The organism is Pseudomonas sp. C9-3, from assembly GCF_032392015.1.
Lineage (GTDB): Bacteria > Pseudomonadota > Gammaproteobacteria > Pseudomonadales > Pseudomonadaceae > Pseudomonas > Pseudomonas nitroreducens.
The window spans coordinates 6560001-6617077 of record NZ_CP135919.1 but is presented as its reverse complement, the minus strand read 5'-3'; the positions used below and the strand labels follow the sequence as shown (position 1 = coordinate 6617077).

Genomic DNA, 57077 nt, shown 5'->3' with positions numbered 1-57077 from the left:
AGGTGGAGTGATGGCCGGCCGCCTGATCGGCCTGGGCGTCGGCCCGGGCGACCCGGAACTGCTGACCCTCAAGGCGCTGCGCCTGCTGCGCGCGTCCCCGGTGATCGGCTACTTCGTGGCCAAGGCCAAGCACCACGCGGGCCAGGGCGGCAACGCCTTCGCCATCATCGAGGAGCACCTGCTCGATGAGCAGCAACGCCTGCCGCTGGTGTATCCGGTGACCACCGAAAAGCTGGAACCGCCGCTGACCTACGAAGGCGTGATCAGCGACTTCTACGACACCGCCGCCGCTCAGGTGGCCGAGCATCTGGACGCCGGCCGTGACGTCGCGGTGATCTGCGAGGGCGATCCCTTTTTCTACGGCTCCTACATGTACCTGCACGACCGCCTTTCGGATCGGTATGACACCGAAGTCGTACCCGGCGTCTGCTCGATGCTCGGCAGTGCGGCCGTGCTCGGCGTGCCACTGGTGTACCGCAACCAGAGCCTCTCGGTGCTCTCCGGCGTGTTGCCGGAAGACGAACTCAAGCGCCGCCTGGCCGACGCCGACGCAGCCGTGGTGATGAAGCTCGGCCGCAATTTCGACAAGGTCCGCAGCGTGCTGCGCGAGTTGGGCCGCGACGGCGGCGCACACTACGTCGAACGCGCGACCATGCGCGAGCAGCGCATCGTCGCGCTGGATGCCGTGGACCCGATGGCGTCGCCCTACTTCTCGATGATCGTCATCCCCGGCCAGCGGTGGAACGGCTGATGCGCACCGCTATCGTCATTCTCGGCCAGGGCGCACTGGCCACTGCCCGGCGCCTGCAGAAGGTTTATCCACAGGCGCGCGTGATGGGTCTGATGGACCGTGTTGAAGGCGCCGACGAGTCGTACGCGAACTTCGGCGATACCCTGCGCCAGCTCTACCGCGACGACACCCCGATCATCGCCCTGTGCGCCGCCGGCATCGTCATCCGTACCCTTGCCCCGCTGCTCGTGGAGAAGGGCGCCGAACCGCCGGTGCTGGCCGTCGCCGAAGACGGCAGCGCCGTGGTGCCACTGCTCGGCGGGCTCGGCGGGGTGAATAGCATCGCCCGCGAAATCGCCGCCGCACTGGAGGTGGCGCCAGCCATCACCACCAGCGGCGAGCTGCGATTCGGCGCCTGCCTGCTCGATCCGCCGCAAGGCTATGCGCTGGCGGACATCGAGCAGGGCAAACGCTTCGTCTCCGACCTGCTGGGCGGCGACACGCTGCGCATCGAAGGCGACGCCCCCTGGCTGGACAAGCTGGACCTGCCGCTGGCCGAAGACGCCGCGCACACCTTGCGCATCGATGCGGGTGCCGCTGGCATCGCACACAACGAACTGCGCATCCATCCGCGCGTCGTGCTGGCTCACGTCACGCTGGTGGATTCGCATCTGCCTGAGCGCATCCACCAGGGCCTGGCGCAAGCCGGATTGGCAAAGGCATCGCTGGCGGCGGTCATCGCCCCACGCTGCCGCATGGCCGATCCGGCCCTGGCAGAGGCCGCCAGCGAGCTGGGCGTGCCGCTGCGGTTCATCGGCAACGACAGCGAGCTGCCGCCGGCCGTGCTGCACGGCGACTCCTTCCACCTGCACCGCGCCGCGACGCCGGTCGAAGCCCAAAGCATCGGCCAGCCACGCGGCAAGCTCAGCGTGATCGGCCTCGGCCCCGGCGCCAGCGACTTCATGATCCCCGCCGTGCGCCGCGCCCTGGACGAAGCCCAGGACCTGCTCGGCTACGAAACCTACGTGAAGATGGCCGAGCCGCTGCGCGACGATCAGGTGCGCCACTGCACCGACAACCGCGAGGAAATGCAGCGCGCCCGCCACGCTTTCGAGCTGGCCGCCAGCGGGCGCCGGGTTGTGGTCATTTCCTCCGGCGACCCCGGCGTATTCGCCATGGCCGCCGCCGTGATGGAAGCCCTGCACGAGAGCGAAGACCCGCACTGGCATGGCGTGGAGCTGGAGGTGCTGCCGGGCGTGTCCGCCGCACTGGCCGCCGCGGCCAAGGCCGGGGCGCCGCTGGGGCACGATTTCTGTCTGATTTCCCTGTCGGACAACCTCAAGCCCTGGGAAACCATCGAGAAGCGCCTCGACCATGCCGGCGCCGCCGACCTGGCCATGGCCTTCTACAACCCGATCTCCAAGGCCCGCCCCTGGCAGTTGGGGCGCGCACTGGAAATCGTCCGCCGCCACCGCATGCCAGAGACGCTGGTGGTGCTCGGCCGCGATATCGGTCGCCCGGCGGAGGCCCTGCGCGTCGTCAGTCTCGGCGAGCTGACCCCGGAGATGGTCGACATGCGCACCCTGGTGATCATCGGCTCGTCGCTGACCCGACGCTTCTCCCGCGCCGGCGGTGGTGACTGGGTGTACACGCCGCGCTGGTACCGCTGAGAAAAGGCACGAGGCCTGTTTGTAGGAACGAGCTTGCTCGCGAACGGATTTCCCGGCAGCTCCGGTGCCGAACAGTTCGCGAGCAAGCTCGCTCCTACAGGAAATACCGGAGCCTCAGACATATCTTGCAAATGGCCATCGCCTTGTTGAAAATGCGATAAATTATCATTTGCAGTTTTGCGCGCCCATGTCTTCCACCTACGACGTCCAGTCGCTCTACAGCGACCATCACGGCTGGCTGCACAACTGGTTGCGCGGCCGGCTGGGCAATGCCGCCGATGCCGCCGACCTGGCGCAGGACACCTTCGTGCGCGTGCTGCTGCGGCCCGAGCGCAGTGAACTGCGCACCCCGCGCGCCTTCCTGCGGACCGTGGCCCGAGGCCTGGTGATCGATCACTGGCGCCGCGAGGAACTGGCGCGCGCCTACCTCGAATCCATCGCGCACCTGCCCGAGGCACAAGTCCCCTCGGCGGAGGCGCAGCACAGCATCCTGCAACTGCTGGAAAACATCGCCCGCCTCCTCGATGGCCTCAAGCCCAAGGTGCGCAGCGCCTTCCTGCTGGCCCAGTGTGAAGGCATGCCGCATGCGCAGATCGCCGAGGAACTGGGCGTTTCCGTGCGCTCGGTGGAGCGCTACATCGCCGAGGCGCTGTTCCACTGCTACCAACTGCGGTACGCCGAATGAATGGCGCCACACCCGATCCACGGGTGGTGAAGCAGGCGATCCAGTGGACCCTGCGGCTGAACGGCAATGCCGATGCCGAACTGCGCAACGCCTGCGAACACTGGCGTCAAGCCAATCCCGAACACGAAACCGCCTGGCTGCGGGTGCAGGCGCTGAACAGTGAACTGGCGGCCGGCTACCAGGCAGTGCCCGGCGCTCGGGTGGCGCTGGAAACCCTGGAAAGCTCCACTCAGCGACTGCAGCGGCGCCAGGCGCTCAAGCTGCTGTCGACCTTCGCCGTCGGCGCCTCCGCGCTGTGGCTGGCCCGCGAGGTCACGCCCTGGCAACGCTGGATGGCGGACTTCAGCACAACCGTCGGCGAGCGCCAGCGCTTCGCCCTGGCCGATGGCAGCGTGCTGCAACTGAACACCGACAGCGCGGTGAATGTGCGCTTCGATTCGAGCCAGCGCCTGCTGCTTCTGGAGCGTGGCGAGATCCTGCTGAGCACGGCGAAGGACGCTTCACGCCCACTGCGGGTGAGCAACCGGGATGGTCTGTTCGAGGCACTGGGTACGCGGTTTGTGCTGCGCCAGGACGAGCGCACCACACGCCTGAGCGTCGAGGAAGGTTCGGTGGCCATCGCTCCGCGCGTGCGCGGCCAGACCACTGCCATCGCCGAGCCCGGACAGACCTTCGAGATCAACGGCGACAGCGCCCTCCTGGCCGAACGCAGCAACATGGACAGCGCCGCCTGGGCCGATGGGCTGATCGTTACCCGCGACATGCGCCTGGCCGACTTTCTCGCCGAGATCGGCCGCTATCGCCACGGCCACCTGCACTGCGATGCCAGTGTGGCCGACCTGCGCCTTTCCGGCGTGTTCCGTCTGGATGACACCAACCAGTTGCTGGCCCTGCTGCCGCAGACGCTGCCGGTGCGGGTGGAGAAGCGCACGGACTGGTGGGTGACGGTCAGCGCGCGGAGCTGAATGGGAAGATCGGCGCTCGGCCCAACACCCTCTCCCCCGCCCTCTCCCTGAAGGGAGAGGGCGTTATCCGTGCGAACGGAAAGAACTGCGCCCACCGGCGAGCAAAGGCGTATCACCCCACTCCAATCAGTCCCCTCTCCCTTCGGAGCGGGGCGCGCAGCCAGGGCTAGGGAGAGGAGCCCTTGCCCGAGCCTCAAACCAAGCCACCGATAAGGTCGCCGCAAAATAATATTTCTTCGCAATCGAGAATTATTTTTGTCGGGTTTCGCCGCCTCGGTCGGCAAGGAGGAATAACCCGATCATTCCCTTGCCCACGGAAGCCCCTCCATGCGAGCCGTCCACACCCCGACCGCCTCCCCGCCCTGCCCCGCGCCAGCCGCCTGGCCCATGCCGTGCGCGGCGCGCTGCTGTGCGCCAGCCTCGGCGCCAGCCTGCCGCTGACCGCCTTCGCCGCGGACGGTGCCGCCATCACCAGCAGCCGCGCCTATGCAATCCCGGCCGGCCCGCTGGGCGAGGTACTGAACGCCTTCGCCCGCGAAGCGGGGATCACCCTGTCGGCAACCCCGGAGCAGACTCGCGGGCTGAATTCGGCGGGGCTGAACGGCACCTACTCGGTGGACCAGGGCCTCGGGCGCCTGCTGGTGGACACTCCGCTGGAGGCCGTGGACCAGGGCAACGGCAACTACGTGCTGCGCCCGGCCGCACCGACCGACGTGCTGGCCATGCCGTCCAGCGACGTATTCGCCCTGGGCAACGCACTGGGCGAGGAAGACGGCTACCTGGCGACCCACAGCCAGATCGCTACCAAGACCTCCAAGTCCCTGCTGGAAACCAGCCAGAGCGTCTCGGTGATCACCCGCGAGCAGATCGACGACACCGCGTCGAAGACCGTGCAGCAGGCGATCCGCTACACCCCCGGCATCTTCACCGGCCAGGTCGGCGCCTCGAACCGCTACGACTACATCGTCATGCGCGGCTTCGCCGACAACAGCGTCGACAACATCTACCTCGACGGCCTGAAGGCCATGGGCGACAGCGGCACCTTCAGCTCGATGCAGATCGACCCGTACTTCCTCGAACGTATCGATGTGCTCAAGGGCCCGTCCTCGGTGCTCTACGGCCGCAGCCTGCCCGGCGGGCTGGTGGCGCTGACCAGCAAGAAGCCGCTGTACGAGGACTACCACCAGATCACCGGCACCGTCGGCAACATGGGCCAGAAGGAAATGGGCTTCGACTTCAGCGGCCCGCTGGATGAGGAAAAGCGCATCGCCTACCGCCTGGTCGGCCTGGGCAAGGGTTCGGACACGCAGTTCGACCACGTCAAGGAAGAGCGCTACGCCATCGCCCCGACCCTGGCCATCGACTTCACCGACGACACCACGCTGACCCTGCAGGGCTACCTGCAGCACGACCCGAACGGCGGCTACCACGGCGGCGTGCCGGCGGATGGCGCGCTGTTCCACCACAATGGCCAGAAGATCTCCCGCGAATTCTTCGACGGCGAGCCGAGCAAGGACGACTTCGACCGTACGCAGCGCATGTTCGGCTACCAGCTGGAGCACCGCTTCGACGACGTCTGGACCGCGCGGCAGAACTTCCGCTACCTGGACTCCGACGTCGACCTTTCCCAGGTCTATGCGTACGGCTGGACCGCGCCTGACGAGAACACCCTGAACCGCTACTTCTCCGGCGCCAGCGAGCACCTGCAGGCGTACATCATCGATAACATGGCCCAGGCCGAGTTCAACACTGGCGCCGCCAAGCACACCCTGCTGATGGGCCTGGACTACCAGAAGCGTCGCACCACCGTGGACTGGCGCTCGGGTTCGGCGCAACCGCTGGACGCCTTCGACCCGCACTACGGCAACGACGCCATCAGCTACTACCCCGACGACAACCATACCCGTCGCCTGGAGCAGACCGGCGTCTACCTGCAGGACCTGATCGACATCGACAACTGGCGCTTCTCGCTGGGCATGCGCGAGGACTGGGTGACCGTCGAGGACAAGAATCGCAGCACCGGCAGCAAGGCCGACGACGACTGGAAGAAGTTCACCGGCCGCCTCGGCGCGCTGTACCTGTTCGACAACGGCATCGCGCCGTACATCAGCTACTCCGAGTCGTTCAACCCCAACGCCTACTCCGACCAGTCCGGTACACCGCTGGAACCGACCGAGGGCAAGCAGTGGGAAGCCGGCCTGAAGTTCCAGCCCGAGGGCAGCCGCAGCCTCTACACCGCATCGGTCTTCCACATCACCCAGGAGAACGTCGCGTCGAAGGAGCCGCAGGACAACTTCTACACCTCCGTGGGCGAAGTGCGTTCCCAGGGCCTGGAGCTGGAGGCCCACACCCAGGTCACCGACAACCTCAAGGTGCTCGGCAGCTACACCTACACCGACATCACCTACACCAAGTCGCTGGACGGCAACCAGGGCCACACCCCGAACCAGGCGCCCAAGCACATGGCCTCGCTGTGGGCCGACTACGGCTTCAACGCCGGCCCGCTGGACGGCCTGACCCTCGGCGGCGGCGCCCGCTATGTCGGCGAGACCTGGGCGGACAAGGAAAATACCCTGCGCGTGCCGGACTACACCCTGGTGGATGCGCGCATCGGCTATGACCTGTCCCGCGTCGGCCTGAAGGGCCTGGATGTCAGCCTCAACGCCAACAACCTGCTGGACAAGGATTACGTCGCGTCCTGCTACAGCCTGGACTTCTGCTACTTCGGCGAGAAGCGCAACGTCACCGCGACGGTGAACTACCAGTTCTGATGGCCTGCCGCCCGGCTCGCCGGGCGGTATTTTTGTAGGAGCGAGCTTGCTCGCGAACCCGCCTCGCTTCGGAGATTGTTCGCGAGCAAGCTCGCTCCTACAGGGATTTCGGACTCACAAGCCCCGTGGCGCGGCCGTCGCCACGGGGCTTTTTCACGCTCTAGAACTCTGCCGCGTGGCGGTAGCGCGTCTCCAGCTCCAGGGCGACGCGATAGGCCTGCGCCTCGCTCTCGCTGTGGAAGATGCCGACCAGCAGGCCTTCCTGGTACACATCCCAGCAACGCCCTCCATGGGCGCGGAACTCGCGGGATTTATGGTCGTCGTCACGCTCGGTCACTGTAATGCTCATGTCTTTTCTTCTCCGGTTTTGCCGTACATCAAGGCAGCTCCAGAATCATTCAGTTAGCTAGCTAATTAAATAGTCGCCACCGAGAAAGACTTTTACGAACATTCGCCAAAACGAGCGTCCCAGAAACGCAAAAGCGCAGCTCGAAGGCTGCGCTCTTGGGAGACGAATCGTTCGGGTTAGAACGGAATGTCGTCGTCGAAGCTGTCGTAGTCCGGAGCCGGTTGCGGCGCGGGCTGGGACTGCTGCTGCGGCGCAGGGCGCTGGGCCTGCTGCGGACGCTGCTGCGGCTCGCGGGGAGCGCGCGGAGCATCGTCACCACCGGCGCCCGGACGGCCGCCGAGCAGCTGCATGTTGCCGTTGATGTCGACCACGATCTCGGTGGTGTACTTGTCCTGACCGTCCTGGCCCTGCCACTTGCGAGTGCGCAGGCTGCCTTCGACGTAGATCTGCGAGCCCTTGCGCACGTACTCGGCGACGATCTCTGCCAGGCGACCGAAGAACACCACGCGGTGCCACTCGGTACGCTCCTGCTGCTGGCCGGTCTGCTTGTCCTTCCAGCTCTCGCTGGTGGCCAGGGTGACGTTGGTCACCGCATTGCCGTTGGGCATGTAACGGGTTTCCGGATCGCCACCGACGTTACCCACCAGAATGACTTTGTTAACCCCACGGGCCATGACGCTCTCCTAAAGGCTTCAGCACGTCGCCTGCTCGGCGCCGGCGAGGCGCTCGAGGGACGTGCGATCAACTTGTTGGGAATCCACTTTGACATAAGCAGCCGCTTCTTCAACGACCACCATCACATCGCTCACACCGGGCAATGCCTTGAAACGCTCAGCCAACGAAGCATCGCGCAGGGCCTCATCGGAAAGAGGCAGGCGAATACTCGTTACATACGGAGGTTCGCGCATGGTAACAGCAATCGCCAGCCAGAGGGCAGCCAGCACCGCGCAGCCGATGAACACCCCGTCGAGCCCGCCGTGCTGGTACATCCAGCCGCCGAGGATGCCGCCCACGGCGGCGCCGAGGAACTGGCTGGTGGAGTACACGCCCATCGCCGTGCCCTTGCCGCCGGCCGGCGACACCTTGCTCACCAGCGAGGGCAGCGAGGCCTCCAGCAGGTTGAACGCGGTGAAGTAGACGATGATGCCGAACACCAGTTCCTTGAGGCTGTTGCCGAACTCCCAGAAGAACAGTTCGCAGAGCATCAGGGTCGCCACGGCGCCGGTCAGCACGCGTTTCATCTGGCGCTTCTTCTCGGCGTAGATGATGAACGGGACCATGCCGAAGAAGCCCACCAGCAGCGCGGTCAGGTAGACCCACCAGTGTTCTTCCTTGGGTAGCCCGGCACGCTCGACCAGCGCCAGCGGCAGCGCGACGAAGCTGGCCATGAGGATCGCGTGTAGCACCAGGATGCCGGCGTCCAGGCGCAGCAGTTCGCCGTTCTTCAGGGTCGGCAGCAGCGACTGCTTGGCCACGCTCGACTCGCGATGCTGCATGCGGTGATCAGGCGTTGGCACGAAGAACAGGATGATCAGCATGCCCACCAGGGCCATGCCGGCGGTGAACCAGAACAGCCCGTGCAGGCCGAACCAGTGGGTCAGCACGGGGCCGGCAACCATCGCCACGGCGAAGGACACGCCGATGCTCATGCCGATCATGGCCATGGCCTTGGTGCGGTGCTGCTCGCGGGTGAGGTCGGAAAGCATCGCCATCACCGCCGCGGAAATCGCCCCGGCGCCCTGCAGGACGCGGCCGGCGATGATGCCCCAGATGGAATCGGCGTTGGCCGCCAGCGCGGCGCCGGCGGCGAACACCAGCAGGCCGACGATGATGATCGGCCGGCGACCGATGCGGTCGGACAGGGTGCCCAGCGGGATCTGCAGGATCGCCTGGGTCAGGCCGTAGGCGCCGATGGCCAGGCCGATCAGTGCCGGGGTGGCGCCGGCCAGGTCCTGGCCATAGGTGGCAAGCACCGGCAGGACCATGAACATGCCGAGCATGCGGAACGCGAAGACCAGGGACAGGCCTGCGGCCGCGCGGGTTTCGGTGCCACTCATGCGCTCAGTGTGGGAATCGTGCATAGGCCCCTCATGGACAGACGAAAGACGGGATGCGCTAAATTGCCCCCGGTGGCGCCGCGTCATCCGGGCCCCACAGGGCCGGTTGTCGCAAACGCCGAAAAATAGCCGCGCATTCTACCAGCCCAACGGTCCAAGGGCACACACGCGCTACTTTGCCGCGTACCCGCCACGCCCCGTATAATCGATAGTTTTCGCCCGCCATGCGAGGCCGCTGTGGACAAGATCCTCATCCGTGGGGCACGTACCCACAACCTGAAGAACATCGACCTGACCCTGCCGCGCGACAAGCTGATCGTGATCACCGGCCTGTCCGGTTCCGGCAAGTCTTCCCTGGCCTTCGACACGCTCTACGCCGAGGGCCAGCGCCGCTACGTGGAATCCCTGTCGGCCTACGCCCGGCAGTTCCTCTCGATGATGGAAAAGCCCGACGTCGACACCATCGAAGGCCTGTCGCCGGCGATCTCCATCGAGCAGAAGTCCACCTCCCACAACCCGCGTTCCACCGTGGGCACCATCACCGAAATCTACGACTACCTGCGCCTGCTCTACGCACGCGTCGGTATTCCGCGCTGCCCGGACCACGACATCCCGCTGGAAGCACAGACCGTCAGCCAGATGGTCGACCAGGTGCTGGCGCTGCCCGAGGGCCGCAAGCTGATGTTGCTGGCCCCGGTCATTCGCGAGCGCAAGGGCGAGCACCTGGCGGTATTCGACGAGATGCGCGCCCAGGGCTTCGTCCGCGCCCGAGTCGACGGCAAGCTTTACGAGCTGGACGAAGTGCCGAAGCTGGACAAGAAGCTCAAGCACTCCATCGACATCGTGGTCGACCGCTTCAAGGTCCGCGGCGACCTGCAGCAGCGCCTGGCAGAGTCCTTCGAGACAGCGATCAATCTCGCCGACGGTATCGCGCTGGTCGCGCCCATGGATGATGAAGAAGGCGAGGAGATGATCTTCTCCGCGCGCTTCGCCTGCCCGATCTGCGGCCACTCGATCAGCGAGCTGGAACCCAAGCTGTTCTCCTTCAACAACCCGGCCGGCGCCTGCCCGACCTGCGACGGCCTGGGCGTGAAGCAGTTCTTCGATGCGCGCCGGGTGGTCAACGGCGAGCTGACCCTGGCCGAGGGCGCCATTCGCGGCTGGGACAGGCGCAACGTCTACTACTTCCAGATGCTCGGCTCGCTGGCCGGGCATTTCGGCTTCAGCCTGGAAGAGCCCTTCCAGGATCTCGACCCGGATCACCAGAAGTTCATCCTCAATGGCTCGGGCCGCGAGAACGTCGAGTTCCGCTACCTCAATGACCGCGGCGACATCGTCAAGCGCGCGCACCCGTTCGAAGGCATCCTGCCGAACCTGGAGCGCCGCTACCGCGAGACCGAATCGGCCACCGTGCGCGAGGAGCTGGCCAAGTTCCTCAGCACCCAGCCCTGCCCGGACTGCCACGGCACCCGCCTGCGCCGCGAAGCCCGCCACGTGTGGGTCGGCGACAAGACGTTGCCGGCGATCACCTCAATGCCGGTGGGCACCGCCTGCGAATACGCCGAGAGCCTGACCCTGACGGGCCGTCGCGGCGAGATCGCCTCGAAGATTCTCAAGGAAATCCGCGAGCGCCTGCAGTTCCTGGTCAACGTCGGCCTCGACTACCTGACCCTGGACCGCAGCGCCGACACCCTCTCCGGCGGCGAGGCCCAGCGCATCCGCCTGGCCAGCCAGATCGGCGCGGGCCTGGTGGGCGTCATGTACATCCTCGACGAACCTTCCATCGGCCTGCACCAGCGCGACAACGAGCGCCTGCTGGGCACCCTCACCCACCTGCGCAACCTGGGCAACACGGTGATCGTGGTCGAGCACGACGAGGACGCCATCCGCCTCGCCGACTACGTCGTGGACATCGGCCCGGGTGCCGGCGTACACGGCGGGCAGATCGTCGCCGAGGGCACACCGCAACAGGTCATGGACCACCCCGATTCGGTTACTGGGGCCTACCTCTCCGGCCGCACCAAGATCGTCGTGCCCGCCGAACGTACCCCGCGCAACAAGAAGCAATTGCTCAAGCTCAAGGGCGCGCGCGGCAACAACCTGCAGAACGTCAACCTGGAAATCCCGGTCGGCCTGTTCACCTGCATTACCGGCGTATCCGGTTCGGGCAAGTCGACGCTGATCAACAACACCCTGTTCCCGATCACCGCTACCGCGCTCAATGGTGCCACCACGCTGGAAGTCGCGCCCTACGACTCGTTCGATGGCCTGCAGCACCTGGACAAGGTGGTGGACATCGACCAGAGCCCGATCGGCCGCACCCCGCGCTCCAACCCAGCGACCTATACCGGGCTGTTCACGCCGATCCGCGAGCTGTTCGCCGGCGTGCCGGAAGCCCGTTCGCGCGGCTACGGTCCGGGGCGCTTCTCGTTCAACGTCAAGGGCGGCCGCTGCGAGGCCTGCCAGGGCGATGGCGTGATCAAGGTGGAGATGCACTTCCTGCCGGACATCTACGTCCCCTGCGACGTCTGCAAGGGCAAGCGCTACAACCGCGAGACCCTGGAAGTCCGCTACAAGGGCAAGAGCATCACCGAGGTGCTGGACATGACCATCGAAGACGCCCGCGCGTTCTTCGATGCCGTCCCCGCCATCGCCCGCAAGTTGCAGACGCTGATGGATGTTGGCCTGTCCTATATCAAGCTGGGCCAGAGCGCGACGACACTCTCCGGCGGTGAAGCGCAGCGGGTGAAGTTGTCCCGCGAGCTGTCCAAGCGCGATACCGGCAAGACGCTGTACATCCTCGACGAGCCGACCACCGGCCTGCACTTCGCGGATATCCAGCAACTGCTGGACGTGCTCCATCGCCTGCGCGACCACGGCAACACCGTGGTGGTGATCGAGCACAACCTGGACGTGATCAAGACTGCCGACTGGCTGGTCGATCTCGGCCCCGAGGGTGGCTCCAAGGGTGGACAGATCATCGCCACCGGCACGCCGGAGCAGGTCGCGGAGTTGGCGGTGTCGCACACCGGGCACTTCCTCAAGCCATTGCTGGAGCGTGATCGGGCCTGATCCACACCGGCACGAAAAAGCCCCTGTCGCTGATCGGCGCAGGGGCTTTTTCTTGTGCTCTTCGTCGGACCGAGGGGGACGCCCACGAACCGCCCCACACCTGAGTTATTGGGTAACTCTGTTCGCGAGCAAGCTCGCCCCTACAAAAGAAACCCCCCGGAGACTGGGCGCCAAGGGCTTTTAATGAAGCGAAGCTATGGATCAGATCTGCGACTGCAGGTAATTCTCCAGACCCATCTTGGCGATCAGGCCGAGTTGCTGCTCCAGCCAATAGGCGTGGTCTTCCTCGGTATCAGTCAGCTGTACGCGCAGGATATCGCGGGTGACGAAGTCCTTGTGCTTCTCGCACAGCGCAATGCCCTTGGCCAGCGCGGCGCGCACATGGCGCTCCAGCTTCAGGTCGGCTTCCAGCATTTCCGGCACGGTCTTGCCCGGGTGAATGTCGTCCGGGCGCATGCGCGGGGTGCCTTCGAGCAGGAGGATGCGGCGCAGCAACGCATCGGCGTGCTGAGTTTCCTCTTCCATCTCGTGGTTGAGACGCTCGTAGAGCTTGGTGAAGCCCCAATCCTCATACATGCGCGAGTGGATGAAGTACTGGTCGCGAGCGGCCAGCTCACCGGTCAGCAGCGTGTTGAGATAATCGATAACCTCGGCGTGGCCTTGCATCAGCCTTCTCCCTGGGACGTGACAGCGAATTAAACGGCGCTATGGTCGCGACTGGCCATGACCGGGGTCAAGTCCGCGATGCCCCACAAACGCAACCGCCCTCCGAAGAGGGCGGCTGGTAGAACGGTTTCAGCTTAGTCGAGCTTCAGGCCCAGCGCCTTGGCGACGCCTTCGCCGTAGGCCGGGTCGATATTGAAGAACAGCGCGAGCTGACGACGCTGGATCGCTTCCGGTACGCCTGCCATGTCCCCGGCAATGTTCTCGTACAGGCGCTGCCGCTGTGCTTCGTCAAACAGACGGAACAGTGCGGCCGGCTGACTGTAGTAATCGTCGTCCACACGGTGGTTCCAGTGGTCGGCGCTACCTTCCAGGGTCAGCGGCGGCTCGGAGTAATCCGGTTGTTCCTGCCATTGGCTGAAGCTGTTCGGCTCGTAGGTGACGGTCATGTCACCGTTATTGCCGTCCACCCGCATGGCGCCGTCGCGGTGATAGATGCGCGGGTTGTTACGCGCAGCGTTCACCGGGATCTGGTGGTGGTTCACGCCCAGGCGATAGCGGTGTGCATCGCCGTAGGAGAACAGACGACCCTGGAGCATCTTGTCCGGCGAGAAACCGATGCCGGGAACGATATTTGCCGGAGAGAATGCCGACTGCTCGACCTCGGCGAAGTAGTTCGCCGGGTTGCGATTGAGCTCGAAGTAACCCACCTCTATCAGCGGGTAGTCGCCGTGCGGCCAGACCTTGGTCAGGTCGAACGGGTTGTAGCGGTAGGTCGCCGCTTCCTTCTCCGGCATCACCTGTACGTACATCTTCCAGCGCGGGAAGTCGCCGCGCTCGATGGCGTCATACAGGTCGCGCTGGGAGCTCTCGCGGTCGGCCCCGACCAGTTTCGCCGCTTCCTCATTGCTCAGGTTCTCGATGCCCTGCTGGGTCTTGAAGTGGAACTTGACCCAGAAGCGCTCGTTGCTGGCATTGATAAAGCTGAACGTGTGGCTACCAAAGCCATGGACGTGACGGTAGCTGCGCGGCAGGCCACGGTCGCTGAAGTCGATGGTCAACTGGTGCAGGGCTTCGGGCAGGTGCGAGAAGAAGTCCCATTTCAGCGTGGCGTTGCGCAGGTTGGTGCGCGGATCGCGCTTCACCACGTGGTTCAGGTCAGGGAATTTCAGCGGATCGCGGAAGTAGAAGACCGGGGTGTTGTTGCCGACCAGGTCCCAGTTGCCTTCCTCGGTGTAGAACTTCAGGGCGAAGCCACGGATATCGCGCTCGGCGTCTGCTGCGCCACGCTCGCCGGCCACGGTGGAGAAGCGCAGGAACAGGGGAGTCTGCTTGCCGACCTGGGAGAACAGCTTGGCGCGGGTATAGCGGGTGATGTCCTGGGTGACGGTGAAGGTACCGTAGGCCGCCGAGCCCTTGGCATGCATCCGACGCTCAGGGATCACTTCGCGGTCGAAGTGCGCCAGTTTCTCCAGGAACCAGACGTCCTGCAGCAGCATCGGGCCCCGCGGGCCGGCGGTCTGGACATTCTGATTATCGGCGACCGGAGCTCCAGCTGCAGTCGTCAGACGGGTGTTGTCACTCATCGTTACTCTCCTCAACGGCGGGGTGCCTGTATGCCGGCCGACTGCGGAGGCAGAAGGCTCGGCCCGACATCCCAATCGGACAATTAAGCGCCTCCAACGGCATTGCGGCTGTTGATCCAGCTCAGCAAGCAGTAGAAGTCGACGGCGTTAAGGATCGGTGACAAGGGACTTGATAAGCCAATTTATTGATTCGAGCCTATCAATAGATAAAAACTTTTCTCCAGGCGATAAAAAACCGGGCACAAGGCCCGGTTTCTTATAAGGCGTAAACCTTACTCTGCAGCTTCTACTGCTTGGCCGCCAACAGCGCGGTCAATCAGTTCGACGTATGCCATGGGGGCATTGTCGCCGGCGCGGAAGCCGCACTTCAGGATGCGCAGGTAGCCGCCCGGACGGTTGGCGTAGCGCTTGCCCAGTTCGTTGAACAGCTTGCCTACGGCTTCCTTCGAACGGGTACGGTCGAAAGCGAGACGACGGTTGGCAACGCTATCCACTTTAGCCAGGGTGATCAGCGGCTCGGCAACGCGACGCAGTTCCTTGGCCTTGGGCAGGGTGGTTTTGATCAGTTCGTGTTCGAAGAGCGACACAGCCATGTTCTGGAACATAGCCTTGCGGTGCGCGCTGGTGCGGCTCAGGTGACGACCACTTTTACGATGGCGCATGGTTCAATTCCTTTCCAAACTTTACGTTCGGTAGCTACGACGATCAGGCAGTAGCCTTGTCGTCTTTCTTGAGACTTGCCGGCGGCCAGTTATCGAGGCGCATACCGAGGGACAGACCGCGAGAGGCCAGAACGTCCTTGATTTCGGTCAGGGACTTCTTGCCCAGGTTCGGCGTTTTGAGCAGCTCTACTTCGGTGCGCTGAATCAGGTCACCGATGTAGTAGATGTTCTCTGCCTTCAGGCAGTTGGCCGAACGGACGGTCAGCTCAAGGTCATCGACCGGACGCAGCAGGATCGGATCGATCTCGTCTTCCTGCTCTTCAACGACGGGCTCGCTGTCGCCTTTGAGGTCCACGAACGCTGCCAGCTGCTGTTGCAGAATGGTAGCGGCGCGACGGATAGCCTCTTCAGGGTCCAGGGTGCCGTTGGTTTCCAGATCGAGGACCAGCTTGTCCAGGTTGGTACGCTGTTCGACACGGGCGTTCTCGACCACGTAGGCAACACGACGTACGGGGCTGAACGAGGCATCAAGCTGAAGACGGCCAATGCTGCGGCTTTCGTCTTCATCGCTCGTGCGGGCATCAGCCGGCTCGTAGCCACGGCCACGAGCGACTTTCAGCTTCATGTTCAGCGCGCCGTTATCAGCCAGGTGGGCGATAACATGGTCACCGTTGACGATCTCGACATCATGATCCAGCTGAATATCGGCAGCGGTCACCACACCCGAGCCCTTTTTCGCCAGGGTCAGCGTCACTTCGTCACGGCCGTGCAGCTTGATGGCCAGGCCTTTCAGGTTGAGCAGGATCTCGATGACATCTTCCTGCACACCTTCGATGGCGGAGTACTCGTGGAGTACGCCGTCGATCTCGGCCTCGACTACCGCACAGCCAGGCATGGAGGACAACAGGATGCGACGCAGCGCGTTGCCCAGGGTATGGCCGAAACCACGCTCGAGAGGCTCGAGAGTGATCTTGGCGCGGGTTTGGCTGACCACCTGCACATCGATGTGGCGGGGGGTCAGGAACTCATTTACCGAACTCTGCATGGATGCACCTATTTTCTAGCCCTTACTTGGAGTAGAGCTCGACAATCAGGTTTTCGTTGATGTCGGCGGACAGATCGGCACGAGCCGGGACACTTTTGAAGGTGCCAGCTTTCTTGTCGGTGTCCACGTCGACCCACTCAACGCGACCGCGCTGGGCGCACAGGTCCAGAGCTTGGGCGATACGCAGCTGGTTCTTCGATTTCTCGCGAACAGCAACGACATCACCGGCTTTGACCTGGTAGGACGGCACGTTTACGGTCTGACCGTTGACGCTGATGGTCTTGTGGGACACCAGCTGACGGGATTCGGAACGAGTGGAACCGAAGCCCATACGGTAGACGACGTTGTCCAGACGGCACTCAAGCAGCTGCAGCAGGTTTTCACCCGTGGAGCCCTTGCGGCGGGACGCTTCCTGATAGTAGCCACGGAATTGACGTTCCAGAACGCCGTAGATGCGGCGAACTTTTTGTTTCTCGCGCAGCTGCAGACCGTAGTCGGACAGACGACCACGACGCTGGCCATGCTGGCCGGGAACTTGTTCTGCCTTGCACTTCGAGTCGAGGGCACGAACGCCGCTCTTCAGGAAGAGATCAGTGCCTTCGCGGCGGGACAGTTTGCACTTGGGACCAATGTAACGAGCCATTTCTCACTGTCTCCTATTACACGCGACGCTTTTTCGGCGGACGGCAGCCGTTATGCGGGATCGGGGTTACGTCGGTGATGCTGGCGATCTTGTAACCGCAGGCATTCAGCGCACGAACAGCCGACTCGCGACCCGGGCCCGGGCCTTTGACGTTGACGTCAAGGTTCTTCAGACCGTATTCCAGAGCAGCCTGGCCGGCACGCTCGGCCGCTACCTGGGCAGCGAACGGAGTGCTCTTACGCGAGCCACGGAAGCCCGAACCACCGGAAGTGGCCCAGGACAGGGCGTTGCCCTGACGATCAGTGATGGTAACGATGGTGTTGTTGAAGGACGCGTGGATATGCGCGATCCCATCAACCACCGTCTTTTTGACTTTCTTGCGAGGACGAGCAGCAGGTTTTGCCATGACTATATTCCTAAGCGATTACTTGCGGATCGGCTTACGCGGGCCCTTACGGGTGCGCGCGTTGGTCTTGGTACGCTGACCGCGAACCGGCAGACCACGACGATGACGCAGACCGCGGTAGCAACCGAGGTCCATCAGACGCTTGATATTCATGTTGATTTCGCGACGCAGGTCACCTTCAGTGGTCAGCTTGGCCACTTCGGTACGCAGCGAATCGATCTGCTCTTCGCTCAGCTCTTTGATCTTTACAGCCGGGCTGATGCCGGTGGCTGCACAGATGCTCTGTGCGGTAGTGCGACCAACACCATAGATGTAGGTCAGCGAGATAACAGTGTGCTTGTTATCCGGAATGTTTACGCCTGCAATACGGGCCATTCAGAAAAACTCCAATTGACAGCTACCCGGCGCCCAGGGAGCCAAGAAAGGGCGCGGATATTAGCGCTGTAAAAACAAATAATCAACCCGGCAGCACACTAGCTGCCGGGCTATCACGCGTGAATCACACTCAGCCTTGGCGCTGTTTGTGACGCGGCTCCGCGCTGCAGATGACACGAACGACGCCTTCGCGACGGACGATCTTGCAGTTGCGGCACAGCTTCTTAACCGATGCACGAACTTTCATCAGTGACTCCTCGAACCTTACGGGTCAGCGCAGCAGACCGCTGCCATAGCCCTTCAGGTTGGCTTTCTTCATGAGGGATTCGTACTGGTGAGAAACGAGGTGCGATTGTACTTGGGCCATAAAGTCCATCACAACCACGACCACGATCAGCAACGAGGTCCCGCCAAGGTAGAACGGAACGTGGGCAGCTACGACCAGGAACTGGGGCAGCAGGCACACAGCCGTCATGTACAGGGCACCGAACATGGTCAAACGGGTCAGCACGCCATCGATGTAGCGAGCAGACTGTTCACCCGGACGAATACCCGGAATAAATGCACCGGACTTCTTGAGGTTTTCCGCCACGTCCTTCGGGTTGAACATCAACGCTGTGTAGAAGAAGCAGAAGAAGACGATCCCTGCACTAAACAGCAGAATGTTCAGCGGCTGACCAGGCGCGATCGCTTGCGCGACGTCCTGCAGCCAACCCAGGCCTTCCGACTGACCGAACCAAGCACCCAGGGATGCCGGGAACAGCAGGATGCTGCTGGCGAAAATCGCAGGGATTACACCTGCCATGTTCACTTTCAGCGGCAAATGGCTGGTCTGGGCGGCAAACACCTTGCGACCTTGCTGGCGCTTGGCGTAATGCACGGCGATACGACGCTGACCACGCTCGATGAACACCACGAACGCGATGATGGCCACGGCCAGCAGGCCGATGGCGATCAGGGCGAAGATGTTGATGTCACCTTGACGCGCGGACTCGAAGGACTGACCGATTGCTCGGGGCAGGCCTGCGACGATACCGGAGAAGATCAACATGGAGATGCCGTTGCCGACACCCCGCTCGGTGATCTGCTCACCCAGCCACATCATGAAGAGTGCACCCGCCACGAAGGTGGTGACCGACACGAAGTAGAAGCCGAAGTCGTTGGAGAAGGCCACGCCCTGGCTACCCAGACCAATGGACATGCCAATGGCCTGGACAAGTGCCAGGACGAGAGTCGCGTAGCGGGTGTACTGGCTGATCTTGCGACGCCCAGACTCACCCTCTTTCTTCAACTGCTCCAGCTGCGGGCTGATAGCGGTCATGAGCTGCATGATGATCGATGCCGAGATGTACGGCATGATCCCCAGTGCAAAAATACTCATGCGCTCCAGCGCGCCGCCGGAAAACATGTTGAAGAGGCTAAGAATGGTCCCCTCGTTCTGCCGGAACAGTGCCGCCAAGCGATCGGGGTTGATGCCCGGGACTGGGATGTGCGCGCCGATCCGATAGACGATGATCGCCAGGAACAGGAAACGCAGACGTGCCCAGAGCTCGGACAAACCACCACCGTTGCTCAGCGCAGAGAGAGCACCTTGCTTAGCCATTTAGTCCTCGATTTTGCCGCCAGCTGCTTCGATAGCCGCACGAGCGCCCTTGGTGGCGCCGATGCCTTTCAGAGTGACCGCGCGAGTAACGTCGCCCGACAGCATGACTTTCACACGCTGTACGTTCTGGTTAATCACGTTGGCATCCTTCAGGGACTGCACGGTAACGACATCACCCTCGACCTTGGCCAGTTCGGAAGTGCGCACTTCTGCGCGATCCATGGCTTTCAGCGAGTTGAAGCCGAATTTCGGCAGACGACGGTGCAGCGGTTGCTGACCACCCTCGAAGCCCGGAGCGATGGAGCCACCGGAGCGGGAGGTTTGACCTTTGTGACCACGGCCACCGGTCTTGCCCAGACCGCTACCGATGCCACGGCCCGGACGGTGCTTTTCGCGACGGGCACCCGGCGCGGAACGCAGATCGTTCAGTTGCATGGATTAACCCTCCACACGCAGCAGGTAGTAAGCCTTGTTAATCATGCCGCGGTTTTCAGGAGTGTCCTGAACTTCGACGGTGTGATTAATGCGACGCAGGCCGAGGCCTTTGACGCAAGCCTTGTGATTGGCCAGACGGCCGTTCAGGCTCTTGATCAGGGTAACTTTGACAGTTGCCATGGTTAGAGAATCTCCTCGACGCTCTTGCCACGCTTGGCCGCTACCGACTCAGGGGACTGCATGTTCTTCAGGCCCTTGAAGGTTGCGTAGACCACGTTCACCGGATTGGTGGAGCCGTAGCACTTCGCCAGAACGTTCTGCACACCAGCAACTTCCAGGACAGCGCGCATGGCGCCGCCGGCGATGATGCCGGTACCTTCGGAAGCCGGCTGCATGTACACCTTGGAGGCGCCATGGGCGGACTTGGTCGGGTACTGCAGGGTGGTGCCGTTCAGATCAACCTGGATCATGTTGCGGCGAGCAGCTTCCATTGCCTTCTGGATAGCGGCCGGCACTTCACGCGCCTTGCCACGACCGAAGCCAACACGGCCCTTGCCATCGCCAACCACGGTCAGCGCGGTGAAGGCGAAGATACGGCCACCTTTTACGGTTTTGGCGACGCGGTTCACTTGAACCAGCTTCTCGATGTAGCCTTCGTCGCGCTTTTGATCGTTGTTTGCCATAACTTAGAACTCCAGACCGCCTTCACGAGCGGCATCAGCCAGGGCCTTGATACGACCGTGGTACTTGAAGCCAGAACGGTCGAACGCCACCTGAGTGACGCCGGCAGCCTTGGCGCGTTCCGCGACCAGTTGACCAACTTTCTTGGCTGCGTCGACGTTGCCGGTGGCAGCTTCGCGCAGTTCCTTGTCCAGGGTCGAGGCGCTGGCCAGGACCTTGCCGCCGTCGGCTGCAATGACCTGGGCGTAGATGTGCTGGGAGGAGCGGTACACGCAGAGGCGTACGGCTTCCAGTTCGCGCATCTTCAGGCGAGCCTTGCGAGCGCGGCGCAGACGGGTTTCTTTCTTGACGCTCATTTGCTATGCCCTACTTCTTCTTGGCTTCTTTACGAAGGACGACTTCGTCGGCGTAACGCACGCCCTTGCCTTTGTACGGCTCCGGCGGACGGAAGTCGCGGATTTCCGCGGCAACCTGGCCAACCAGCTGCTTGTCGATACCCTTGATCAGGATGTCGGTCTGGCTGGGGGTTTCCGCGACGATGCCGGCAGGCAGTTCGTAATCAACCGGGTGGGAGAAGCCGAGAGCCAGGGACAGCACTTGGCCTTTGGCCTGCGCTTTGTAACCAACACCAACCAGCTGGAGCTTGCGCTCGAAGCCTTGGCTGACGCCGATCACCATGTTGTTGACCAGAGCGCGGGTGGTACCGGCCATGGCACGGGTCTGCTGGTCGCCGTTACGCGCAGCGAAACGCAGCTCACCGTTGTCCTGAATGACTTCGACGGACGGATGTACTTTCAGCTCCAGAGCACCTTTGGCGCCCTTGATCGAAAGTTCCTGACCAGCCAGCTTGATTTCAACGCCGGCAGGCAGAATGACGGGGTTCTTAGCAACGCGAGACATGCTGATTCCCCTTAGAACACAGTGCAGAGCACTTCGCCACCGACGCCAGCGGCACGGGCAGCACGGTCAGTCATCACACCTTTGTTGGTGGAGACGATCGAAACGCCCAGGCCGCCGCGAACTTTCGGCAGCTGGTCTACGGATTTGTACTGGCGCAGGCCAGGACGGCTGATTCGCTTCACTTCCTCGATGACAGGCTTGCCTTCGAAGTACTTCAGCTCGATCGACAGCAGAGGCTTGGCCTCGGCGGTGACTTGGAAATCCGCAATGTAACCTTCGTCCTTGAGGACTTTGGCGACTGCCGCTTTCAGCTTGGAAGACGGCATGCTCACGACGGTCTTCTCAGCCATCTGGGCATTACGGATGCGAGTTAGCATGTCTGCTAACGGGTCCTGCATACTCATGGGCTTAATGCTCCTGATACAAAAGATAAGCCTTCAACTTCATAACTCGCCCTCAAAACGCCGGACGATCTAAACCCGGGCTCGGGGGAGCCGGGTATTCTAGAGATCGCTCAAAAACGAATCAAGCCCCACGAGGGGGCTTGCTTCGCAAAGCGATCAACGGAGCCGTTGCCGACTCCGTCTAGCACTTACCAGCTGGCTTTCACCAGGCCCGGTACGTCACCGCGCATTGCCGCTTCACGCAGCTTGTTACGGCTCAGGCCGAACTTGCGGTAGTAACCGTGCGGACGACCGGTCAGACGGCAACGGTTGCGCAGGCGGCTGGCGCTCGCGTCACGCGGTTGCTTCTGCAGGGCGACCTGGGCATTCCAACGATCTTCCGCAGTGGTGCTCGGATTAACGATGATCGCTTTCAGCTCGGCACGCTTTTTGGCGTACTTGGCTACCGTGCGCTGACGCTTCAGCTCACGGTTCTTCATGCTCTCTTTAGCCATGGTCCTACTCCAATCAGTTGCGGAACGGGAATTTGAAGGCGCGCAGCAGGGCACGACCTTCATCATCCGAACGCGCGGTAGTGGTCAGAGTGATATCCATACCGCGGAGGGCATCGATCTTGTCGTAATCGATTTCCGGGAAGATGATCTGCTCTTTGACGCCCATGCTGTAGTTGCCACGGCCGTCGAAGGACTTGGCATTCAGACCGCGGAAGTCACGAACGCGCGGCAGGGAGATCGACAGCAGACGGTCCAGGAACTCGTACATGCGATCGCCACGCAGGGTGACTTTCACGCCGATCGGCCAGCCTTCACGAATCTTGAAGCCAGCGATGGACTTACGAGCGTAAGTCACAACCGGCTTCTGACCCGCGATCTTTTCCAGATCAGCTACGGCGCTCTCGATGACTTTCTTGTCGCCGACAGCTTCGCCAAGACCCATGTTCAGGGTGATTTTGGTAACGCGCGGAACTTCCATCACGTTCGCCAGCTGAAGCTCTTGCTTCAGCTTGGGAGCGATTTCCTTCCGATAAATTTCTTTCAATCGTGCCATGGTGATCTACCTAGCTCCCTCAAGCCTGAACCGGTTTCTGGGTCGACTTGAAGACACGAATCTTCTTACCGTCTTCGACTTTGAAACCAACGCGGTCAGCCTTGTTGGTTTCAGCGTTGAAGATGGCGACGTTGGAGACGTGCAGAGGCGCCTCCTTCTCGACGATCCCGCCTTGCTGGTTGAGCATGGGGTTGGGCTTGGTGTGGCGCTTGACCAGGTTCACACCGCCAACGACCAGACGGTCGTCAGCCAGAACCTTGATCACCTTGCCACGCTTGCCCTTGTCCTTGCCGGCAATGACGATGACTTCGTCGTCACGACGAATTTTTTGCATGACGGCTACTCCTTACAGCACTTCAGGGGCAAGGGAGACGATCTTCATGAACTTCTCAGTACGAAGTTCACGAGTCACCGGCCCGAAGATACGGGTGCCGATCGGCTCCTGCTTGTTATTCAGCAGGACGGCGGCGTTGCCGTCGAAGCGAATGATGGAACCGTCGGTACGACGTACGCCGTGCTTGGTGCGAACGACCACGGCAGTCATTACCTGGCCCTTCTTCACCTTGCCACGCGGAATTGCTTCCTTGACGGTGACCTTGATGATGTCGCCAATGCCGGCGTAACGGCGGTGCGAACCGCCGAGTACCTTGATGCACATTACGCGACGCGCGCCGCTGTTATCAGCGACTTCGAGCATGGATTGAGTCTGAATCATCTTCTATCTCCGACCCTTAGACTTCAACCGCGCGCTCGACGACATCAACCAGGGTCCAGGCCTTGGTTTTGGCCAGCGGACGAGTTTCGCGAATGGTGACCAGGTCACCAATGCGGCACTGATTGGTTTCGTCGTGGGCGTGCAGTTTGGTCGAACGCTTCACGTATTTGCCGTAGATCGGGTGCTTGACGCGACGCTCGATCAGAACGGTAACGGTCTTGTCCATCTTGTCGCTGACGACGCGGCCAGTCAGCGTACGGACGGTTTTCTGAGCTTCAGCCATGATTACTTACCTGCTTGCTGGTTGAGCACAGTTTTCACGCGAGCGATATCGCGCTTAACCTGCGAGAGCAGGTGAGACTGCCCCAACTGGCCAGTTGCTTTCTGCATGCGCAGATTGAACTGGTCGCGCAGCAGGCCGAGCAGTTGCTCGTTCAGCTGCTCAACGGATTTTTCACGAAGTTCATTCGCTTTCATCACATCACCGTCCGCTTAACAAAGGAGGTGGCGAGCGGCAGCTTTGCAGCAGCCAGGGCGAATGCCTCACGCGCCAGCTCTTCGGATACACCCTCGATCTCGTACAGGACCTTGCCCGGTTGAATCTGGGCTACCCAGTACTCGACGCCGCCCTTACCTTTACCCATACGTACTTCCAGGGGCTTCTTGGTAACAGGCTTGTCGGGGAATACGCGGATCCAGATCTTGCCGCCACGTTTTACGTGACGGGTCAGCGCACGACGTGCGGACTCGATCTGACGCGCGGTGAGACGGCCACGGCTGGTTGCCTTGAGGGCGAACTCGCCGAAGCTGACTTTAGAACCGCGATGAGCCAGGCCACGGTTGTGACCGGTCATTTGCTTGCGGAACTTCGTACGCTTGGGTTGCAGCATTTGCGTACTCCTTACTTAGCAGCTTTTTTACGAGGAGCGGGCGCTTGGGGCTTCAGCTCTTCCTGGCGGCCACCAATGACCTCGCCTTTGAAGATCCAAACCTTCACACCGATCACACCGTAGGTGGTGTGCGCTTCGTAGGTTGCATAGTCGATGTCGGCACGCAGGGTGTGCAGGGGCACACGACCTTCGCGATACCACTCGGTACGAGCGATTTCAGCGCCGCCCAGACGACCGCTTACCTGGATCTTGATGCCTTTGGCACCAATGCGCATGGCGTTCTGTACAGCGCGCTTCATGGCGCGACGGAACATAACGCGACGCTCCAGCTGCTGAGCTACGCTTTGCGCAACCAGCATACCGTCGAGTTCCGGCTTGCGGATCTCTTCGATGTTGATGTGCACAGGCACACCCATTTGCTTGGTCAGGTCCTGACGCAGCTTCTCAACATCTTCACCTTTCTTGCCGATCACGATGCCGGGACGAGCGGTGTGGATGGTGATGCGTGCGGTTTGAGCCGGGCGATGGATATCGATACGGCTTACGGACGCGCTTTTTAGTTTGTCTTGGAGATACTCACGTACCTTCAGGTCGGCGAACAGATAATCGGCGTAAGTGCGCTTATCTGCGTACCAAACGGAGGTGTGCTCCTTGACGATACCCAGGCGGATGCCATTGGGATGTACTTTCTGACCCATCTGATCGACTCCGTTACTTGTCCGCAACCTTGACAGTGATATGGCAAGACCGCTTGACGATGCGATCAGCACGGCCTTTGGCACGCGGCATGATGCGCTTGAGCGAACGACCTTCGTTGACGAAGACAGTGGAGACTTTGAGATCGTCTACATCGGCGCCTTCGTTGTGCTCGGCGTTGGCCACGGCCGACTCCAGCACTTTCTTCATGATCTCGGCGGCTTTCTTGTTGCTGAAAGCCAGGAGGTTGAGCGCGTCGCCCACCTTCTTCCCGCGGATCTGGTCGGCGACCAAGCGGGCTTTCTGGGCGGAGATACGAGCGCCCGAGAGCTTAGCGGCTACTTCCATCTTCCTTACCCCTTAACGCTTGGCTTTCTTGTCCGCAGCGTGCCCACGATAAGTGCGGGTAGCAGCGAACTCGCCGAGTTTGTGACCGACCATGTCTTCGTTGACCAGAACCGGCACGTGTTGACGGCCGTTGTGGACAGCGATGGTCAGACCAACCATGTGCGGCATGATCATAGAACGGCGCGACCAGGTCTTGATCGGCTTGCGGTCGTTCTTTTCTACCGCCACTTCGATCTTCTTCAGCAGGTGAAGATCGATAAAAGGACCTTTTTTCAGAGAACGTGGCACTGTCGTATCCCTCTATTTACTTGCGGCGACGGACGATCATGTTGTCGGTACGCTTGTTCGCGCGAGTCTTCTTACCCTTGGTCTGAAGACCCCACGGCGATACCGGATGACGACCAGCAGAGGTACGACCTTCACCACCACCATGCGGGTGGTCGACCGGGTTCATGGCAACACCACGAACGGTCGGGCGAACGCCACGCCAGCGTTTGGCACCGGCTTTACCCAGCGAACGCAGGCTGTGCTCGGAGTTCGAGACTTCGCCCAGGGTCGCACGGCAGTCAGCCAGGACTTTACGCATCTCACCGGAACGCAGACGTACGGTTACGTATGCACCTTCACGGGCAACCAGCTGAGCCGAGGCGCCAGCGGAGCGAGCGATCTGAGCGCCTTTGCCAGGCTTCAGTTCGATACCGTGGATGGTGCTACCCACCGGAATGTTGCGCAGCGGCATGTTGTTGCCGGCCTTGATCGGAGCGCCGATACCGGAGATCAGTTGATCGCCAGCCACCACGCCTTTGGGGGCGATGATGTAACGACGCTCGCCGTCCGCGTATTTCAGCAGAGCGATGTGAGCAGTACGGTTCGGATCGTATTCGACGCGTTCAACGATGGCAGGGATGCCATCCTTGTTGCGGCGGAAGTCGACCAGACGATAGTGCTGCTTGTGGCCACCACCGATATGACGGGTGGTGATACGACCGTTGTTGTTACGGCCGCCCGACTTGGACTTCTTCTCGAGCAGGGGAGCGAACGGAGCACCTTTGTGCAGGTCCTGGTTCACTACCTTGACGACGAAACGACGACCAGCGGAAGTCGGTTTGCATTTAACGATTGCCATGATGCACCCCTTTACTCAGCGCCAGCTGCGAAATCGAGATCCTGGCCCGGCTGGAGAGCGATGTACGCTTTTTTCCAGTCGTTACGCTTGCCCAGGCCGCGAACGGTACGCTTGGTCTTGCCCTGAACGTTCAGGGTGGTGACGCGACGTACTTTCACGCCGAACAGGCTTTCTACGGCCTTCTTGATTTCCAGCTTGGTTGCATCAGTGGCAACCTTGAAAACGAATTGGCTGTTGCCGTCCGCCAGGCCAGTGGCCTTCTCGGAGATATGCGGGCCCAGCAGCACTTTGAATACGCGTTCCTGGTTCATGCCAGCAGCTCCTCGAACTTCTTCACGGCGGACACGGTGACCAGCACCTTGTCGTAGGCGATGAGGCTGACCGGATCGGAAGCCTGGACGTCACGTACATCGACGTGGGCCAGGTTGCGAGCTGCCAGGTACAGGTTCTCATCGACGCCTTCGGTGACGATCAGTACATCTTTCAGGCCCAGGCCTTCCAGCTTGCTGACCAGACCTTTGGTCTTCGGTGCATCGACAGCGAAGTCGGCAACGACAACCAGACGATCCAGACGAACCAGCTCAGAGAGGATGGAGCGCAGAGCAGCGCGGTACATCTTCTTGTTGAGCTTCTGGGAGTGATCCTGGGGCTTGGCTGCGAAAGTCGCGCCGCCGCCACGCCAGATGGGGCTACGGATGGTGCCAGCACGAGCACGACCAGTGCCCTTCTGACGCCACGGCTTCTTGCCACCACCGGAGACTTCGGAACGAGTCTTCTGAGCCTTGGTGCCTTGACGACCGCCAGCCATGTAGGCGACGACTGCCTGGTGAACCAGGGTCTCGTTGAATTCGCTACCAAAAGTACGCTCGGAAACCTCGATCGCCTGAGCGCCATTTACATTCAGTTGCATCTCAGCTTCCTCTCTTAACCGCGAGCCTTGGCTGCCGGACGCACCAGCACATCACCACCGGTAGCGCCAGGAACGGCACCTTTGACCAGCAGCAGATTGCGCTCTGCATCGACACGCACGACCTCAAGGGATTGAACGGTTACGCGCTCAGCACCCATGTGGCCCGACATTTTTTTGCCCTTGAACACTCGACCAGGAGTCTGGCACTGGCCGATGGAACCCGGGACGCGGTGGGAAACGGAGTTACCGTGGGTGTTATCTTGACCACGGAAGTTCCAGCGCTTGATGGTACCGGCAAAGCCTTTACCCTTGGACTCGCCGGTAACGTCTACCAGCTGGCCTGCCTGGAACAGATCGACAGAGATGGAATCGCCTGCCTTGAACTCCTCTTCGCCCAGACGGAATTCCCACACGCCGCGACCGGCAGCGACATTCGCCTTGGCAAAGTGACCGGCTTGCGCCTTGGTCACGCGAGAAGCACGGCGCTCGCCAGCAGTTACCTGCACAGCGCGATAGCCATCGCTTTCTTCGTTTTTGAACTGGGTGACGCGATTCGGCTCGACCTCAATGACCGTGACCGGAATGGAGACACCATCTTCGGTGAAGATGCGGGTCATGCCGCACTTACGACCGACAACACCAATTGTCATCTTTAGAACCTCTTTAGTGTACGGGGCTTTCACCCGCTATGGCCGCCCATTTCAGAGCGTTACACGACCAATGCCGAAGGCATTAGCCGAGGCTGATCTGTACTTCGACGCCAGCAGCAAGGTCGAGCTTCATCAGCGCGTCGACGGTTTTGTCGGTCGGCTGAACGATGTCGAGAACACGCTTGTGGGTACGAATTTCGTACTGGTCACGAGCGTCCTTGTTGACGTGCGGGGAAATCAGCACGGTGTAACGTTCCTTGCGGGTCGGCAGAGGAATCGGACCACGCACCTGAGCGCCAGTACGTTTCGCGGTTTCCACGATTTCCTGGGTAGATTGGTCGATCAGGCGGTGATCAAAAGCCTTCAACCGAATACGGATTTGTTGATTTTGCATTTGACCTCAGACTCCAAGTTGCCATTCCCAACGGACGGACTCCGCCCGTTAAAAGGAGGCGCAATTGTACGGATGCGCCTGGGGGGTGTCAATATTTAACCAACTCAACGAAAAAGGGACCCCGAAGGGTCCCTTTTTCTGGAGCGGATCAGCGATTACTCGATGATCTTGGCAACCACGCCGGCGCCAACGGTACGGCCGCCTTCGCGAATCGCGAAGCGCAGGCCATCTTCCATGGCGATCGGAGCAATCAGGGTAACAACCATTTTCACGTTGTCGCCCGGCATTACCATCTCAACGCCTTCCGGCAGTTCGCAGTTGCCGGTTACGTCGGTGGTACGGAAGTAGAACTGCGGACGGTAGCCTTTGAAGAACGGGGTGTGACGACCACCTTCTTCCTTGGACAGCACGTACACTTCGCACTCGAACTTGGTGTGTGGCTTGATGGTGCCCGGCTTGGCCAGAACCTGGCCACGCTCTACGTCTTCACGCTTGGTACCACGCAGCAGGACGCCAACGTTCTCACCAGCACGACCTTCGTCGAGCAGCTTGCGGAACATTTCAACGCCGGTGCAGGTAGTTTTGGTGGTCGCCTTGATACCGACGATTTCCACTTCTTCCTGGATCTTGACGATGCCACGCTCAACACGGCCAGTTACCACAGTGCCACGACCGGAGATCGAGAATACGTCTTCGATCGGCATCAGGAACGGCTTGTCGATGGCGCGCTCGGGCTCAGGAATGTACGAGTCCAGGGTTTCTACCAGCTTGCGCACGGCGGAAACGCCCATCTCGTTGTCGTCCTGGCCGTTCAGAGCCATCAGAGCGGAACCGATCACGATCGGAGTGTCGTCGCCCGGGAAGTCGTAGGTGTTCAGCAGATCGCGAACTTCCATTTCGACCAGTTCCAGCAGCTCGGCGTCGTCAACCATGTCGGCCTTGTTCAGGAACACGACAATGTAAGGAACGCCTACCTGACGGGACAGCAGGATGTGCTCGCGGGTCTGCGGCATGGGGCCGTCAGCAGCCGAGCAAACCAGGATCGCGCCGTCCATCTGGGCAGCACCGGTGATCATGTTCTTCACGTAGTCGGCGTGGCCCGGGCAGTCTACGTGAGCGTAGTGGCGTACCGGCGAGTCGTATTCAACGTGAGAGGTGTTGATGGTGATACCACGAGCCTTCTCTTCCGGCGCGTTGTCGATCTGGTCGAAAGCGCGAGCGGAACCGCCCCAGGTCTCGGAGCAGACCTTGGTCAGAGCAGCGGTCAGAGTGGTTTTGCCGTGGTCAACGTGACCGATGGTGCCGACGTTGACGTGCGGTTTGTTACGTTCAAATTTTTCTTTAGCCACGAGAGTAACCTCTTACTAAAAGAGCTGAATCAAGCTTGTTTTTTGGCCAGAGCTTCGACGACGTTCGCCGGAGCTTCAGCATACTTGGAGAATTCCATGGAGTAGCTAGCGCGACCCTGGGACATGGAACGCACGTCGGTTGCATAACCGAACATCTCGCCCAGCGGAACCTCGGCACGGATAACCTTACCGGAAACCGAGTCTTCCATCCCCTGAATCAGACCACGACGACGGTTCAGGTCCCCCATCACGTCACCCATGTAGTCCTCAGGAGTCACCACTTCCACCTTCATGATCGGCTCCAGAACCTTGCCGCCGCCCTTCTGGGCCAGCTGCTTGGTCGCCATGGAAGCAGCGATCTTGAACGCCATCTCGTTGGAGTCGACGTCGTGGTAGGAACCATCGAAGACGGTCGCCTTCAGGCCGATCAGCGGATAGCCGGCAACAACGCCGTTCTTCATCTGCTCTTCGATGCCTTTCTGGATGGCCGGGATGTATTCCTTCGGAACCACACCGCCCACGACTTCGTTGGTGAAGACCAGGCCTTCAGTGATGTTGCCCTTGTCGTCCACGTCCGGAGTCGAGAAACGAATCCAGCAGTGACCGAACTGACCACGACCACCGGACTGACGAACGAACTTGCCTTCGATCTCGATGTTGTCCTTCGAGATGGTTTCGCGGTACGAAACCTGCGGCTTGCCGATGTTCGCCTCAACGCCGAATTCACGCTTCATGCGGTCGACGAGAATGTCCAGGTGCAGCTCACCCATACCGGAGATGATGGTCTGGCCGGTTTCTTCGTCGGTCTTGACGCGGAACGACGGGTCTTCCTGAGCCAGCTTGCCGAGGGCGATGCCCATCTTCTCCTGGTCAGCCTTGGTCTTCGGCTCAACAGCTACCGAGATCACAGGCTCCGGGAAGTCCATACGCTCGAGGATGATCGGCTTCTCGATATCGCACAGGGTGTCACCAGTGGTGACGTCCTTCATGCCGATCAGAGCAGCGATGTCGCCAGCGCGTACTTCTTTGATCTCGTCGCGCTGGTTGGCGTGCATCTGCACCATACGACCAACGCGCTCTTTCTTGCCTTTCACGGAGTTGATAACCGAGTTACCGGACTCCAGAACGCCCGAGTAGACGCGAACGAAGGTCAGAGTACCTACGAACGGGTCGGTGGCGATCTTGAATGCCAGAGCCGAGAACGGCGCATTGTCGTCAGCCGGACGCTCGTCTTTCGGAGCATCGTCGCCGTCGTCAATGTGATCCGGGTGGATACCCTGGATCGCCGGAATCTCGGTCGGAGCAGGCAGGAAGTCGATGACGGCGTCGAGAACCAGGGGCACGCCCTTGTTCTTGAAGGAGGAGCCGCAGACAGCCGGTACGATTTCGCAAGCGATGGTACGCAGACGCAGGCCAGCCTTGATCTCTTCGATCGACAGCTCACCCTCTTCCAGGTACTTGTTCATCAGCTCTTCGTTGGCTTCGGCAGCAGCCTCGACCATGTTGTTGCGCCACTCGGTGGCCAGCTCGACCATATCGGCGGGAATTTCTTCCTCGCGATAGGAAGTGCCTTTGTCGTCTTCGTTCCAGTAGATGGCCTTCATCTTCAGCAGGTCAACCTGACCCTGGAAGTCATCTTCTGCACCGATGGCCAGCTGAACCGGAACCGGGGTGTGACCCAGACGGTTCTTGATCTGACCGACGACGCGCAGGAAGTTGGCGCCGGCGCGGTCCATCTTGTTCACGTAAACGATACGCGGAACGCCGTACTTGTTGGCTTGACGCCATACGGTTTCGGACTGCGGCTCAACGCCGGAGGTGCCGCAGAACACAACGACGGCGCCGTCCAGTACGCGCAGGGAGCGCTCAACTTCAATGGTGAAGTCTACGTGGCCGGGGGTGTCGATGACGTTTACGCGGTACTTGTCGTACTGGCCGCGCGAACCTTCCCAGAAGGTCGTGATCGCAGCGGAGGTGATGGTGATACCACGCTCCTGCTCCTGCACCATCCAGTCGGTGGTAGCAGCGCCGTCGTGCACCTCACCCATCTTGTGGCTGAGACCTGTGTAGAACAGGATCCGCTCGGTAGTGGTGGTCTTGCCCGCGTCAACGTGGGCACAGATACCAATGTTCCGGTAGCGGTTGATTGCTGTATTACGAGCCATAAAGCCCTCGCAGAAGTGTTGATGCCGTAATTAGAAGCGGTAGTGCGAGAACGCTTTGTTGGCTTCAGCCATACGGTGCACGTCTTCACGCTTCTTGACGGCGGCGCCTTTACCTTCAGCGGCATCCATCAGTTCGCCAGCGAGACGCAGAGCCATGGACTTCTCGCCACGCTTGCGGGCGAAGTCCACCAGCCAGCGCATGGCCAGTGCATTACGACGGGACGGACGTACTTCGACCGGAACCTGGTAGGTAGCACCGCCGACACGGCGGGACTTCACTTCGACCAGCGGAGCGATGGCGTCGAGTGCTTTTTCGAAGATTTCCAGGGGGTCGCCTTTACCGCGCTCTTTGACCTTGTCCAGAGCACCGTAAACGATACGCTCGGCAACGGCTTTCTTGCCGCTTTCCATCACGTGGTTCATGAACTTCGCCAGAATCTGGCTTCCGTATTTCGGATCGGCCAGGATCTCACGTTTGGCCGCTACACGACGTCTTGGCATTGATAAGCCCTCAAACGGTCTTCAGGTAATCCGGGACTTGATGCCCGACCTTACTCTTATCGACTCAGCAAATAGGAAAACAAAATTACTTCGGACGCTTCGCGCCGTACTTCGAACGACCCTGCTTACGGTCTTTGACACCGGAGGTGTCCAACGAACCGCGCACGGTGTGGTAACGCACACCCGGAAGGTCTTTTACACGACCGCCACGGATCAGCACTACGCTGTGCTCCTGCAGGTTGTGGCCTTCACCGCCGATGTACGAGGAAACCTCGAAACCGTTGGTCAGACGAACACGGCACACTTTACGCAGTGCGGAGTTCGGCTTCTTCGGGGTGGTGGTGTATACGCGGGTGCATACGCCGCGACGCTGAGGGCAGTTCTGCAGGGCAGGAACGCCACTCTTGTCTACCAGGCGCTTGCGCGGCTTGCGCACCAGCTGGTTGATAGTTGCCATCTATAGCTCCACTGATTGTCTTACGACACTTAAAAACGAAAATGGGCAGAGCAAGCGCCCTGCCAATTTTCGGGGTACAAGATACTAAAGAGCTTACGGATTCCAGTCAAGACAAAGCCCCGGTTGTCAAGACAACCGGGGCTTTGTTTGAGGCTTAGTTACCGCTCAGATTGAGCGCTTCGGCCAATGCTGCTTCAGCCTCGCTCGCGCTCACGCGCTGCGGTTTGCCGAGTTCGCGCTGACGCTTGCGCTCGCTGTGGTAAGCCAGACCGGTACCTGCCGGGATCAGTCGACCCACGACCACGTTTTCCTTCAGGCCGCGCAGGAAGTCGCGCTTGCCGGTGACCGCCGCCTCGGTGAGGACGCGAGTGGTCTCCTGGAAGGATGCCGCCGAGATGAACGACTCGGTGGACAGCGAGGCCTTGGTGATACCCAGCAGAACGCGCTCGTACTTGGCCGGGAACTTGTCCTGGGTGCCCAGTACTTCGTTCTCTTCCAGCACGTGGACCAGTTCGACCTGGTCGCCCTTGATGAAGGACGAATCGCCCGACTCGGCCACTTCGACCTTGCGCAGCATCTGACGCAGGATGGTCTCGATGTGCTTGTCGTTGATCTTCACGCCCTGCAGACGGTAAACGTCCTGGATCTCGTTGACGATGTACTTGGCCAGCGAGCTCACACCCAGCAGACGGAGGATGTCGTGCGGGTTGCTCGGGCCGTCGGAGATCACTTCACCACGGCTTACCTGTTCACCTTCGAACACGTTCAGGTGACGCCACTTCGGAATCAGCTCCTCGTACGGATCGCTACCGTCGGTGGGAGTGATGACCAGACGGCGCTTGCCCTTGGTTTCCTTGCCGAAGGAGATGGTGCCGCTGATTTCCGCCAGGATCGAAGGCTCTTTCGGACGACGAGCTTCGAACAGGTCGGCAACGCGCGGCAGACCACCGGTGATGTCACGGGTCTTCGAGGTTTCCTGCGGGATACGCGCGATAACGTCACCGATGCGCACTTTCGCGCCATCGTTGAGGTTGACCAGGGCGTTCGCCGGCAGGAAGTACTGAGCCGGTACGTCGGTACCCGGCAGCAGCAGATCCTTGCCTGCGGCGTCGATCAGCTTCACGGCCGGACGGATGTCCTTGCCGGCAGCCGGACGATCCTTCGGATCCATCACTTCAATATTGGTCAGACCGGTCAGCTCGTCGGTCTGGCGCTTGATGGTGATGCCCTCTTCCATGCCCACGAAGGCCACGGTGCCGTCCATCTCGGTAACGATCGGGTGGGTGTGCGGGTCCCACTTGGCGACGATGGCGCCCGGATCGACCTTGTCACCTTCCTTCACGGAAATCACTGCACCGTACGGCAGCTTGTAGCGCTCGCGCTCACGACCGAAGTCGTCGGCTACCGCCAGCTCGCCGGAACGGGAAACCGCTACCAGGGCGCCGTCGGCACGCTCTACGTGCTTCAGGTTGTGCAGGCGAATGGTGCCGCCGTTCTTGACCTGTACGTTGTCCACGGCAGAAGTACGGCTGGCCGCACCACCGATGTGGAAGGTACGCATGGTCAGCTGGGTACCCGGCTCACCGATCGACTGGGCAGCGATAACGCCGACAGCCTCACCGATGTTCACGCGGTGACCACGGGCCAGATCGCGGCCGTAGCACATGGCGCAGATGCCGTGACGGGTTTCGCAGGTGATCGGCGAACGCACAACGACTTCGTCGACGCTCATCTGCTCGAGGAAATCGACCCACTTCTCGTCGATCAGGGTACCGGCTTCGACGATCACGTCGTCGCTGCCCGGCTTGAGCACGTCACGAGCCATCACGCGGCCGAGTACACGCTCGCCCAGCGGCTCAACCACGTCGCCGCCTTCGATGTGCGGGGACATGAACAGGCCACGGTCGGTGCCGCAATCGATCTCGGTCACTACCAGATCCTGGGCCACGTCGACAAGACGACGGGTCAGGTAACCGGAGTTCGCGGTCTTCAGTGCGGTATCCGCCAGACCTTTACGAGCACCGTGAGTGGAGATGAAGTACTGGAGTACGTTCAGGCCTTCACGGAAGTTCGCGGTGATCGGAGTCTCAATGATGGAGCCATCCGGCTTGGCCATCAGACCACGCATACCGGCCAGCTGACGGATCTGGGCCGCGGAACCCCGCGCACCGGAGTCCGCCATCATGTACATGGAGTTGAAGGACTCCTGGTCGACCTGCTTGCCTTCGCGATCGGTCACCTTCTCTTTCGAGAGGTTGGCCATCATCGCCTTGGACACTTCGTCGTTGGCCTTGGACCAGAGGTCGATCACCTTGTTGTACTTCTCGCCCTGGGTTACCAGGCCGGAGGCGTACTGGCTCTCGATCTCCTTCACTTCCTCGGTGGCGGCATCGATGATGCGAGCCTTTTCGTCCGGGATGACGAAGTCGTTCACGCCGATCGACACACCGGAGATGGTCGAATAGGCGAAGCCGGTGTACATCAGCTGGTCAGCGAAGATGACGGTGTCCTTCAGACCAACCACGCGGTAGCAGTGGTTGATCAGCTTGGAGATCGCCTTTTTCTTCATCGACTGGTTGACCACGTCATACGGCAGGCCTGCCGGTACAACCTGGAACAGCAGCGCACGGCCAACGGTGGAATCAACGATACGAGTGTTGGCGGTCAGGCTGCCGTCTTCGTTCTTGATCTTCTCGTTGATGCGAACTTTTACGCGGGCGTGCAGAGACACCTGGCCGCTCCGGTAAGCGCGGTCAACTTCCTGCAGGTCTGCGAAAGCCATGCCCTCGCCCTTCGCGTTGATCGCTTCACGGGTCATGTAGTACAGACCCATTACCACGTCCTGCGACGGAACGATGATCGGCTCGCCGTTGGCGGGCGACAGAATGTTGTTGGTCGACATCATCAGCGCGCGCGCTTCCAGCTGAGCCTCGAGGGTCAGCGGAACGTGCACGGCCATCTGGTCGCCGTCGAAGTCGGCGTTGTACGCGGCGCAGACCAGCGGGTGCAGCTGGATGGCTTTACCTTCGATCAGTACCGGTTCGAACGCCTGGATGCCCAGACGGTGCAGGGTCGGCGCACGGTTCAGCAGTACGGGGTGTTCGCGGATGACTTCGGCGAGAACATCCCACACTTCCGGCAGCTCGCGCTCGACCATCTTCTTGGCGGCCTTGATGGTAGTGGCCATGCCACGACCTTCCAGCTTGCCGAAAATGAACGGCTTGAACAGCTCCAGGGCCATTTTCTTCGGCAGACCGCACTGGTGCAGACGCAGGGTCGGACCTACGGTAATTACCGAACGGCCAGAGTAGTCCACGCGCTTGCCGAGCAGGTTCTGACGGAAGCGACCCTGCTTGCCCTTGATCATGTCGGCCAGGGACTTCAGCGGGCGCTTGTTCGAGCCGGTGATGGCACGGCCACGACGGCCGTTGTCCAGCAGGGCGTCGACGGCTTCCTGCAGCATGCGCTTTTCGTTGCGCACGATGATGTCCGGAGCAGCCAGGTCGAGCAGGCGCTTCAGACGGTTGTTACGGTTGATCACGCGGCGATACAGATCGTTCAGATCCGAAGTCGCGAAGCGGCCGCCATCCAGCGGAACCAGCGGACGCAGGTCCGGCGGCAGTACCGGCAGGACAGTCAGCACCATCCACTCGGGATGGTTGCCGGAGCCCTGGAAGGCTTCCATCAGCTTCAGGCGCTTGGACAGCTTCTTGATCTTGGTTTCCGAGTTGGTCTGCGGAATCTCTTCGCGCAGGCGACCAATCTCGTGCTCCAGATCGATAGCGTTGAGCAGCTCGCGAACGGCTTCCGCACCCATACGGGCGTCGAAGTCGTCACCGAACTCTTCGAGGGCTTCGAAGTACTGCTCGTCGTTCAGCAGTTGGCCCTTCTCCAGGGTGGTCATGCCCGGATCGATCACCACGTAGCTCTCGAAATAGAGCACGCGCTCGATGTCACGCAGGGTCATGTCCAGCAGCAGGCCGATACGGGACGGCAGGGACTTCAGGAACCAGATGTGGGCGACCGGCGAAGCCAGCTCAATGTGGCCCATGCGCTCACGGCGCACTTTGGCCAACGCGACTTCGACGCCGCACTTCTCGCAGATCACACCGCGATGCTTGAGGCGCTTGTACTTACCGCACAGGCACTCGTAGTCCTTCACCGGGCCAAAGATCTTGGCGCAGAACAGGCCATCGCGCTCCGGCTTGAAGGTGCGGTAGTTGATGGTCTCCGGCTTCTTGACTTCACCGAAGGACCAGGAACGGATCATCTCGGGCGAGGCCAGACCAATACGGATGGCATCGAACTCTTCGATCTGACCCTGGTTTTTCAACAGATTAAGCAAGTCTTTCAAGGCCTTTCCTCCTCACGGACCCGGTGCGACCGGCCTTGACCAGCCGCACCGTTTGACGTCACGTGTTATTCGGTTTCCAGTTCGATATCGATGCCGAGCGAGCGGATCTCTTTGATCAACACGTTGAAGGACTCGGGCATGCCGGCCTCCATGCGGTGATCCCCGTCCACGATGTTCTTGTACATCTTGGTACGGCCGTTCACGTCGTCCGACTTCACGGTCAGCATTTCCTGCAGGGTGTAGGCGGCACCGTAGGCTTCCAGCGCCCAGACCTCCATCTCCCCGAAACGCTGGCCACCGAACTGCGCCTTACCACCCAGCGGCTGCTGGGTAACCAGGCTGTAGGAGCCGGTGGAACGTGCGTGCATCTTGTCATCGACCAGGTGGTTCAGCTTGAGCATGTACATGTAACCAACAGTGGTCGTACGCTCGAACTGGTTGCCGGTGCGGCCGTCATACAGACGCATCTGACCGCTCTCCGGCAGATCGGCCAGCTTCAGCATGGCCTTGATCTCGCGTTCCTTGGCACCGTCGAACACCGGGGTAGCCATGGGCACGCCGCCCTTGAGGTTGTTGGCCAGAGCGAGGATCTCGTTATCGTTCAGCTCGTCCAGGCTCTCCTGGCGGCCGCCGATCTCGTTGTAGATCTCGTTCAGGAAGACACGCAGCTCGGCGATCTTGCGCTGCTCTTCGAGCATGCGGTTGATCTTCTCGCCCAGGCCTTTGGCCGCGAGACCCAGGTGGGTTTCGAGGATCTGACCGACGTTCATACGCGACGGTACGCCCAGCGGGTTCAGAACGATATCCACCGGAGTACCGTTGGCATCGTGCGGCATGTCTTCGACCGGCATGATCACGGAGACCACACCCTTGTTACCGTGGCGGCCCGCCATCTTGTCGCCAGGCTGGATGCGGCGCTTGATAGCGAGGTAGACCTTGACGATCTTCAGTACGCCCGGAGCCAGGTCGTCGCCCTGCTGCAGCTTGCGCTTCTTGTCTTCGAACTTGTCGTCGAGCATCTGGCGACGGTCGCTGATGTAGGCCTGGGCCTTCTCCAGCTGCTCGTTCAGAGCATCTTCCGCCATGCGCAGCTTGAACCACTGGCCGCGCTCGAGGCCGTCCAGGTACTCGTCAGTGATCTCTGCGCCTTTCTTCAGGGCAGGACCGCCGTCGGCCTTGGAACCGACCAGAGCGGAACGCAGACGCTCGAAGGTTGCGCCTTCGACGATGCGGAACTCTTCGTTCAGGTCCTTGCGGATCTCGTCCAGCTGCATCTTCTCGATGGACAGGGCACGGCTATCGCGCTCCACGCCATCGCGGGTGAAGACCTGTACGTCGATGACGGTGCCCTTGGTGCCGGTCGGCACACGCAGGGAGGTGTCCTTCACGTCGGACGCCTTCTCACCGAAGATCGCGCGCAGCAGCTTCTCTTCCGGAGTCAGCTGGGTCTCGCCTTTCGGAGTGACCTTGCCGACCAGGATGTCGCCGGCCTGTACTTCGGCGCCGACGTAGACGATGCCTGCTTCGTCCAGCTTGTTCAGCGCAGCCTCACCCACGTTCGGGATGTCCGCGGTGATTTCTTCTGGGCCGAGCTTGGTGTCACGGGCAACGCAGGTCAGTTCCTGGATGTGGATCGTGGTGAAACGATCTTCCTGGACCACGCGCTCGGACAGGCAGATGGAGTCTTCGAAGTTGAAGCCGTTCCAAGGCATGAACGCTACGCGCATGTTCTGACCCAGAGCCAGTTCACCCATGTCGGTGGACGGACCGTCGGCCAGGATGTCGCTGCGCGAAACCTGATCACCCTTCTGCACCAGCGGACGCTGGTTGATGCAGGTGTTCTGGTTGGAACGGGTGTATTTGGTCAGGTTGTAGATGTCGACACCGGCTTCGCCAGTCTCGACTTCGTCGTCGTTCACACGCACAACGATACGGCTGGCGTCGACCGAGTCGATCACGCCGCCACGACGAGCTACCACGCAGACGCCGGAGTCACGGGCGACGTTGCGCTCCATGCCGGTACCTACCAGCGGCTTGTCCGCGCGCAGGGTCGGTACAGCCTGACGCTGCATGTTCGAACCCATGAGTGCACGGTTGGCGTCGTCGTGCTCGAGGAACGGAATCAGCGAGGCAGCGACAGAAACGACCTGCTTCGGCGATACGTCCATGAGGGTGACGTCTTCCGGCGCCTTCACGGTGAATTCGTTCAGGTGACGAACGGCTACCAGTTCGTCGATCAGCTGGCCTTTTTCGTTCAGGGTCGCGGACGCCTGAGCGATGACATGGTCAGCTTCTTCGATCGCGGACAGGAAGACGATATCGTCACTGACCAGACCTTCCTTCACCACGCGGTACGGGCTTTCCAGGAAGCCGTACTTGTTGGTGCGGGCGTAGGTGGCCAGGGAGTTGATCAGACCGATGTTCGGACCTTCAGGGGTTTCGATCGGGCACACGCGGCCGTAGTGGGTCGGGTGTACGTCACGAACCTCGAAGCCCGCGCGCTCACGGGTCAGACCACCCGGGCCGAGTGCGGAGACACGGCGCTTGTGGGTGATCTCGGAGAGCGGGTTGTTCTGGTCCATGAACTGCGACAGCTGGCTGGAACCGAAGAATTCCTTGATCGCGGCAGCCACCGGCTTGGCGTTGATCAGGTCCTGCGGCATCAGGCCTTCGCTTTCGGCCATCGACAGACGTTCCTTGACCGCGCGCTCTACACGCACCAGGCCAACGCGGAACTGGTTCTCGGCCATCTCGCCGACGCAACGGACGCGACGGTTACCCAGGTGGTCGATGTCGTCGACGATGCCTTTACCGTTACGGATGGCAACCAGGGTCTTGAGGACCTCGACGATATCTTCCTTGCTCAGGACACCGGCGCCTTCGATCTCGGAACGACCGATGCGGCGGTTGAACTTCATGCGGCCAACGGCGGACAGGTCGTAACGCTCGGCGCTGAAGAACAGGTTGCCGAACAGGGTCTCGGCAGCTTCCTTGGTCGGCGGCTCGCCGGGACGCATCATGCGATAGATCTCGACCAGCGCTTCCAGTTGGTTGCTGGTGGAGTCGATCTTCAGCGTGTCGGAGATGAACGGACCGCAGTCGATGTCGTTGGTGTACAGCGTTTCCAGGCGCGCGACCTGAGCTTTGGCGATCTTGGCCAGGGCGTCAACGGTCAGCTCGGTGTTGCACTCGGCAATGATCTCGCCGGTGGCCGGATGCACGACAGCCTTGGCCACGGTACGGCCAATCAGGTAGTCGAACGGCACTTCCAGCTGGCTGATGCCGGCCTTCTCGAGCTGGTTGATGTGACGTGCGGTGATACGGCGGCCCGCTTCAACGATGACCTTGCCGGCAGCATCCTTGATGTCGAAGCTGGCGATCTCGCCACGCAGACGCGAAGGCACCAGTTCCAGGTTCAGGGTCTCGCCCTTGATCTGGTAGACGTTGGTGTCATAGAACGCGTTGAGGATTTCCTCGGTGCTGTAGTTCAGTGCACGCAGCAGGACGGAAGCCGGCAGTTTGCGGCGACGGTCGATACGAACGAACACGCAGTCCTTCGGATCGAACTCGAAGTCGAGCCACGAACCACGGTAAGGAATGATACGAGCGGAGTACAGCAGCTTGCCGGAGCTGTGGGTCTTGCCACGGTCGTGGTCGAAGAACACACCCGGGGAACGGTGCAGCTGGGAAACGATGACGCGCTCGGTACCGTTGATGATGAAGGTACCGTTCTCGGTCATCAGGGGGATTTCCCCCATGTAGACTTCTTGTTCCTTGATGTCCTTGATCGCTTTGTTCGACGATTCTTTGTCGAAAATGATCAGGCGCACTTTCACACGCAGCGGGACCGCGAAGGTCACACCGCGCAGCACGCATTCCTTGACATCGAATGCCGGCTCACCGAGGCGGTAGCCGACGTATTCCAGGGCAGCATTGCCGGAATAGCTGATAATCGGGAAGACGGACTTGAAGGCCGCATGCAGGCCGATGTCTCGAACCTGGTCCTTGCTCGCACCGGCCTGCAGGAATTCGCGATAGGAATCCAGCTGGATGGCCAGCAAATACGGCACATCCATGACGTCCGGCAACTTGCTAAAGTCCTTGCGGATACGTTTTTTCTCAGTGTATGAGTAAGCCATCAGCGTTCCCCAGCTTGGTCACCTGCTTGATTGGCCTCTCCCGCGCGGGGAGCAGCCCAAAATCGTGCAAACCCTTGGTTTGCGCCGCCAGTCGTGGCGGGATTTTCACGTTATGGAGGGGCACCCACGGCACCCCGCCCATAACGGAAAAAGGCCGGTGGCATTTGCCACCAGCCATCAGCCTGTCGCTTAACGCTCGGGCTGTCGACGCAAGGTACGAACTTACTTGAGCTCGACCTTGGCGCCTGCTTCTTCCAGGGCTTTCTTGGCAGCTTCGGCTTCTTCTTTCGAAGCGCCTTCCTTGACCACGCCCGGGGCGCCGTCAACGACAGCCTTGGCTTCTTTCAGGCCCAGGCCGGTCAGTTCACGAACGACCTTGATCACGTTCACTTTCTTGTCGCCAGCTTCGGCCAGGACGATGGTGAACTCGGTCTGCTCTTCAGCAGCGGCAGCAGCCGGGCCAGCAGCAGCAACGGTAGCGGCAGCAGCGGTAACGCCGAACTTCTCTTCCATCGCCTTGATCAGTTCAACGATCTGCATGACGGACATTTCGGATACGGCGGAGATGATGTCTTCGTTGGTCAGAGCCATGACTCTAATTCCTGTATTGGGTGACGGCCTAAGGCCATCGAATTAAACAAAAAAGGTTGAAAGGAGATGCCGAGCCTTAGGCTGCGGTAGCTTCTTTCTGATCGCGAATTGCCGCCAGAGTACGAGCCAGCTTGCTGGTAGCGCCTTGGATCACGCTCATCAGCTGTGCAACAGCTTCGTTGTAGGTCGGCAGGGTCGCCAGCACGTCGATCTGATTGGCTGCGAGGAACTGACCCTCGAACGCGGCCGCCTTGATCTCGAACTTGTCCTGACCCTTGGCAAACTCCTTGAAGATACGAGCGGCAGCGCCCGGATGTTCGTTGGAGAAAGCAATCAGGGTCGGGCCCTTGAACACGTCGTTGAGCACTTCAAACTGAGTGCCTTCAACGGCGCGCTTGAGCAGGGTGTTACGTACGACTTTCACGTACACACCAGCTGCGCGGGCCTCTTTACGGAGTCCGGTCATAGCGCCGACAGTCACGCCGCGTGCATCAACCACGACAGCGGACAGACCGGCTTTGGCAGCCTCGTTGACTTCAGCGACGATGGCCTTCTTGTCTTCGAGTTTAATTGCCACGGGTTTACTCCTGGATGTTACCGATTCGTCCAGCCGGGGCCGGACGGCGTTTTGGTGTCTGATTCGGTAAACGAATCGGGAGCACCATCTGCGTAGGCTTGAGGTTTAAGGCTTGCGCCGCCTACGGTCTTGGATAGCCCCCGCCAGGCAGGGACCCCAATACCTGCGAACAGTGGGCGAACCCACTGTTCGACTTAGTTCATCAGCCTTCCAGCGAAGCCTGATCGATCTGCAGACCCGGGCCCATGGTGGTGCTCAGGGTAACGCGCTGAACGTACACGCCCTTCGAGGAGGACGGCTTCAGGCGCTTCAGATCGCTCAGCAGCGCTTCCACGTTCTGCTTCAGCTTGACCGGCTCGAAGTCGATCTTGCCAACGGAAGCGTGGATGATGCCGTTCTTGTCGGTACGGAAACGTACCTGACCGGCTTTGGCGTTCTTGACAGCGGTGGCGACGTCCGGGGTCACGGTGCCGACTTTCGGGTTCGGCATCAGACCGCGCGGGCCGAGAACCTGGCCCAGCTGGCCAACAACACGCATCGCATCCGGGGAGGCGATGACGACGTCGTAGTTCAGGTCGCCGGCTTTCATTTCGGCAGCCAGTTCGTCCATGCCAACCTTGTCTGCACCAGCAGCCAGGGCAGCTTCAACACCAGGACCCTGGGTGAAGACGGCAACGCGTACGGATTTGCCGGTGCCGTTCGGCAGAACGGTGGCACCACGTACGACCTGGTCGGATTTACGCGGATCAACGCCCAGATTGATGGCGATGTCCACGGACTCCTTGAACTTGATGGTCGACAGTTCAGCCAGCAGCTTGGCGGCATCTTCGAAGCCGTACTGCTTGCCCGCTTCAACCTTCTCGGCGATAGCCTTTTGACGCTTGGTCAGCTTAGCCATTACACACCCTCCACGTTCAGGCCCATGCTGCGCGCGGAGCCAGCAATGGTGCGTACGGCAGCGTCCAGGTCAGCAGCGGTCAGGTCAGCCTGCTTGGCCTTGGCGATCTCTTCCAGCTGGGCACGGGTAACGGTGCCGACTTTCTGAGAGTTCGGACGAGCGGAACCGCTGGTGATGCCAGCTGCTTTTTTCAGCAGGACGGCAGCCGGGGTGCTCTTGGTTTCGAAGGTGAAGCTACGGTCGCTGTAAACGGTGATGATCACAGGAGTCGGCAGACCCGGCTCTTGGCCTTGGGTCTTGGCGTTGAACGCCTTGCAGAATTCCATGATGTTCACGCCGTGCTGACCCAGAGCAGGGCCTACGGGCGGCGACGGGTTGGCCTGGCCGGCCTTAACTTGCAGCTTGATGTAAGCCGTGATTTTCTTAGCCATTTGCTACTCCAAATGCGGGTCAAGCGCCCTGACGGGCTCCCCGGTTGCTATCGCGTTTATCCCAATGACGACAAAACCCCGCAGCCTAGGGCTGCGGGGTGTGGGATTCATTGTGCCAGTTAGACTTTCTCTACCTGACTGAACTCCAGCTCTACCGGAGTAGAGCGACCGAAAATAAGCACAGCGACCTGGATGCGGCTCTTTTCGTAGTTAACTTCTTCGACGACACCATTGAAGTCGGCGAACGGACCATCGATTACACGAACAGTCTCGCCCGGCTCGAACAGGGTCTTCGGCTTGGGCTTGTCGCCGCTATCGGCAACGCGACGCAGGATGGCATCAGCCTCTTTATCAGTGATCGGCGCCGGCTTGTCGGCAGTACCACCAATGAAGCCCATGACGCGAGGAGTATCCTTGACCAGGTGCCAGGTACCCTCGTTCATCTCCATCTGCACCAGGACATAGCCCGGGAAGAATTTGCGCTCACTTTTGCGCTTCTGGCCGTTCCGCATCTCTACCACTTCTTCGGTAGGGACCAGAATCTCACCAAACCCGTCTTCCATGCCGGCCAGTTTGACCCGCTCGATCAGCGAGCGCATGACATGCTTCTCGTAACCCGAGTAGGCATGCACAACGTACCAACGCTTAGCCACGGAACACCCTTAACCTACGATCATGGAAACCAGCCAACCCAGCAGGGAGTCGAGCCCCCAAAGCACCAGCGCCATTACCAGCACTACTGCCACTACGATCAGCGTGGTCTGAGTTGTCTCTTGACGAGACGGCCATACAACCTTGCGAATCTCGGCGCGAGCTTCTTTAGCCAAAGTAAAGAACGCACGGCCCTTGACGGTTTGCAGCGCAATGAAACCTGCAACAGCCGCCATCACGAGGATACCGAGAACGCGATAGAAGATCGGTTGCGTGGAGTAATACTGGTTGGCAACCACAGCCACCACCACCAGCACCGCAACCACAAGCCACTTCAAGAGATCAAGACGCGACTCTTTGGCTTCTACCTTCGCATTCATCTGCTAGGAATCCCGTTTAAAGAAGTGCCAGATCTTGAGGAATCTGGCAGGCCAGGAGGGAATCGAACCCCCAACCTGCGGTTTTGGAGACCGCCGCTCTGCCAATTGAGCTACTGGCCTAGAACAAAGTCAGGCCGACCATTATGCCGGCCTGATAGGAAAAGATCAATCGATTACTCGATGATCTTGGCAACCACGCCGGCGCCAACGGTACGGCCGCCTTCGCGAATCGCGAAGCGCAGGCCATCTTCCATGGCGATCGGAGCGATCAGGGTAACAACCATTTTCACGTTGTCGCCCGGCATTACCATCTCAACGCCTTCCGGCAGTTCGCAGTTGCCGGTTACGTCGGTGGTACGGAAGTAGAACTGCGGACGGTAGCCTTTGAAGAACGGGGTGTGACGACCACCTTCTTCCTTGGACAGCACGTACACTTCGCACTCGAACTTGGTGTGCGGCTTGATGGTGCCCGGCTTGGCCAGAACCTGGCCACGCTCTACGTCTTCACGCTTGGTGCCACGCAGCAGGACGCCAACGTTCTCACCAGCACGACCTTCGTCGAGCAGCTTGCGGAACATTTCAACGCCGGTGCAGGTAGTTTTGGTGGTCGCCTTGATACCGACGATTTCCACTTCTTCCTGGATCTTGACGATGCCACGCTCAACACGGCCAGTTACCACGGTGCCACGACCGGAGATCGAGAATACGTCTTCGATCGGCATCAGGAACGGCTTGTCGATAGCACGCTCGGGCTCAGGAATGTACGAGTCCAGGGTTTCTACCAGCTTGCGCACGGCGGAAACGCCCATCTCGTTGTCGTCCTGGCCGTTCAGGGCCATCAGAGCGGAGCCGATCACGATCGGAGTGTCGTCGCCCGGGAAGTCGTAGGTGTTCAGCAGATCGCGAACTTCCATTTCGACCAGTTCCAGCAGCTCGGCGTCGTCAACCATGTCGGCCTTGTTCAGGAACACGACAATGTAAGGAACGCCTACCTGACGGGACAGCAGGATGTGCTCGCGGGTCTGCGGCATGGGGCCGTCAGCAGCCGAGCAAACCAGGATCGCGCCGTCCATCTGGGCAGCACCGGTGATCATGTTCTTCACGTAGTCGGCGTGGCCCGGGCAGTCTACGTGAGCGTAGTGGCGTACCGGCGAGTCGTATTCAACGTGAGAGGTGTTGATGGTGATACCACGAGCCTTCTCTTCCGGCGCGTTGTCGATCTGGTCGAAAGCGCGAGCGGAACCGCCCCAGGTCTCGGAGCAGACCTTGGTCAAAGCAGCGGTCAGAGTGGTTTTGCCGTGGTCAACGTGACCGATGGTGCCGACGTTTACGTGCGGCTTGTTACGCTCAAACTTTTCTTTAGCCATCTTGACCGCCTCCCGTAAGGAATTGAGAAAGTCACGTCACCATTAAAACAAAGGCAGATATTTTCATATCTGCCTTTGCGAGATGGAGCTCATGAGCGGATTTGAACCGCTGACCTCACCCTTACCAAGGGTGTGCTCTACCAGCTGAGCTACATGAGCAAGACATCAGCAACAAACTTGGAGCGGGTAGCGGGAATCGAACCCGCATCATCAGCTTGGAAGGCTGAGGTTCTACCACTGAACTATACCCGCGGAGCTTGCAGCTCACGCTTGAAACTGGTGGAGGGGGAAGGATTCGAACCTTCGAAGTCTGAGACGTCAGATTTACAGTCTGATCCCTTTGGCCGCTCGGGAACCCCTCCGAGTGAGGCGGCATTCTACAGCCTGCCACCGCGTTGTCAACTGTTTTTCTTTAAAAAACTTGAGCTTAGCTCTTCGACAACGGCTTCCAGTGTTCAACCTTTTCAGGTCACCCCTGTGAAGCGGGCGCCATTCTATTCAAACTATTGAGCGCTTGCAACGTTTTTGCACGGCATTGTTTGTTTCTGCAATTCGGGGAAATCCGGGGCCAATTGGCGCACCAGGGAGTCGTCCACCAGGCGCCCGCTTTCCGGTGTGATCTGCGCCCAGTAATCATGCTGCGAACGAGCCAGCTCACGCACCAAAGCGTCGTAGCCAGCGGTCTTCAGCCGCTCCACCACGCTGTCGGCGGAGTCCTTGCGCTGAAAGATGCCTAGGGAGATCCCGTCAGTCAGATCCCCTTCCGTAATGATATAGCTGTCAATCTTTCGAGCCTGCAACTCCCGCAGTTGCCAGAGTGATGCCTGGCGCGACGCCAGCGGCGGCAGATAAACCCAGAAGTCGACACCAGCAGCAGCATCCACTGTTTGCACGGAAGCCTGCACATCCAGACTCAACAGACGCTGCACCAATTGCCGGGCGCGATCCTCGACCGGGAAGCTGCCCAAGTAGACGCAAGCTGATGCGGGAGCGGTCGCCACCTTTTCTTCAGCCTGGCGACGCTGAGGTGTCTCCGCAGACTCGCTGAGCAGCCGAATATTCTTCTGCTCACTGTGAAACAGGCTGAGCGGGGCAATCTCCTTGGGGCGGAGAGGCGCCTGCTGTTGATGCCAGACGTAATAGAAGACGTTGAGGGCAAGCAGGAAAAGAAAGAACCAGCGCATCGATCAGACTCACTCGATCGGACAGGCAAGTGCCAGCCCGAGAAATACCAGGTCCGGAAGCACAACCGCGCGAGCAGACTCATCCTTGACGAGCTCAGCATCTCCGCCGGTCAGGTAAACAGCACAGTCATCACCCAGCAGCTTGTTGGCCAGCTCGATCTGCTCCCGCACGAACCCGCGCAGCATCAGCACGCAACCACGCTCCACCGCCTCGGAAGTTTCCTGCCCCGGCAGTAGATTCTGTAGCGCTTCATGGGCTGCTTCGTCGTCATAACGAATCCGCCGAGTGTGAGTACGCAACTGGCTTCGCATCAGCGGCATGCCGGGTGCGATATAGCCTCCCAGATGCTTGCCCGCGGCATCGACCAGATCCGAGGTCACAGCAGTTCCAAGGTCGAGGACCAGGCATCCGCGCCCCGCCAGACAGTGACCAGCCACCAGGGCCAGCCAGCGATCCATTCCCAGGCGCTGATACTCCCGGTAGCCGTTGACCACACCGCTGAGCTCAGTTGCCGGAGCAGCAATCTGCACCGCAATGGGGAAAGTACTCTCGAGACTCACACGAAGCGCGTCGGTTTCCTGCTCACTGCGAACACTGACCATGCGGCAATAGCGGATATCGACCGCCTCACTGCCCTGCAGCTGCGCGAGCAAGGCTTGATCCGAGTCTGCCACGCCACCGGCGACAGTCACCAGGTCATGCTTTCTGACCACTCGCCACTTGATCAGGCTATTTCCACAATCCAACTCAAGAATCATCCGACAACCTCAGACTCAACTCGCCTCCGCTGTAGCTGCGCTCCTTGCCATCGACCAGAAGGCGAAGCGCGCCCCGCTCATCGATGCCAAGCGCGCGCCCAACGATATTATTGGCAGCAGTGGACAGCGTGACCTGCCGCCCCTGCCATAGATGAAGGGACTCCCACTCTTCGCGACTGGCAGCGAAGCCACACTCACGATGACGGGATAGAGCATCCGCAAGCTGAGACTCCAGCGCCTGCAGCAACTCGTTACGGTCAACCCGCCTACCCAGCGCCTCGCGCACCGAAGTCCAGGGCTGATCGATCGCCTCTGCCTTGCGCATGTTCACATTGATGCCGACGCCGATCGCAACACTACAGATGTCAGCAGGATCTCCCGTGAGCTCAAGCAGGATGCCGGCAATCTTCTTACCACCCACCAGAACGTCATTGGGCCACTTGAGGCCTACATCTTTCACGCCCAGAGACTGGATCGCTCTTGCCACCGCAAGGCCGACCACCAGACTCAACCCCTCCAACTCCTGCGCACCGCCACGTACAGTGATACCCAGGGTGTAATAAAGGTTGGCGCCGAAGGGACTCTCCCACTGCCGCCCTCGCCTGCCGCGCCCAGCGGTCTGCCGCTCACCCAGGATGGCAAACGGTGCCGCAGCGCCGGCAGAAAGGCGCCGCAGTACTTCGGCATTAGTGGAATCGATCGAAAAAAGGACATCGAGAGGCCACGGACCGAAGTCAGCCCTGGGCGAGATAATGCTCAGAGGCTCTTCCAGGCGATAACCACGGCCGCGCACTCGCTGCACAACCATACCGTAGTCACGCTCAAAGCCTTCAAGGCGCTTCCAGACGGCGCTGCGACTTACTCCGAGGAGAGCACCCAGCTCTTCTCCGGAATGAAAGCGGCCATCGCTCAGCAATTTCAGCAAGGTCTGCATATCACCCCCGCAACAGTCAGGCACGCATCATATAGAGGCATGCCTGAATTGCCTACGCAGCAATGGCCCGACTTTTCCGCGCGCAAAAGCAAAACCCCCGGCCAGCGAAGCTGACCAGGGGTCTTGGGATAGGAGCTTGACGATGACCTACTCTCACATGGAGAAACTCCACACTACCATCGGCGATGCGTCGTTTCACTACTGAGTTCGGGATGGGATCAGGTGGTTCCAACGCTCTATGGTCGTCAAGCAATTCTTTACGGACGCTCGTGGCAGTTGCACACGCTCATCCAGATTCGGGTATGTGACAGGTATTTGCGGTTCACACGAACTTTCGGTTCGTTACGTCTTCACCGTACAACACGCAAATTGTTTGGGTGTTATATGGTCAAGCCTCACGGGCAATTAGTATCGGTTAGCTCAACGCCTCACAGCGCTTACACACCCGACCTATCAACGTCGTAGTCTTCGACGGCCCTTTAGGGGAATCAAGTTCCCAGTGAGATCTCATCTTGAGGCTAGTTTCCCGCTTAGATGCTTTCAGCGGTTATCTATTCCGAACATAGCTACCCGGCAATGCCACTGGCGTGACAACCGGAACACCAGAGGTTCGTCCACTCCGGTCCTCTCGTACTAGGAGCAGCCCCTCTCAAATCTCAAACGTCCACGGCAGATAGGGACCGAACTGTCTCACGACGTTCTAAACCCAGCTCGCGTACCACTTTAAATGGCGAACAGCCATACCCTTGGGACCGGCTTCAGCCCCAGGATGTGATGAGCCGACATCGAGGTGCCAAACACCGCCGTCGATATGAACTCTTGGGCGGTATCAGCCTGTTATCCCCGGAGTACCTTTTATCCGTTGAGCGATGGCCCTTCCATACAGAACCACCGGATCACTAAGACCTACTTTCGTACCTGCTCGACGTGTCTGTCTCGCAGTCAAGCGCGCTTTTGCCTTTATACTCTACGACCGATTTCCGACCGGTCTGAGCGCACCTTCGTACTCCTCCGTTACTCTTTAGGAGGAGACCGCCCCAGTCAAACTGCCCACCATACACTGTCCTCGATCCGGATAACGGACCAGAGTTAGAACCTCAAGCATGCCAGGGTGGTATTTCAAGGATGGCTCCACGCAGACTGGCGTCCACGCTTCAAAGCCTCCCACCTATCCTACACAAGCAGGCTCAAAGTCCAGTGCAAAGCTACAGTAAAGGTTCACGGGGTCTTTCCGTCTAGCCGCGGATACACTGCATCTTCACAGCGATTTCAATTTCACTGAGTCTCGGGTGGAGACAGCGCCGCCATCGTTACGCCATTCGTGCAGGTCGGAACTTACCCGACAAGGAATTTCGCTACCTTAGGACCGTTATAGTTACGGCCGCCGTTTACCGGGGCTTCGATCAAGAGCTTCGCTTTCGCTAACCCCATCAATTAACCTTCCGGCACCGGGCAGGCGTCACACCCTATACGTCCACTTTCGTGTTTGCAGAGTGCTGTGTTTTTAATAAACAGTCGCAGCGGCCTGGTATCTTCGACCGGCATGGGCTTACGGAGTAAATCCTTAACCCTCGCCGGCGCACCTTCTCCCGAAGTTACGGTGCCATTTTGCCTAGTTCCTTCACCCGAGTTCTCTCAAGCGCCTTGGTATTCTCTACCCAACCACCTGTGTCGGTTTGGGGTACGGTTCCTAGTTACCTGAAGCTTAGAAGCTTTTCCTGGAAGCATGGCATCAACCACTTCATCATCTGAAAGATGACTCGTCATCAGCTCTCGGCATTAAGACCCCGGATTTACCTAAGATCTCTGCCTACCACCTTAAACTTGGACAACCAACGCCAAGCTGGCCTAGCCTTCTCCGTCCCTCCATCGCAGTAACTAGAAGTACAGGAATATTAACCTGTTTCCCATCGACTACGCTCTTCAGCCTCGCCTTAGGGACCGACTAACCCTGCGTCGATTAACGTTGCGCAGGAACCCTTGGTCTTTCGGCGTGGGAGTTTTTCACTCCCATTGTCGTTACTCATGTCAGCATTCGCACTTCTGATACCTCCAGCAAGCTTCTCAACTCACCTTCACAGGCTTACAGAACGCTCCTCTACCGCGCATCTTGCGATGCACCCGTAGCTTCGGTGTATGGTTTGAGCCCCGTTACATCTTCCGCGCAGGCCGACTCGACTAGTGAGCTATTACGCTTTCTTTAAAGGGTGGCTGCTTCTAAGCCAACCTCCTAGCTGTCTAAGCCTTCCCACATCGTTTACCACTTAACCATAACTTTGGGACCTTAGCTGACGGTCTGGGTTGTTTCCCTTTTCACGACGGACGTTAGCACCCGCCGTGTGTCTCCCACGCTGACACTTCCAGGTATTCGGAGTTTGCATCGGTTTGGTAAGTCGGGATGACCCCCTAGCCGAAACAGTGCTCTACCCCCTGGAGTGATACGTGAGGCGCTACCTAAATAGCTTTCGAGGAGAACCAGCTATCTCCGAGCTTGATTAGCCTTTCACTCCGATCCACAAGTCATCCCCTACCTTTTCAACGGGAGTGGGTTCGGTCCTCCAGTCAGTGTTACCTAACCTTCAACCTGCTCATGGATAGATCGCCCGGTTTCGGGTCTATACCCAGCGACTAAAACGCCCTATTAAGACTCGCTTTCGCTACGCCTTCCCTATACGGTTAAGCTCGCCACTGAATATAAGTCGCTGACCCATTATACAAAAGGTACGCAGTCACCTAACAAAGTAGGCTCCCACTGCTTGTACGCATACGGTTTCAGGTTCTATTTCACTCCCCTCTCCGGGGTTCTTTTCGCCTTTCCCTCACGGTACTGGTTCACTATCGGTCAGTCAGTAGTATTTAGCCTTGGAGGATGGTCCCCCCATATTCAGACAAAGTTTCTCGTGCTCCGTCCTACTCGATTTCACTTCAAAGAACCTTTCACATACGGGGCTATCACCCACTATGGCCGCACTTTCCAGAGCGTTCTGTTAGATTCAAAGAAGCTTAAGGGCTAGTCCCCGTTCGCTCGCCACTACTAAGGGAATCTCGGTTGATTTCTTTTCCTCAGGGTACTTAGATGTTTCAGTTCCCCTGGTTCGCCTCTTGCACCTATGTATTCAGTACAAGATACCCAGCTTATGCCGGGTGGGTTTCCCCATTCAGAGATCTCCGGATCAAAGTCTGTTTGCCGACTCCCCGAAGCTTATCGCAGGCTACCACGTCTTTCATCGCCTCTGACTGCCAAGGCATCCACCGTATGCGCTTCTTCACTTGACCATATAACCCCAAGCAATCTGGTTATTGTCTCGAACGTGAAGACGACATTCGCCGAAAATTCGCGCTTGAACTCGCAAATTTTACCTTGACTTGAATAATCACCAGTGAAAGAGATTATTCAGTCTACTTCTATCACATACCCAAATTTTTAAAGAACAGTTCTGGCACAAAGACCAGACATCAATGTTCGTTCAACCTGAACATTCATGTCTGAGCTTTCGACGATTTAATGGTGGAGCCAAGGAGGATCGAACTCCTGACCTCCTGCGTGCAAAGCAGGCGCTCTCCCAGCTGAGCTATGGCCCCATCGGATCGCAGCACACCACAACAATTGGTGGGTCTGGGCAGATTCGAACTGCCGACCTCACCCTTATCAGGGGTGCGCTCTAACCAACTGAGCTACAGACCCAATCGTCTAACCAGTGAATCAAGCAATTCGTGTGGGAGCTTATGAAGAAGCTGAGATCTTCGATTAAGGAGGTGATCCAGCCGCAGGTTCCCCTACGGCTACCTTGTTACGACTTCACCCCAGTCATGAATCACTCCGTGGTAACCGTCCCCCTTGCGGTTAGACTAGCTACTTCTGGAGCAACCCACTCCCATGGTGTGACGGGCGGTGTGTACAAGGCCCGGGAACGTATTCACCGTGACATTCTGATTCACGATTACTAGCGATTCCGACTTCACGCAGTCGAGTTGCAGACTGCGATCCGGACTACGATCGGTTTTATGGGATTAGCTCCACCTCGCGGCTTGGCAACCCTCTGTACCGACCATTGTAGCACGTGTGTAGCCCTGGCCGTAAGGGCCATGATGACTTGACGTCATCCCCACCTTCCTCCGGTTTGTCACCGGCAGTCTCCTTAGAGTGCCCACCATAACGTGCTGGTAACTAAGGACAAGGGTTGCGCTCGTTACGGGACTTAACCCAACATCTCACGACACGAGCTGACGACAGCCATGCAGCACCTGTGTTCCGATTCCCGAAGGCACTCTCGCATCTCTGCAAGATTCCGGACATGTCAAGGCCAGGTAAGGTTCTTCGCGTTGCTTCGAATTAAACCACATGCTCCACCGCTTGTGCGGGCCCCCGTCAATTCATTTGAGTTTTAACCTTGCGGCCGTACTCCCCAGGCGGTCGACTTATCGCGTTAGCTGCGCCACTAAGATCTCAAGGATCCCAACGGCTAGTCGACATCGTTTACGGCGTGGACTACCAGGGTATCTAATCCTGTTTGCTCCCCACGCTTTCGCACCTCAGTGTCAGTATCAGTCCAGGTGGTCGCCTTCGCCACTGGTGTTCCTTCCTATATCTACGCATTTCACCGCTACACAGGAAATTCCACCACCCTCTACCGTACTCTAGTCAGGCAGTTATGGATGCAGTTCCCAGGTTGAGCCCGGGGATTTCACATCCATCTTACCAAACCACCTACGCGCGCTTTACGCCCAGTAATTCCGATTAACGCTTGCACCCTTCGTATTACCGCGGCTGCTGGCACGAAGTTAGCCGGTGCTTATTCTGTTGGTAACGTCAAAACAGCAAGGTATTAACTTACTGCCCTTCCTCCCAACTTAAAGTGCTTTACAATCCGAAGACCTTCTTCACACACGCGGCATGGCTGGATCAGGCTTTCGCCCATTGTCCAATATTCCCCACTGCTGCCTCCCGTAGGAGTCTGGACCGTGTCTCAGTTCCAGTGTGACTGATCATCCTCTCAGACCAGTTACGGATCGTCGCCTTGGTAGGCCTTTACCCCACCAACTAGCTAATCCGACCTAGGCTCATCTGATAGCGCAAGGCCCGAAGGTCCCCTGCTTTCTCCCGTAGGACGTATGCGGTATTAGCGTTCCTTTCGAAACGTTGTCCCCCACTACCAGGCAGATTCCTAGGCATTACTCACCCGTCCGCCGCTGAATCCGGGAGCAAGCTCCCATCATCCGCTCGACTTGCATGTGTTAGGCCTGCCGCCAGCGTTCAATCTGAGCCATGATCAAACTCTTCAGTTCAATACTGCTTGGGTTTTGAGAAAACCCTAAACTTGGCTCAGCAATCGCATGCTCAATTTAATGAGCTAAAACTCTCGAATTCACGAGTGTTACTTGCGCTGCTGATAATCAGTCGATCATCAGTCTTACATCACAAGCACCCACACGAATTGCTTGATTCAACTTGTTAAAGAGCAGTTGGTTAAGGCTTTCGTCTCAACCGAGGCGCGCATTCTACGCTAACATCAACTTTCGTCAAGCTTTATTTTTCGAAAATTTCTTTTCTACTCAATCGCCTGGCTTCTGAGAGTCTCGACTCTCGTCAGCAGCAAGCACAATTCATGTGCTTACACTAATAGGCAAAGCCCCGGACAGCGAAGCTGACCGGGGCTTTGGGATAGGAGCTTGACGATGACCTACTCTCACATGGAGAAACTCCACACTACCATCGGCGATGCGTCGTTTCACTACTGAGTTCGGGATGGGATCAGGTGGTTCCAACGCTCTATGGTCGTCAAGCAATTCTTTATGGACGCTCGTGGCAGTTGCACACGCTCATCCAGATTCGGGTATGTGACAGGTATTTGCGGTTCACACGAACTTTCGGTTCGTTACGTCTTCACCGTACAACACGCAAATTGTTTGGGTGTTATATGGTCAAGCCTCACGGGCAATTAGTATCGGTTAGCTCAACGCCTCACAGCGCTTACACACCCGACCTATCAACGTCGTAGTCTTCGACGGCCCTTTAGGGGAATCAAGTTCCCAGTGAGATCTCATCTTGAGGCTAGTTTCCCGCTTAGATGCTTTCAGCGGTTATCTATTCCGAACATAGCTACCCGGCAATGCCACTGGCGTGACAACCGGAACACCAGAGGTTCGTCCACTCCGGTCCTCTCGTACTAGGAGCAGCCCCTCTCAAATCTCAAACGTCCACGGCAGATAGGGACCGAACTGTCTCACGACGTTCTAAACCCAGCTCGCGTACCACTTTAAATGGCGAACAGCCATACCCTTGGGACCGGCTTCAGCCCCAGGATGTGATGAGCCGACATCGAGGTGCCAAACACCGCCGTCGATATGAACTCTTGGGCGGTATCAGCCTGTTATCCCCGGAGTACCTTTTATCCGTTGAGCGATGGCCCTTCCATACAGAACCACCGGATCACTAAGACCTACTTTCGTACCTGCTCGACGTGTCTGTCTCGCAGTCAAGCGCGCTTTTGCCTTTATACTCTACGACCGATTTCCGACCGGTCTGAGCGCACCTTCGTACTCCTCCGTTACTCTTTAGGAGGAGACCGCCCCAGTCAAACTGCCCACCATACACTGTCCTCGATCCGGATAACGGACCAGAGTTAGAACCTCAAGCATGCCAGGGTGGTATTTCAAGGATGGCTCCACGCAGACTGGCGTCCACGCTTCAAAGCCTCCCACCTATCCTACACAAGCAGGCTCAAAGTCCAGTGCAAAGCTACAGTAAAGGTTCACGGGGTCTTTCCGTCTAGCCGCGGATACACTGCATCTTCACAGCGATTTCAATTTCACTGAGTCTCGGGTGGAGACAGCGCCGCCATCGTTACGCCATTCGTGCAGGTCGGAACTTACCCGACAAGGAATTTCGCTACCTTAGGACCGTTATAGTTACGGCCGCCGTTTACCGGGGCTTCGATCAAGAGCTTCGCTTTCGCTAACCCCATCAATTAACCTTCCGGCACCGGGCAGGCGTCACACCCTATACGTCCACTTTCGTGTTTGCAGAGTGCTGTGTTTTTAATAAACAGTCGCAGCGGCCTGGTATCTTCGACCGGCATGGGCTTACGGAGTAAATCCTTAACCCTCGCCGGCGCACCTTCTCCCGAAGTTACGGTGCCATTTTGCCTAGTTCCTTCACCCGAGTTCTCTCAAGCGCCTTGGTATTCTCTACCCAACCACCTGTGTCGGTTTGGGGTACGGTTCCTAGTTACCTGAAGCTTAGAAGCTTTTCCTGGAAGCATGGCATCAACCACTTCATCATCTGAAAGATGACTCGTCATCAGCTCTCGGCATTAAGACCCCGGATTTACCTAAGATCTCTGCCTACCACCTTAAACTTGGACAACCAACGCCAAGCTGGCCTAGCCTTCTCCGTCCCTCCATCGCAGTAACTAGAAGTACAGGAATATTAACCTGTTTCCCATCGACTACGCTCTTCAGCCTCGCCTTAGGGACCGACTAACCCTGCGTCGATTAACGTTGCGCAGGAACCCTTGGTCTTTCGGCGTGGGAGTTTTTCACTCCCATTGTCGTTACTCATGTCAGCATTCGCACTTCTGATACCTCCAGCAAGCTTCTCAACTCACCTTCACAGGCTTACAGAACGCTCCTCTACCGCGCATCTTGCGATGCACCCGTAGCTTCGGTGTATGGTTTGAGCCCCGTTACATCTTCCGCGCAGGCCGACTCGACTAGTGAGCTATTACGCTTTCTTTAAAGGGTGGCTGCTTCTAAGCCAACCTCCTAGCTGTCTAAGCCTTCCCACATCGTTTACCACTTAACCATAACTTTGGGACCTTAGCTGACGGTCTGGGTTGTTTCCCTTTTCACGACGGACGTTA

Annotated in this window: 56 protein-coding genes, 6 tRNA genes and 5 rRNA genes (2 of these 67 cut by a window edge); 7 read left to right on the top strand and 60 right to left on the bottom strand. The window is 59.5% G+C overall.

From position 1 onward, the window contains the following. From RS899_RS30460 to RS899_RS30435, 6 genes are all read left to right on the top strand, one after another. On the top strand, positions 1–11 hold the final stretch of the coding sequence (locus RS899_RS30460; protein WP_233299883.1) for a precorrin-8X methylmutase. Its footprint begins 616 nt before the window's first position; the window shows 11 of its 627 coding nt (coding positions 617–627); the start codon falls outside the window, past its left edge; its stop codon occupies positions 9–11. Further along, positions 11–751, top strand: a complete 741-nt coding sequence (locus RS899_RS30455; protein WP_315808748.1) for a precorrin-2 C(20)-methyltransferase — start codon at positions 11–13, stop codon at positions 749–751. The genes RS899_RS30460 and RS899_RS30455 overlap by 1 nt, the downstream gene beginning before the upstream one ends. Further along, the gene (gene cobJ / locus RS899_RS30450; protein ID WP_315808747.1) at positions 751–2400 is read left to right on the top strand and encodes a precorrin-3B C(17)-methyltransferase; all 1650 of its coding nucleotides are present in this window, start codon (positions 751–753) and stop codon (positions 2398–2400) included. The genes RS899_RS30455 and cobJ overlap by 1 nt, the downstream gene beginning before the upstream one ends. A gap of 187 nt (positions 2401–2587) precedes the next feature. After that, a complete protein-coding gene (locus tag RS899_RS30445; protein ID WP_315808746.1) occupies positions 2588–3085 on the top strand; it encodes a sigma-70 family RNA polymerase sigma factor in 498 nt (165 codons plus the stop codon). Continuing rightward, positions 3082–4050, top strand: a complete 969-nt coding sequence (locus RS899_RS30440) for a FecR family protein (protein WP_315808745.1) — start codon at positions 3082–3084, stop codon at positions 4048–4050. The genes RS899_RS30445 and RS899_RS30440 overlap by 4 nt, the downstream gene beginning before the upstream one ends. A gap of 362 nt (positions 4051–4412) precedes the next feature. Continuing rightward, positions 4413–6821, top strand: coding sequence for a TonB-dependent siderophore receptor (locus tag RS899_RS30435; RefSeq protein ID WP_315810486.1), 2409 nt, complete (start codon positions 4413–4415; stop codon positions 6819–6821). Between the two features lie 160 nt (positions 6822–6981). Here the strand turns inward: RS899_RS30435 and RS899_RS30430 are convergent, their stop codons facing one another. The 3 genes from RS899_RS30430 to RS899_RS30420 form a co-directional block, all read right to left on the bottom strand. After that, on the bottom strand, positions 6982–7170 hold the full coding sequence (locus RS899_RS30430) for a hypothetical protein (RefSeq protein ID WP_024767074.1): 189 nt from the start codon (positions 7168–7170) through the stop codon (positions 6982–6984). Between the two features lie 176 nt (positions 7171–7346). Then, the gene (gene ssb, locus RS899_RS30425) at positions 7347–7844 is read right to left on the bottom strand and encodes a single-stranded DNA-binding protein (RefSeq protein ID WP_017521888.1); all 498 of its coding nucleotides are present in this window, start codon (positions 7842–7844) and stop codon (positions 7347–7349) included. A gap of 18 nt (positions 7845–7862) precedes the next feature. After that, the gene (locus RS899_RS30420; RefSeq protein ID WP_054906706.1) at positions 7863–9251 is read right to left on the bottom strand and encodes an MFS transporter; all 1389 of its coding nucleotides are present in this window, start codon (positions 9249–9251) and stop codon (positions 7863–7865) included. Positions 9252–9464: 213 nt separating this feature from the next. On the opposite strand from RS899_RS30420, the gene uvrA reads away from it, so the two are divergent. Further along, positions 9465–12299 (top strand): excinuclease ABC subunit UvrA, encoded by a 2835-nt coding sequence (gene uvrA, locus RS899_RS30415; protein ID WP_054906705.1) that lies wholly within the window; start codon positions 9465–9467, stop codon positions 12297–12299. Between the two features lie 201 nt (positions 12300–12500). Here the strand turns inward: uvrA and bfr are convergent, their stop codons facing one another. The 57 genes from bfr to RS899_RS30130 form a co-directional block, all read right to left on the bottom strand. Beyond that, positions 12501–12965: a bacterioferritin gene (gene bfr / locus RS899_RS30410; RefSeq protein WP_233299876.1), complete on the bottom strand. Its 465-nt coding sequence runs from the start codon at positions 12963–12965 to the stop codon at positions 12501–12503. A 134-nt stretch (positions 12966–13099) separates the two neighbouring features. Then, positions 13100–14548 carry a catalase KatA gene (gene katA, locus RS899_RS30405; RefSeq protein WP_315808744.1) on the bottom strand — a complete coding sequence of 483 codons (1449 nt, stop codon included), beginning with the start codon at positions 14546–14548 and terminating at the stop codon, positions 13100–13102. Between the two features lie 272 nt (positions 14549–14820). Continuing rightward, a complete protein-coding gene (gene rplQ / locus RS899_RS30400) occupies positions 14821–15210 on the bottom strand; it encodes a 50S ribosomal protein L17 (protein WP_015475338.1) in 390 nt (129 codons plus the stop codon). A gap of 43 nt (positions 15211–15253) precedes the next feature. Next, complete coding sequence (locus RS899_RS30395) at positions 15254–16255, bottom strand: DNA-directed RNA polymerase subunit alpha (protein WP_024767078.1); 1002 nt, start codon at positions 16253–16255, stop codon at positions 15254–15256. Between the two features lie 22 nt (positions 16256–16277). After that, entirely contained in the window at positions 16278–16898 is a 621-nt protein-coding gene (gene rpsD, locus RS899_RS30390; protein WP_054906702.1) for a 30S ribosomal protein S4, read from the bottom strand. A gap of 16 nt (positions 16899–16914) precedes the next feature. Next, on the bottom strand, positions 16915–17304 hold the full coding sequence (gene rpsK / locus RS899_RS30385) for a 30S ribosomal protein S11 (RefSeq protein ID WP_003093689.1): 390 nt from the start codon (positions 17302–17304) through the stop codon (positions 16915–16917). Between the two features lie 18 nt (positions 17305–17322). Continuing rightward, positions 17323–17679: a 30S ribosomal protein S13 gene (gene rpsM, locus RS899_RS30380; RefSeq protein WP_024767079.1), complete on the bottom strand. Its 357-nt coding sequence runs from the start codon at positions 17677–17679 to the stop codon at positions 17323–17325. A gap of 130 nt (positions 17680–17809) precedes the next feature. Next, complete coding sequence (gene rpmJ, locus RS899_RS30375; protein ID WP_014854209.1) at positions 17810–17926, bottom strand: 50S ribosomal protein L36; 117 nt, start codon at positions 17924–17926, stop codon at positions 17810–17812. A 24-nt stretch (positions 17927–17950) separates the two neighbouring features. Next, complete coding sequence (secY, locus tag RS899_RS30370; protein ID WP_024767080.1) at positions 17951–19282, bottom strand: preprotein translocase subunit SecY; 1332 nt, start codon at positions 19280–19282, stop codon at positions 17951–17953. Then, positions 19283–19717: a 50S ribosomal protein L15 gene (gene rplO / locus RS899_RS30365; protein WP_045215310.1), complete on the bottom strand. Its 435-nt coding sequence runs from the start codon at positions 19715–19717 to the stop codon at positions 19283–19285. It abuts the gene before it with no gap. 3 nt (positions 19718–19720) lie between these two features. Further along, positions 19721–19897 carry a 50S ribosomal protein L30 gene (gene rpmD, locus RS899_RS30360; RefSeq protein ID WP_009617174.1) on the bottom strand — a complete coding sequence of 59 codons (177 nt, stop codon included), beginning with the start codon at positions 19895–19897 and terminating at the stop codon, positions 19721–19723. A gap of 2 nt (positions 19898–19899) precedes the next feature. Then, positions 19900–20400 (bottom strand): 30S ribosomal protein S5, encoded by a 501-nt coding sequence (gene rpsE, locus RS899_RS30355; RefSeq protein WP_009617173.1) that lies wholly within the window; start codon positions 20398–20400, stop codon positions 19900–19902. A gap of 3 nt (positions 20401–20403) precedes the next feature. Then, a complete protein-coding gene (rplR, locus tag RS899_RS30350; RefSeq protein WP_017521897.1) occupies positions 20404–20754 on the bottom strand; it encodes a 50S ribosomal protein L18 in 351 nt (116 codons plus the stop codon). A 10-nt stretch (positions 20755–20764) separates the two neighbouring features. Beyond that, entirely contained in the window at positions 20765–21298 is a 534-nt protein-coding gene (gene rplF / locus RS899_RS30345) for a 50S ribosomal protein L6 (RefSeq protein WP_015475332.1), read from the bottom strand. An 11-nt stretch (positions 21299–21309) separates the two neighbouring features. After that, positions 21310–21702, bottom strand: coding sequence for a 30S ribosomal protein S8 (gene rpsH, locus RS899_RS30340; RefSeq protein WP_015475331.1), 393 nt, complete (start codon positions 21700–21702; stop codon positions 21310–21312). Between the two features lie 188 nt (positions 21703–21890). Beyond that, positions 21891–22196 carry a 30S ribosomal protein S14 gene (rpsN, locus tag RS899_RS30335; RefSeq protein ID WP_024767384.1) on the bottom strand — a complete coding sequence of 102 codons (306 nt, stop codon included), beginning with the start codon at positions 22194–22196 and terminating at the stop codon, positions 21891–21893. A 13-nt stretch (positions 22197–22209) separates the two neighbouring features. Beyond that, a complete protein-coding gene (gene rplE / locus RS899_RS30330) occupies positions 22210–22749 on the bottom strand; it encodes a 50S ribosomal protein L5 (RefSeq protein ID WP_017521899.1) in 540 nt (179 codons plus the stop codon). 19 nt (positions 22750–22768) lie between these two features. Next, positions 22769–23083, bottom strand: a complete 315-nt coding sequence (gene rplX / locus RS899_RS30325) for a 50S ribosomal protein L24 (protein WP_045215317.1) — start codon at positions 23081–23083, stop codon at positions 22769–22771. Positions 23084–23095: 12 nt separating this feature from the next. After that, the gene (rplN, locus tag RS899_RS30320) at positions 23096–23464 is read right to left on the bottom strand and encodes a 50S ribosomal protein L14 (protein ID WP_017521901.1); all 369 of its coding nucleotides are present in this window, start codon (positions 23462–23464) and stop codon (positions 23096–23098) included. Between the two features lie 16 nt (positions 23465–23480). Continuing rightward, positions 23481–23747, bottom strand: coding sequence for a 30S ribosomal protein S17 (gene rpsQ, locus RS899_RS30315; protein WP_024767386.1), 267 nt, complete (start codon positions 23745–23747; stop codon positions 23481–23483). Between the two features lie 2 nt (positions 23748–23749). Beyond that, positions 23750–23941, bottom strand: coding sequence for a 50S ribosomal protein L29 (gene rpmC / locus RS899_RS30310; RefSeq protein ID WP_003093720.1), 192 nt, complete (start codon positions 23939–23941; stop codon positions 23750–23752). After that, the gene (gene rplP, locus RS899_RS30305) at positions 23941–24354 is read right to left on the bottom strand and encodes a 50S ribosomal protein L16 (protein WP_009617163.1); all 414 of its coding nucleotides are present in this window, start codon (positions 24352–24354) and stop codon (positions 23941–23943) included. The genes rpmC and rplP overlap by 1 nt, the downstream gene beginning before the upstream one ends. Positions 24355–24365: 11 nt before the next feature. After that, on the bottom strand, positions 24366–25052 hold the full coding sequence (gene rpsC / locus RS899_RS30300) for a 30S ribosomal protein S3 (RefSeq protein ID WP_024767387.1): 687 nt from the start codon (positions 25050–25052) through the stop codon (positions 24366–24368). Positions 25053–25065: 13 nt separating this feature from the next. Then, a complete protein-coding gene (gene rplV, locus RS899_RS30295) occupies positions 25066–25398 on the bottom strand; it encodes a 50S ribosomal protein L22 (RefSeq protein ID WP_015475325.1) in 333 nt (110 codons plus the stop codon). A gap of 12 nt (positions 25399–25410) precedes the next feature. Continuing rightward, positions 25411–25686, bottom strand: coding sequence for a 30S ribosomal protein S19 (gene rpsS, locus RS899_RS30290; RefSeq protein WP_017521902.1), 276 nt, complete (start codon positions 25684–25686; stop codon positions 25411–25413). A gap of 16 nt (positions 25687–25702) precedes the next feature. Continuing rightward, a complete protein-coding gene (rplB, locus tag RS899_RS30285) occupies positions 25703–26524 on the bottom strand; it encodes a 50S ribosomal protein L2 (protein ID WP_024767388.1) in 822 nt (273 codons plus the stop codon). 11 nt (positions 26525–26535) lie between these two features. After that, positions 26536–26835 carry a 50S ribosomal protein L23 gene (gene rplW, locus RS899_RS30280; protein WP_015475322.1) on the bottom strand — a complete coding sequence of 100 codons (300 nt, stop codon included), beginning with the start codon at positions 26833–26835 and terminating at the stop codon, positions 26536–26538. Beyond that, positions 26832–27434 carry a 50S ribosomal protein L4 gene (gene rplD, locus RS899_RS30275; protein WP_017521904.1) on the bottom strand — a complete coding sequence of 201 codons (603 nt, stop codon included), beginning with the start codon at positions 27432–27434 and terminating at the stop codon, positions 26832–26834. The genes rplW and rplD overlap by 4 nt, the downstream gene beginning before the upstream one ends. A 14-nt stretch (positions 27435–27448) precedes the next feature. Continuing rightward, the gene (gene rplC, locus RS899_RS30270) at positions 27449–28084 is read right to left on the bottom strand and encodes a 50S ribosomal protein L3 (protein ID WP_024767389.1); all 636 of its coding nucleotides are present in this window, start codon (positions 28082–28084) and stop codon (positions 27449–27451) included. 82 nt (positions 28085–28166) lie between these two features. After that, positions 28167–28478, bottom strand: a complete 312-nt coding sequence (gene rpsJ, locus RS899_RS30265; protein ID WP_003243886.1) for a 30S ribosomal protein S10 — start codon at positions 28476–28478, stop codon at positions 28167–28169. Between the two features lie 155 nt (positions 28479–28633). Continuing rightward, entirely contained in the window at positions 28634–29827 is a 1194-nt protein-coding gene (gene tuf / locus RS899_RS30260) for an elongation factor Tu (RefSeq protein WP_054910987.1), read from the bottom strand. A 29-nt stretch (positions 29828–29856) separates the two neighbouring features. Beyond that, on the bottom strand, positions 29857–31992 hold the full coding sequence (fusA, locus tag RS899_RS30255) for an elongation factor G (protein WP_192435059.1): 2136 nt from the start codon (positions 31990–31992) through the stop codon (positions 29857–29859). 30 nt (positions 31993–32022) lie between these two features. Continuing rightward, on the bottom strand, positions 32023–32493 hold the full coding sequence (rpsG, locus tag RS899_RS30250; protein WP_054910989.1) for a 30S ribosomal protein S7: 471 nt from the start codon (positions 32491–32493) through the stop codon (positions 32023–32025). Between the two features lie 85 nt (positions 32494–32578). Then, a complete protein-coding gene (gene rpsL / locus RS899_RS30245; RefSeq protein WP_015475317.1) occupies positions 32579–32950 on the bottom strand; it encodes a 30S ribosomal protein S12 in 372 nt (123 codons plus the stop codon). Positions 32951–33104: 154 nt separating this feature from the next. Then, a complete protein-coding gene (rpoC, locus tag RS899_RS30240; protein ID WP_054910990.1) occupies positions 33105–37304 on the bottom strand; it encodes a DNA-directed RNA polymerase subunit beta' in 4200 nt (1399 codons plus the stop codon). Between the two features lie 65 nt (positions 37305–37369). Next, the gene (rpoB, locus tag RS899_RS30235) at positions 37370–41443 is read right to left on the bottom strand and encodes a DNA-directed RNA polymerase subunit beta (protein ID WP_315808743.1); all 4074 of its coding nucleotides are present in this window, start codon (positions 41441–41443) and stop codon (positions 37370–37372) included. A 222-nt stretch (positions 41444–41665) separates the two neighbouring features. Further along, complete coding sequence (gene rplL / locus RS899_RS30230) at positions 41666–42034, bottom strand: 50S ribosomal protein L7/L12 (protein WP_017516430.1); 369 nt, start codon at positions 42032–42034, stop codon at positions 41666–41668. A 76-nt stretch (positions 42035–42110) separates the two neighbouring features. Then, positions 42111–42611, bottom strand: a complete 501-nt coding sequence (gene rplJ / locus RS899_RS30225; RefSeq protein ID WP_015475313.1) for a 50S ribosomal protein L10 — start codon at positions 42609–42611, stop codon at positions 42111–42113. Between the two features lie 202 nt (positions 42612–42813). Continuing rightward, positions 42814–43509: a 50S ribosomal protein L1 gene (rplA, locus tag RS899_RS30220; protein WP_017516428.1), complete on the bottom strand. Its 696-nt coding sequence runs from the start codon at positions 43507–43509 to the stop codon at positions 42814–42816. Then, on the bottom strand, positions 43509–43940 hold the full coding sequence (gene rplK, locus RS899_RS30215) for a 50S ribosomal protein L11 (protein ID WP_024767122.1): 432 nt from the start codon (positions 43938–43940) through the stop codon (positions 43509–43511). The genes rplA and rplK overlap by 1 nt, the downstream gene beginning before the upstream one ends. Positions 43941–44059: 119 nt before the next feature. Continuing rightward, complete coding sequence (gene nusG, locus RS899_RS30210) at positions 44060–44593, bottom strand: transcription termination/antitermination protein NusG (RefSeq protein WP_015475310.1); 534 nt, start codon at positions 44591–44593, stop codon at positions 44060–44062. Between the two features lie 9 nt (positions 44594–44602). Beyond that, positions 44603–44971 carry a preprotein translocase subunit SecE gene (secE, locus tag RS899_RS30205; RefSeq protein WP_024767121.1) on the bottom strand — a complete coding sequence of 123 codons (369 nt, stop codon included), beginning with the start codon at positions 44969–44971 and terminating at the stop codon, positions 44603–44605. Between the two features lie 44 nt (positions 44972–45015). Next, positions 45016–45091, bottom strand: a tRNA-Trp gene (locus RS899_RS30200). Positions 45092–45144: 53 nt separating this feature from the next. Then, the gene (tuf, locus tag RS899_RS30195; RefSeq protein WP_054910987.1) at positions 45145–46338 is read right to left on the bottom strand and encodes an elongation factor Tu; all 1194 of its coding nucleotides are present in this window, start codon (positions 46336–46338) and stop codon (positions 45145–45147) included. A gap of 83 nt (positions 46339–46421) precedes the next feature. Next, positions 46422–46497: transfer RNA gene (locus RS899_RS30190), tRNA-Thr, on the bottom strand. A gap of 19 nt (positions 46498–46516) precedes the next feature. Beyond that, a tRNA-Gly gene (locus RS899_RS30185) sits at positions 46517–46590 on the bottom strand. A 25-nt stretch (positions 46591–46615) separates the two neighbouring features. Continuing rightward, positions 46616–46700: transfer RNA gene (locus RS899_RS30180), tRNA-Tyr, on the bottom strand. Positions 46701–46841: 141 nt separating this feature from the next. Continuing rightward, positions 46842–47522 carry an SPOR domain-containing protein gene (locus RS899_RS30175; protein ID WP_024767490.1) on the bottom strand — a complete coding sequence of 227 codons (681 nt, stop codon included), beginning with the start codon at positions 47520–47522 and terminating at the stop codon, positions 46842–46844. 9 nt (positions 47523–47531) lie between these two features. Then, complete coding sequence (locus RS899_RS30170; protein WP_315808742.1) at positions 47532–48281, bottom strand: pantothenate kinase; 750 nt, start codon at positions 48279–48281, stop codon at positions 47532–47534. Continuing rightward, positions 48271–49215: a bifunctional biotin--[acetyl-CoA-carboxylase] ligase/biotin operon repressor BirA gene (gene birA, locus RS899_RS30165; protein ID WP_315808741.1), complete on the bottom strand. Its 945-nt coding sequence runs from the start codon at positions 49213–49215 to the stop codon at positions 48271–48273. The genes RS899_RS30170 and birA overlap by 11 nt, the downstream gene beginning before the upstream one ends. A 134-nt stretch (positions 49216–49349) precedes the next feature. Further along, positions 49350–49465, bottom strand: a 5S ribosomal RNA gene (gene rrf, locus RS899_RS30160). A 134-nt stretch (positions 49466–49599) separates the two neighbouring features. Further along, a 23S ribosomal RNA gene (locus tag RS899_RS30155) occupies positions 49600–52491 on the bottom strand. A gap of 230 nt (positions 52492–52721) precedes the next feature. Continuing rightward, positions 52722–52797, bottom strand: a tRNA-Ala gene (locus RS899_RS30150). Positions 52798–52823: 26 nt separating this feature from the next. Continuing rightward, positions 52824–52900, bottom strand: a tRNA-Ile gene (locus RS899_RS30145). Positions 52901–52964: 64 nt separating this feature from the next. Next, positions 52965–54501: ribosomal RNA gene (locus tag RS899_RS30140) — 16S ribosomal RNA — on the bottom strand. A 382-nt stretch (positions 54502–54883) separates the two neighbouring features. Then, a 5S ribosomal RNA gene (rrf, locus tag RS899_RS30135) occupies positions 54884–54999 on the bottom strand. A 134-nt stretch (positions 55000–55133) separates the two neighbouring features. Beyond that, positions 55134–57077, bottom strand: a 23S ribosomal RNA gene (locus RS899_RS30130) (it continues 948 nt past the right edge of the window). The 16S, 23S and 5S rRNA genes sit together here with 2 tRNA genes alongside, the layout of an rRNA operon.

Coding starts and splice junctions, on each gene's coding strand:
- RS899_RS30455 (WP_315808748.1), top strand. CDS start 11: ATGGCCGGCCGCCTGATCGGCCTGGGCGTCGGCCCGGGCGACCCGGAA.
- cobJ (WP_315808747.1), top strand. CDS start 751: ATGCGCACCGCTATCGTCATTCTCGGCCAGGGCGCACTGGCCACTGCC.
- RS899_RS30445 (WP_315808746.1), top strand. CDS start 2,588: ATGTCTTCCACCTACGACGTCCAGTCGCTCTACAGCGACCATCACGGC.
- RS899_RS30440 (WP_315808745.1), top strand. CDS start 3,082: ATGAATGGCGCCACACCCGATCCACGGGTGGTGAAGCAGGCGATCCAG.
- RS899_RS30430 (WP_024767074.1), bottom strand. CDS start 7,170: ATGAGCATTACAGTGACCGAGCGTGACGACGACCATAAATCCCGCGAG.
- ssb (WP_017521888.1), bottom strand. CDS start 7,844: ATGGCCCGTGGGGTTAACAAAGTCATTCTGGTGGGTAACGTCGGTGGC.
- RS899_RS30420 (WP_054906706.1), bottom strand. CDS start 9,251: ATGCACGATTCCCACACTGAGCGCATGAGTGGCACCGAAACCCGCGCG.
- bfr (WP_233299876.1), bottom strand. CDS start 12,965: ATGCAAGGCCACGCCGAGGTTATCGATTATCTCAACACGCTGCTGACC.
- katA (WP_315808744.1), bottom strand. CDS start 14,548: ATGAGTGACAACACCCGTCTGACGACTGCAGCTGGAGCTCCGGTCGCC.
- rplQ (WP_015475338.1), bottom strand. CDS start 15,210: ATGCGCCATCGTAAAAGTGGTCGTCACCTGAGCCGCACCAGCGCGCAC.
- RS899_RS30395 (WP_024767078.1), bottom strand. CDS start 16,255: ATGCAGAGTTCGGTAAATGAGTTCCTGACCCCCCGCCACATCGATGTG.
- rpsD (WP_054906702.1), bottom strand. CDS start 16,898: ATGGCTCGTTACATTGGTCCCAAGTGCAAACTGTCCCGCCGCGAAGGC.
- rpsK (WP_003093689.1), bottom strand. CDS start 17,304: ATGGCAAAACCTGCTGCTCGTCCTCGCAAGAAAGTCAAAAAGACGGTG.
- rpsM (WP_024767079.1), bottom strand. CDS start 17,679: ATGGCCCGTATTGCAGGCGTAAACATTCCGGATAACAAGCACACTGTT.
- rpmJ (WP_014854209.1), bottom strand. CDS start 17,926: ATGAAAGTTCGTGCATCGGTTAAGAAGCTGTGCCGCAACTGCAAGATC.
- secY (WP_024767080.1), bottom strand. CDS start 19,282: ATGGCTAAGCAAGGTGCTCTCTCTGCGCTGAGCAACGGTGGTGGTTTG.
- rplO (WP_045215310.1), bottom strand. CDS start 19,717: ATGCAACTGAACGATCTGCGTTCCGCGCCGGGTGCCCGTCGCGAAAAG.
- rpmD (WP_009617174.1), bottom strand. CDS start 19,897: ATGGCAACTGTCAAAGTTACCCTGATCAAGAGCCTGAACGGCCGTCTG.
- rpsE (WP_009617173.1), bottom strand. CDS start 20,400: ATGGCAAACAACGATCAAAAGCGCGACGAAGGCTACATCGAGAAGCTG.
- rplR (WP_017521897.1), bottom strand. CDS start 20,754: ATGAGCGTCAAGAAAGAAACCCGTCTGCGCCGCGCTCGCAAGGCTCGC.
- rplF (WP_015475332.1), bottom strand. CDS start 21,298: ATGTCTCGCGTTGCTAAGAACCCCGTCATTCTGCCTGCCGGCGTTGAA.
- rpsH (WP_015475331.1), bottom strand. CDS start 21,702: ATGAGTATGCAGGACCCGTTAGCAGACATGCTAACTCGCATCCGTAAT.
- rpsN (WP_024767384.1), bottom strand. CDS start 22,196: ATGGCTAAAGAGAGCATGAAGAACCGTGAGCTGAAGCGTCAGCGCACG.
- rplE (WP_017521899.1), bottom strand. CDS start 22,749: ATGGCACGATTGAAAGAAATTTATCGGAAGGAAATCGCTCCCAAGCTG.
- rplX (WP_045215317.1), bottom strand. CDS start 23,083: ATGCAAAAAATTCGTCGTGACGACGAAGTCATCGTCATTGCCGGCAAG.
- rplN (WP_017521901.1), bottom strand. CDS start 23,464: ATGATTCAGACTCAATCCATGCTCGAAGTCGCTGATAACAGCGGCGCG.
- rpsQ (WP_024767386.1), bottom strand. CDS start 23,747: ATGGCTGAAGCTCAGAAAACCGTCCGTACGCTGACTGGCCGCGTCGTC.
- rpmC (WP_003093720.1), bottom strand. CDS start 23,941: ATGAAAGCGAATGAACTTCGTGAAAAATCCGTTGAGCAGCTGAACGAG.
- rplP (WP_009617163.1), bottom strand. CDS start 24,354: ATGCTGCAACCCAAGCGTACGAAGTTCCGCAAGCAAATGACCGGTCAC.
- rpsC (WP_024767387.1), bottom strand. CDS start 25,052: ATGGGTCAGAAAGTACATCCCAATGGCATCCGCCTGGGTATCGTCAAG.
- rplV (WP_015475325.1), bottom strand. CDS start 25,398: ATGGAAGTAGCCGCTAAGCTCTCGGGCGCTCGTATCTCCGCCCAGAAA.
- rplB (WP_024767388.1), bottom strand. CDS start 26,524: ATGGCAATCGTTAAATGCAAACCGACTTCCGCTGGTCGTCGTTTCGTC.
- rplW (WP_015475322.1), bottom strand. CDS start 26,835: ATGAACCAGGAACGCGTATTCAAAGTGCTGCTGGGCCCGCATATCTCC.
- rplD (WP_017521904.1), bottom strand. CDS start 27,434: ATGCAACTGAATGTAAATGGCGCTCAGGCGATCGAGGTTTCCGAGCGT.
- rplC (WP_024767389.1), bottom strand. CDS start 28,084: ATGACAATTGGTGTTGTCGGTCGTAAGTGCGGCATGACCCGCATCTTC.
- rpsJ (WP_003243886.1), bottom strand. CDS start 28,478: ATGCAAAATCAACAAATCCGTATTCGGTTGAAGGCTTTTGATCACCGC.
- fusA (WP_192435059.1), bottom strand. CDS start 31,992: ATGGCTCGTAATACAGCAATCAACCGCTACCGGAACATTGGTATCTGT.
- rpsG (WP_054910989.1), bottom strand. CDS start 32,493: ATGCCAAGACGTCGTGTAGCGGCCAAACGTGAGATCCTGGCCGATCCG.
- rpsL (WP_015475317.1), bottom strand. CDS start 32,950: ATGGCAACTATCAACCAGCTGGTGCGCAAGCCGCGCAAGCGCCTGGTA.
- rpoB (WP_315808743.1), bottom strand. CDS start 41,443: ATGGCTTACTCATACACTGAGAAAAAACGTATCCGCAAGGACTTTAGC.
- rplL (WP_017516430.1), bottom strand. CDS start 42,034: ATGGCTCTGACCAACGAAGACATCATCTCCGCCGTATCCGAAATGTCC.
- rplA (WP_017516428.1), bottom strand. CDS start 43,509: ATGGCTAAGCTGACCAAGCGTCAAAAGGCTATCGCCGAGAAGGTTGAA.
- rplK (WP_024767122.1), bottom strand. CDS start 43,940: ATGGCTAAGAAAATCACGGCTTACATCAAGCTGCAAGTTAAGGCCGGC.
- secE (WP_024767121.1), bottom strand. CDS start 44,971: ATGAATGCGAAGGTAGAAGCCAAAGAGTCGCGTCTTGATCTCTTGAAG.
- tuf (WP_054910987.1), bottom strand. CDS start 46,338: ATGGCTAAAGAAAAGTTTGAGCGTAACAAGCCGCACGTAAACGTCGGC.
- RS899_RS30175 (WP_024767490.1), bottom strand. CDS start 47,522: ATGCGCTGGTTCTTTCTTTTCCTGCTTGCCCTCAACGTCTTCTATTAC.
- RS899_RS30170 (WP_315808742.1), bottom strand. CDS start 48,281: ATGATTCTTGAGTTGGATTGTGGAAATAGCCTGATCAAGTGGCGAGTG.
- birA (WP_315808741.1), bottom strand. CDS start 49,215: ATGCAGACCTTGCTGAAATTGCTGAGCGATGGCCGCTTTCATTCCGGA.